The sequence below is a fragment of the Paraburkholderia diazotrophica genome (genome assembly GCF_900108945.1).
GTDB lineage: Bacteria > Pseudomonadota > Gammaproteobacteria > Burkholderiales > Burkholderiaceae > Paraburkholderia > Paraburkholderia diazotrophica.
This window is the reverse complement of sequence record NZ_FNYE01000009.1, coordinates 115,343-173,013: the sequence shown is the minus strand read 5'-3', so window position 1 is coordinate 173,013 and position 57,671 is coordinate 115,343. Positions and strand designations below refer to the sequence as shown.

Genomic DNA, 57,671 nt, shown 5'->3' with positions numbered 1-57,671 from the left:
GAAACGGTACAGAATGCGGCGCCGGCAGCAAACGCGTGGAGCAATGCGCGCGCTTTCCTTCGCCATCCGACGCGGGAAACGAGAGAGTCGCGAACGGTCAACGCAGAGAATCCTCCACGATCGGAGCGCCATGTGGAAAGCGCGACAGAAAGCGCGAAAAGCAGCGCGCCGGCAACGCCCGCCTGGGCCGGGCGACGATCGTGAAGCAGATACCGGGCCCGGATGCAACGCCCAGATGCAAGGCTTGTGATTACCTCGCGAGAGCAGCCGCCTGGCCTACGCTTCCACGCTGGAGTGGGACGCGGCCTGCGCGGCCGCTTCGGCGGCGAGCGCCTTGCCGACCTCGTCGGCGAATCGCTGCAAGGAGGAAAGCGGCCCGCACACGCTGTGATAGGACTGGCTGCCGATCTGCGCGTCGAGCAGCACCTGCATGCCGGACTTCTTTGCCATTTCGATCAGATCCACACTGCCCCCTTGCCGGATACAAAACTGGACGCGATAACCCAGCGTAACCGGTCAATCTGACCGTCATTCGGTCGAACAGAGGCCAATGATGAGATCAATTTACCTGTTCGCGCGACACACGTCACGGCGACACTTCACGGCGACTTGAGCGGCGCGGACGCGGACGCGATGGTCCGCGAAGCCACAGGCGCTTCCTTCTCGACGACATCGGTTTTCGGAGAGCGCGCCCTGTCGACGCTCCTGATCGAAAAGCCGAACGTGTTCACGCCGTCCAGGCTGTGCGCGAACACGAACCCGCCATGCATTTCGGCGACAGCCTTGACGATCGCAAGGCCCAGCCCGTGATTCTCGCGGCTGTTCGTGCGCGAAAGCTCGGCACGGTAAAAGCGGTCGAACACGTGATCGAGCACATCGGGCAAAATCGGCTCGCCCGGATTGGCGACGGCGATCCACACGCGGCCCGCTTCGCGCGAAATCGTGACCGCGATCGACGATCCCGGCGTGCAATGATGAATCGCGTTGATCAGCAGATTCGCGCAAGCCCGCCCAAACAGCGAGCGATTCACGCGCGCCACGGCATCGCCGTGCAGTTCGGCCAGCACCTGCGCCTCCTCCATCGGCATTTCGAGGAACTCGACGGTCCGCGCAATTTCCGCCGCGAGCGACACTTCGACCAGTTCCGTGGCCCGCTCGCCCTGATCGGCGCGCGCGAGAAACAGCATGTCGTTGATGATGTCGCGCATCCGCTCGAACTCTTCGAGGTTCGATTGCAGCGTGCGGCGCAAATCGTCGACGGAACGGTTGCGCGTCAGTGCGACCTGCGTCTGTCCGATCAGGATCGTCACGGGCGTGCGCAGTTCGTGCGCGACGTCTGCGTTGAACGATTCGAGGCGCACGTAGGCTTCATCGAGCCGTTCGAGCGCGCCATTGAACGAATGCGCGAGATCGTTCAACTCATACGGCAGCTCGGTCGTGCGCAGACGTTGCGAGCGATTATCGGCGCTCACTTCCGACGCATCGACAGTCAGCCGGCGCAACGGCGCGAGGCCGATGCGCGTGACCCAATAGCTCAACAGCGAAGCGCCGATCGCGCCCAATGCGGACAGCGCCGCGAGCGCCAGACTAAACTCGCGCAATGCCCGCTCGGCCGGCGCATAGCTGGTCGCCACCTGCAACTGCACCTGCGGACGCTCGCCGTTCGGCACGAGCGTCAGCGTGCGGGTCAGCAGGTCGTGGCCCGTGCCGTTGTCGGCGACGCGCGCATAGCCCCCCGGCCATTGCGCGACGACCCTGCCCGTCACGGGATGTCCGTAGTTGAAGAGCGGCGCGGCGCTCGAAATCGAATAGACGCTCGTGCCGTCGCGCGGCGTCATGTCAGTGAGCTTTTCCTGTGCGAAGCGCCACTTGTCGCGATTGATCGCGTGATGCACGATGATGCGCGCGACCTCGGTGCGGCTATCGAGCGACTCGCGCAGCCGCTGCTCCAGTTGCGAGCGGAGCACGAGAAAGAGCCCCGTGTCGACCAGCGTGAAAACGGTCAGAGCGACGAGTGCGAACAGCAACGCAAGACGCCGCCCAATCGAACGGTTCGAGCGAATCATGATGCCTCTGCTTCCTCGCGCACTTCGAGCACATAGCCCATGCCGCGCATCGTATGCAGCAGCTTGGTGGGAAACGGGCCGTCGAGTTTCGCACGCAGCCGCTTGATGGCCGTCTCGACGACGTTCGTGTGGCTGTCGAAGTTCACGTCCCAGACCAGTTCGGTGATCATCGCTTTCGACAGGATATCGCCTTGCCGACGCGCGAGCACGCTAAGCAACTGGAACTCCTTCGCGGTCAGATCGAGCCGCACGCCGCCGCGCGTCGCGCGCCTGCCGATCAGATCGACATACAGATCGCCGATGCAGATCAGCGTCGACTCCTGCACGCGCGTACGCCGTGCAAGCGCATGCAGACGCTCGACCAGTTCGAGAAACGAAAAGGGTTTCGTCAGATAGTCGTCGGCGCCTTCGCGCAGGCCGCGCACGCGGTCGTTCACGTGATCGCGCGCGGTGAGCATGATGACGGGCGTCGACTTGCGCATGCGCAGCGCCTTCAGCACGCTGATGCCGTCGCGCTTGGGCAGCATCACGTCGAGCACGATGATGTCGTAGTCGAACTCGGACGCGAGATGCAGGCCCTCTTCGCCGTCGAGCGCGACGTCGACCACCCAGCCCTGTTCCGTCAGGCCGCGACGCAGATAATCGACGACCTTGAATTCATCCTCCACGATGAGCAGCTTCATGGGCGCTCCTCTCTCTTCTCTCGATCATTATAAGTAGGCTTTCCAAACGTGTTGAGCCCGGTGCCTATGTCACCCTTCATCCGGCATGACGTCTGCCGATGCGCATCCGTTCGCGTCAGTCCGGCGCGCGCGGCGGATGGCGCGAGATTGTTCGCCGCATCGGCGGGCGCGGGCTGCGCGCCTGTCTCCTGCACGTCCCATCCGCCGCCCAGCGCCTTCACGAGCGCGACGGATGTCGTCATCTGCTGTCCGTGAATCTGCACGTCCTGGCGCTGGCTCGTCAGCAGCGACTGCTGCGCGGTGATCACGTCGAGATAGGCGACGAGCCCGCCCGAATAGCGATCGTTGGCGAGCGAGAGCAGGCGCTGCGCATCGGCGACGGCATCGCGCGACTGCGCGGCGGCGCTGTCGAGCACGGACAGCCCCGTGATGCCGTCCTGCACCTGCTGGAACGCGGTGAGCACGGACTGCCGGTAATTCGCCTGCGCGGCCTGATAACCGGCGCTCGCAAAGTCGACGTTGGCCGCGCGCCGGCCGCCGTCGAACACGACCTGACTGAGCGCCGCGCCGAGCGACCACATGAGGCTCGGCGCGCTGATCAGATTCGCGAACTCGGTGCTCTGCCAGCCGATGCCGGGCGTCAGCGTCAGGCTCGGAAAGAACGCCGCCTTCGCGACGCCGATCTGCGCGTTGGCGGCCGCCATCGCGCGTTCCGCCGATGCAATATCGGGACGCCGCTGAAGCACATCGCTCGGCAGTCCGAGCGGAATCGTCGGCACGTGATAGTCGACCACCTTGGGCTCGATCGCAAACTGCGGCGCGGGCACCGCGACGAGCGCCGCGATCGCATGCTCGAACTGATCGCGCTGCGTCACGAGCAGTTGCGCCTGCACGCGTGTCTGATCGAGCAGCGACTTCTGCTGCAACACGTCGAGCCCCGAAACGGAACCGAGATCGTGCTCCGTCGTGACGTAATCGAGCGCCTTCTGTTGCAGTTGCACCGAACGGTTCAGCACGTCGATTTCCGCGTCGAGTTCGCGCAGCGAGAAATAATCGGTGGCGAGATCAGTGGAAAGCACGAGCCGCGCGTTCGCGAGATCGTCGCGCGACTGCTCCGCCGATGCCTGCGCGCCTTCCACTTCGCGACGTATGCGGCCGAACAGGTCGACGTCATAGTTGATCGTCGCGCCGAGCTGCAGATTGTTCTGCACCGTCGATTGATTCGGCGACGCGTAATTCGTCAGAGGCCGGTTTTTCGATGTTCTCTGGCGCGCCGCCGACGCCGACAGATCGACTTCGGGAACACGTTGCGCGCGCGTGTTGGCGAGCGTCGCGCGGGCCTGCGCATAATGCGCGCTGGCCGCGGCGAGCGTCTGGTTCTGCGCGAGCGCCTGCGTTTCGAGACCGTCGAGCGTCGCATCGCCGAATGACTTCCACCAGTCCGACGCGAGCGGCGCGTGCGAGGGCTGCGCGAGACGCCAGTACGAATCCGTGTGCCACGTGGGCGGCGCGTCCGTCAGCGGCGCCTTGTAGTCGGGGCCGATCGTGCACGCGCATAGCACGAGCGCAAGTGCCATCGTGCCGATCGTGCGGATACGCGCGGCGTGTACGAGCGTGTTCACGATGCCGCCTTACCCGTGGACTGCGACGGCGTCTGCGAACGCATCACTTCGACATGGTCGCCGTCGTTGATCGAATCGCTGGGGTTGATGATCACGCGGTCGTTCGGCTCGATGCCGCTTTCGATTTCGAGCGTTTGCCCAAGGTCCTGCGCGATCACGACCTTGCGCAGATGCACGACGCCATTGCTGTCCACAACGGCGAGCCGCGGACCTTCCGCGCGAAACAGCAGCGCATTGCCCGGCACCGTCAGTTGCGCGCGCGCGCCCGACGGCAGCGCCACCTGCACATAGGCGCCCGGCCGCAGCTTGCCATCCGGATTGCGCAACGTCACTTCGATTTGCAGCGAACGCGTGGTCACGTCGATCGCACCGGAGATGTTCGTGATGCGGCCATTGAACTGCTGCCCCGGCAACTCGGCCTGAGTCACGACGACGTCCTCGCCGACCTTGATGTTCTGCGCGTAGGCCTGCGGCAATTGCACATACACGCGCAACGGATCGGACTGCGCGAGCGCGAAGAGCGCGCGGCTCGTGCCGCTGCCCGCGTCGATCAGATCGCCGACATCGACGTTGCGCTGCGTAACCACGCCCGCGAACGGCGCGACGATCCGCTTGAAGCCTTCGAGCTGACGCAAGCGCTTCACGTTGGCCTCGGCGGCGGCGAGATTCGCGACGTCCTGCAGATACGTGCTTTGCCTCTCGTCGAGTTCCTGTTGCGAGACGGCATCGCGCTGACGCAATTGCTGCCAGCGCTCGAACGAACTCTTCGCGAGCCCGAGGCTCGACTGGATCTGATCGCGCTGCGCGACGGCCTGCGCGAGCTCCTGATCGATCTCGGGCGTATCGAGTTCGGCGAGCAGTTGCCCTTCCTTCACGCGCGCGCCGATGTCGGCGTACCAGTGCAGCAGATAACCCGTCGCCCGCGCATAGATCGGCGACTCGACATAGCCGCGCAGCGTGCCCGGCAACACCGTCACGTTGCTGCCGTCGTTGTCCTTCGGCGTGACGACATCGACATACTGCTTCGCGTTTTGCTGCGTCATCTGCACGACCGAGCGGTTTTGCATGATGTTCGCCACGACCGTGCGCAACGCGCCGATGGCGAGCAGAATCAGCACGACCAGGACGGCGATTTTCGCGCGCCGCCATTCGAGATGGCGTGGCGGCAGCGCGTGGCCGTCTTCCGTTTCGCGCGCGGGAATCGCTAGCGAAGAATGCGTCTTCTCAGTCATCTCGGCCGTCCGTCGTCGAGCTGTGTCCGTTTCCGTTTCGGTCGTGTCGCTGATCTCGTTCATGAGCGTCGCGGTCCTCTGATTGATTGTCGTGCTCGCGCCGTGCGTTGCGATGCGCGAGCCGGCTATGGATGCCCGCGAACAGCAGCGGCACGAAGAAAAGCGTCGACACCGTTGCGAACAGCAGCCCGCCGATCACCGCGCGCCCAAGCGGCGCGTTCTGTTCCGCGCCTTCGCCGAGTCCGAGCGCCATCGGAATCATGCCGATGATCATCGCGAATGCCGTCATCAGCACGGGTCTGATCCGGCTCGCGCCCGCTTCGAGTGCGGCCGTCAACGGCGGCGCGCCCGCCGTCAGACGCTGGCGCGCGAACGCGACCATCAGAATGCTGTTCGCCGTCGCGACACCCATCGTCATGATCGCGCCCGTCAACGCGGGCACGCTCAGATGCGTGCCCGTGAGGAACAGCATCCACACGATGCCCGCCAGCGCCGCCGGCAACGCGCTGACGATGATGAGGGGATCGATCCACGACTGGAAGTTCACGACGATCAGCAGATAGACGAGCACGATCGCCATCGCGACGCCGATGCCGAGCCCGAAATACGACGTGCGCATCGTCTGGACCTGACCGCGTATCGTGATGCCGCTGCCGCGCGGCAGCGACGCGCGCGCCTGATCGACGAGCTTCTGGACCTGCGCGTCGACGCCGCCGAGATCGCGCCCTTCCACGCTCACATACACGTCGATCACGGGACGGATGTTGTAATGCGTGACCATCGCGAACTGGGTCTGCGGCGAGACCTGCACGAGATTGCCGAGCAGTTGCGTCGGCGCGGTCGATGTCGCCGATACAGGCGTGCGCAGCAGTTGATCGACGGACGAGATCTGATATTGCGGCGTCTGCACGGCAACGTTGTATTCGACGCCGTTGCGCGGATTGAACCAGAATCCCGGCGACGTCTGCGTGCTGCCCGACAGCGAGACCAGCACGTTCTGCGCGACGTTGTTCGCGTTGAGATTGAGCTGCTGCATGCGCGTGCGGTCCATCTGCAGACTGATGACGGGCTCGTCGAGCTTTTGCTGGATGTGCGCATCGACGGCGCCCGGAATCGTGCGAATCTGCTTCAACAGCTTTCGCGCAGTCTCGAGATTGCCTTCCTGATTCGACCCGACGATCTGCACGTCGATCGCGGCGGGCAAACCGAAGTTGAGAATCTGCGTGACGATATCGGCGGGCTGAAAGAAGAACTCGGTGCCGGGAAAACGTTGCGGCAACAACGCGCGCAAACGGTCGATATAGCCGAGGCTCGGCTTGTGGTCCTCGTTCAGCGCGAGCAGGATTTCGCCGTCGAGCGTGCCGATGGTGCCCGCATTGCTGTACGAAAGATTGATGCCGCTATACGGCAGGCCCAGATTGTCGAGCACGGTGCCCAGTTCGTTCGCGGGAATGACCTCGCGCACCACCTTCTCGACCTCGTCCGCCAGCCGCGCCGTTTCTTCGATCCGCGTGCCCGTCGGCGCGCGCATGTGCAAACGTATCTGGCCCGCGTCGACGCGCGGAAAGAAGTCCTCGCCGAGCACGAGCGCGAGGCCCAGCGAGAGCACGCAGAACGCGAGGAACATCGAGCCGAACAACCGGCGTCGCACAAGCAGACTGCTCAGGACCATGATGTACGCCGCACGCATCGTCTCGAACCTGGAGTCGAAGCGGCGGTACAGGCGCATGAACAGATTCGGCCTGGCATGCGGGTCGCGCTTGTGCGCGTGGCCCATCAGCAGCATTGCGAGCGTCGGCACCAGCGTTCTCGACAGCACATACGATGCGAGCATCGCGAACACGACGGCTTCCGCGAGCGGCACGAACAGATAGCGCGCGACGCCCGTCAGGAAGAACATCGGCACGAACACGATGCAGATGCACAGCGTCGACACGAGCGCGGGAATCGCGATCTCGCCCGCGCCGTCGAGAATCGCATCATGCAGATTCGTGCCCATATGCAGATGGCGCTCGATGTTCTCGATCGTGACCGTCGCGTCGTCGACCAGGATGCCGACCGCGAGCGCGAGACCGCCCAGCGTCATGATGTTGATCGTCTGCCCGAGCGCATGCAGCGCGATCAGCGAAGTGAGGATCGAAAGTGGAATCGAAATGGCGATGATGCAGGTGCTGCGCCAGTTGCCGAGAAAAAGCAGAATCATCGCGGCCGTCAGCGCGGCGGCGATCACGGCTTCGCGCACCACGCCGCGAATCGCGGCCTTCACGAACACCGACTGATCGAACAGCGGCGTGACCTTGAGATCGGGCGGCAGCGCCGCTGTCGCATTCGGCAGAAGCGCATGCAACGCGTTGACGATCGAAAGCGTCGATGCGCTGCCCGTCTTCAGGATCGAAATGAGCACGCCACGCCGGCCGTTTTCGCGCACGACGTTTGTCTGCGGAGAAAAGCCGTCGCGCACATGCGCGACTTCGCGCAGATAAGTCGTCGCGCCGTTCACCGTGCGCACGGGAATTTCGTTCAGGCCCGCGACCGTCGTCGGCGAACCGTTCATGTTGATCGTGTATTCCTTTGGCCCGATCTTCGCGGTGCCCGTCGGCAGGATCAGGTTCTGCGCGTTGACCGCGTTGACGACATCGAGAGGCGTCAGCCCTTTCGCGAGCATCGCGCGCGTGTCGAGATCGACGGAGATCAGGCGCGTCTTGCCGCCATACGGATACGGCACGGCAGCGCCCGGAATCGTGACGAGCTGCGGACGCAGGAAGTTGAGCGCCGTGTCGTTGAGGTCCTGCTCGGAGAGCCGCGTGCTCGACAGGCCCAGTTGAATCACGGGAATGCTCGAAGCCGAATAGCTGATCACGAGCGGCGGCGTCGCGCCCGGCGGCATCTGCTTCAGCTGCGCCTGCTCGACGGCGACCGTTTGCGCGATCGCCGTCTGGATGTTCGCGTTCGGCTGCAGGAACAACTTGATGATCGCGATGCCCGCGAGCGATTGCGACTCGATGTGCTCGATGTCGTTGACCGTCGTCGTCAGGCTGCGCTCGTTGACGGACGTAATGCGATTGGCCATGTCCTCGGCGGACAGGCCGGTGTAGTTCCAGATGATGCTGACGACGGGGATGTTGATTTCGGGCAGCACGTCGACTGGCGTCGTGAACAACACGAAGGGCGTCGCCAGCACGATCAGGATGGCCATCACGATGAACGTGTACGGCCGCTTCAATGCGAGATTGACGATCCACATACAGGCCTGGGTATCCGTTATGAACGCGCGATGGTGACGTCCGGCAGCGGCGTCACTTTTCTCTGCGCGTCCGCGGCAACCTGGTGTTCATGCTAGTGCGTAAGCCCCAACAAACCGATGACGCGAAAATGGCGGTTCTGCCATGTTCGGGAGATGAGATCTTTCGGGTGCAAACGAAAGGCCGACAAACAGAAAGCAACGTCGCGGGAATTGCGGTGGACGTTGGAGTTCGTGCTCGACAGATCGAGTGAGGACAGTTCGATGACGCGTGGCTACACCTGTGCGTGCTGGCTGATCGACTGGGATCGCTACACATCGCGGCGAATAAAACCGCTAGATGTGTGCTTCAAAAAGTGTGTGCTTCAAAAAGCGCACAGACCACGAAGGTCTGTGCGAAGCCATCGAAGGAGCCCGACGGCGGAGGTATTCGACATGTCAGGCCCGCTATCGTGTTCTCACGCGCGTTGTCGCATGCGTTCTCACCGTGCTTTCACGCGTGTTCTCACGCGTGTCGTTACGCTATAGCGAGCCCTTTTCTAAACGATGCCGCGCGGACGGGCCGCGCGTTCAAGGCAGCGATGATTCAGCGACGACAGGATGCGATCGCTGTCCTTTCGGACGCTTGCGCAAGCCCATGTCAGGGACGGTTGTACATCGCGTTCCAGTCGGCCTGCGACACAGCCGGGCGGTCTGCAGCCGCCGAGCCGCTCGTCACGCCGCCGACGCCCGTCGCGGCATTCTGCGCTGCCACTTTGGCTTCGGCAGCCTGGATGTCGGCGGGGTAATGCGGATCTTCGCCACGTGACGGGTTGTAGCCGGCCTTTTCGAGCTGGATCAGCTCGGCACGCACCTGTGCACGCGTGACGGGCTGGTTCGACTGCGCGAACGCGGCGACGGGAGCGGCAAGTGCAGCGGCAACGACAACGGCTTGAATCAGGGACTTCATGACTACCTCCAGACTTTGCTTCGGTCTTTTACGAACAGCCTTGTTCGTAATCAGTGACGACAGTCTAGGTATGTAACCGCTTAAGATTAAGACGGTTGCGAGGAAAGGATTGTTGTCGCGAGCGGGTTAACCCTCTGATTTGAAGCGTGCTGTCGTGGCCGTCGATTCGCAACGGCTGATTCACGGCGAACGGGCGGCTCGCTTTCCGATGAACGCGGCGCAGCGCATTGGGTCAGGCGCGGGATTTGCGCCCGACCCGATGCGCTGTCTGATTCGAAGTTCGCGCAATGCGTCACGACAGCGTTTCTTTGGCTACCGGGAGGCAACATGCAAACGGAAGACGTTACTGAGTACCGTGGTTGCGTGATCCGGCCGGTCGTTACGGCCGCGGAAGGCGGTCGCTATGCGGCCGCAGCCATCGTCACGGACCGCGACGGAGAGACGCGGACGCTCGGCGTCGACGGTAATTTCGCCGAATCGCAGGAGGCTCGCGATCAGGCGATGGAACTCGCGATCGCATGGATTCAACGACGCAACATCGTGTCGGACCACTACGTGAGACGCGGGTGATGCAAGCGCGGCCGCTTCCCTGTCGGGCGCGTGGGCATGACACCACCTCAGCGATGAGCGAAGGAATTGCGGATCATGCCCACGCGCGATGAGATCTCGCTGTATCGCGCCGCCGAACGGGCGGTGGTCGCGCTATACGACGGCGGCGTGCTGTCGCCGGCTGTGCTCGAGCGCGTGTTGACCGCATTCATCGGCGCGAAGGCGAACTGGAACGCCGAGCCCCAGCTTCGCTCGGCCGATGATCATACGTTGCACGAGATCGTCGCGATGACGATGATGCCAGGACGCGCGCCGCGCAATGCCGCGCGCGATTTTGCGCAGGTCATCGCGCATATCGGATCGGCCGGCACGAGTGGTGAATCAGCATCCGATGCCGGCGCATTATCCGCGCATACGAACGAGGACGAAGAAGGCGAGGCGCCAGAACACGACGACACGTTGGAGCAACAGCTCGGCGCAGCCAGACGGAGTCCGCCGAAGCGATCGAAACAGCGCGCTCGGCCCGCAAGCGGTCGTGCCGCCGAGGCGCCCGCTGATTCTCCAGCGCCCAAAGGCTTCAATCCGTTTTTGAATGCGAAGCCACCGCGCAAACGCTGAATTGTCGAATGGCCCTTAAGAACGGAATGCGCTTCGCTGATTGACGAGCAACGTTCCCCTCTCGTGCGGTGCGGGAATGGATTCAGGAATGCAGCATGCGGACGTTCTCCAACTGCCGGGAGTCGGAGAACCGCAATGAAACGTACATACGCAACACGTGTCGCGGCGATTGCCTGGATCGGCGTCGCATCTTCATCTTCGATAGCCGCTGCACCTGTCGCCGCCGCGCCTGTCGATCTGGCTCAGACGGGGCGATCGGCAGGCACCGAAGGCGGCGCGGGAGCCGCCGGACAAAAGGGCACACCGGCCGGGCAGCTGAGCAAAGAAGAAGACGCCCGGCGCAAGCAGGAACGAAGCGGTTCGAAACCAGGCGCGCGCGCGTCTGCTGCTTCCGCTGTGCCTTCGACTTCAAACGGCCAGCATCAATGATGCGGCCACTCGGCGCGCGCCGCGTACCACGACGCCGTCACTCTTCGCTGTCGAGTACTCCTGGTGGAGGCCCGATCGTGATGCCTTCGCCCGGTTGATTCGGAGATACATCCGACGTCGTATCGGGAGGACACTCGGCAATGCAATGACTCGCTTCCTTGTTCTCCAGGCACTGCACGAACCGGTCGGCCTCGTCGCGAGAACGGAAGCTGTACTGCTTGTTGGCTATGCGCACCTGTGTGTCCGAGATGCGCGTCGAGTCGGTATTCATGGTCCCTCCTCGTCACTTCGATGAGGTTACGAACGAGCAAGGCACGCGCCTTCGCCGGACATCAGCCGCGCAATGTCGCGCCTTGCAGCTCCGGGACGTTGCCCGCCTGCTCGTGCACGCATAACTGCTCCTCGACGCGCTCGACGCCAGGCACCGCTGCCGTCTCGCGAATCACACGCTCGCGATCGGCCGCAAGAACGTGGCCCGAAATCCACGCGACGCCCTGCTCCACCCGCACATGGATGGCACCGGGCGTTGCCACGATCCGGCCGAGATGCGCGCGCACGCGATCCGTCAATTGGCGGTCCGAAGTCGGCGCGCTCGATGCCGCCCGATGCAGCACCCCATACGCATGTCCCGCTGCCCGCCGTGCCTGCGCGCGAGACCGCTTCGAAATCCGTCTCGTCGTCGATGCCATCTTGTCGCGCAGCATCGCGCGCCGCCGCTTGCCTGAATGGTTGTCGAAGTAGTACATCGCAGCCGCACCGATCACGGCCGCCGTCACCGACTTTAGAAAAGTGTTCACGTTCGTCCTCCTTCAATGCATGCGCGAGATGAGGGGTAAGGGCAGCATCGGCTATGCCTTCGAGTGTTCGCGTGATCGCGTGATCGCGTGAAGTCGTCAAAGCAGTCGTCAAGGCAGCCTTCAAAGCGGACGTCGCCTGTTGCCCGACGGGTCGAGTCTTTTCTCGTCCTCGTCGTCGGGCGTGAGCGCGGGATCGCGCAATTTCGTTTCGTCGGGACTGACGGGCACGACCTCGTCGACGTCCTTCTCCGGAATCGCGTTCAGATTGTTGCCGCCGGGCGTGCGGCCCGCCGCTTTATCCGTGTTCCTCGCGTCCTTGCTCGTATCCTTGCCGGTGTCCTTTTCCGTGTCTCGCTCGGGTACGGGCTGCGCGACGCCCGCAGGTTGGCGCAGCTTGTCCGTGTTCTGTTTGCTCGGCTTCGATTCCATCCTGGTTCTCCGTGCGATGCGAAAGTTGACGTGCAATGCCTGCGTCTACGTATGCGCAACGGGCGTTCCCGTCGGATCGCGCGACGGGCGGACGCGCTCACACGCTGCCATGGCGCGGCGCGAACGCATCGAAGCGCGCTTCATCGATCGGGTCGCGCGGGCGACGATACGCCCTTGAGCGTGCGCGCTACATCTTCATCGTCACTCACGGCGATATCGCCGAGCGCAATCATGCCCACGAGCCGCTTCTCGTCGTCGAGCACCGCGAGTCTGCGAATGTGGGCCTGTGCCATCTTCCGCTCGACCTGCTTGATGTCGTCTGATTCGAGGCACCATTGCGCTGGCTCGCTCGCAATCTTTTCGACGGGCGTGGTCGGCTCGACACCGGATGCGACAGCACGCACAGCGATGTCGCGGTCCGTCACCGTGCCGACGAGCTTGCCGTCACGGCATACGGGCAATGAACCGACCTTGAGGTCGGCCATCATCATCGCGGCCTGGCGTATCGTGTCGCCGGCAGCGATCGTGATGGGATCGAGCGTCATGATGTCTGCTGCTGTCGTCATGGTTCCCTCCGCATTGAGATGCGGCCGGGCATCGCCGGCCGCATTCGTCGTCGAGCATCGCGCGTACCCATCGCGTCGCATCGCGTCGCATCGCGTCGCGTCGCGTCGCGTCGGTCATGCATCGCACAGTTGAGGAACACGAGGGATCAGCGCTCGCGCAAAGACGAGCGAGGCATCGATCCGCCTTTGCCGGATTCACTGCAACAGGGTGGTCGCTCCAGCGGCGGTTCACGCGCGTCTGCGCGGTCGCACGTCGAGTCGACTGAATGTATGGGGCGTGACGGCGGTTATGAGCGCAGCAACCTACAGATCGTGCGACAGCTCCTCGCTCACCGCATTGCGCAGCATGCGGATGAGCCTTTCGCCCTCTTCGATCCGCGCCTGTTCGACACCGATCTGCGCGGCATCGCCCGTGCGCTCGGCCGACCTTTGCCGCTCTCTTGCAAAGATTACGCGCTCGTGCACCGCGCGTATCGCGGCCCGTATCGCGTTCTCCGATTCCTTCGAGTACCCGTCGGCGAGCGAAAGTACGTTGAATGCGTGTCCCGTATGGCAGCGGTAGCGCAGAGGCCGATCGTCGCCGACCCGCCATAACACGCCGCCGCAGTCCGGGCACGTCAACGACGAACGCACCCCGATGCGATCGAGTTCCTCGGGCGTCACGATGCCCTGTTGCGCGAGGCGCGCCTCGAGATCAAGCTGCTGCTCGCTGCTCATCGCTGGTTCCTCCTGCTGACGAAGCGCCGCGCCCCCGATCGCGGCCGTGATGTTGCGCGCGAGATCGTCGACGGTCGTGACGCTGTCCGCGCCCGCCGAATTCATCGCCGAGCGCGGCATCGACGGCGCTTCGCAATCGGCTGGGTCCTGAACGATGCAAAAGCCGCCGTGCGCGCGGACGGCCGCGAGCCCCGCCGCGCCGTCGTCGAGATCGCCGCTGAGCACGACGCCGACCACGCGTCGGCCATAGTGCACGGCAGCCGAGCGGAACAGCGGATCGGCTGCCGGCCGCGCGAAGTTTTCGGCCGCGCCTTCGTTGAGCTCCAGACATCCGTTCGACAGCACCATATGACGGCCGGGCGGCGCGACATAGACGGTGCCGTTGACGATCGGCTCGCCCTCGACGGGATGGCGTGCGGGCATCGGCCCCCACTTCGACAGCAACTCGGGCAACACGCTTTCGTGCCGGCCGATATGCAAGACGATGCACACGGCGGCCGGCAAATCCTTGGGCAACCTGGAAACCAGCGTCCTGAGCACTGCAAACGCGCCACGCGATCCGCCAATGACCACAATATCTCGCTGATTCATAGACCCTCCTCGGTACGAGGCAGCATAAATCGAACCTGTGCGAAGAATCGCATGCAACGACGGCGTCAAGGCGCACGCCAATCGCTGCTCGCAGCAGATGCAGAAAACGTTCGCGCAGTATCAGCCGTACCGCCGCGACGCCGGGAACGTGCAGCCGTTGCTGGCGAACCGTGCGGACGCGCGACGATAGTCGCGAGGCTCACGCGTCGCGTCGTCGCGCGGGCCGCGACGGACAGAGGGCGAGCCGGACCGGTCGCCGACGAAGGAACGACGGGCGGGGCGCCACTGCTTTCGCGTAGACGCGCCGCCCGCGCCCGCCGCTATCGCATCATCACGAACCTGTTGCCGGCGCTGTGGACCTCAGCAACGCGTGCAGTTTTTGCAGCAGTTCCTCGAAGTCGATGGGCTTGCCGACCAGCGCGTCGAAGCCCGCGTCGATGGCCGCCTGCCTGTCCGCTTCGCGGTTGAGTCCGACGATCGCCACCGTCCCGATGCGCGCGCGTTGCGGGTCGGCCTTGATCTTCCGGACCAGCGCGTACGCGTCGCCCGCCGACGCGCGCACGTCCACGATCAGTACGTCGACGGGTCGGTCGGCGAGTGCGTCCCATGCCTGCGCTTCGCCCGGCACGGCCGTCACCGATGCCTTCTCCAGTTCCAGCAACGCCGTCAACGACGACACGAAGTCCGCATCGTCCTCGACGATCAACACGCGCGCGCCCGCAATCGCGTATTGCGCCGACGAGTCGTCGCGCGGTCGCGCATGCGTCTCGTCCATCGCCGGAAGCCAGACGCTCATCGTCGTGCCGCGCCCGGGACCATCCGAGTGCGCGGCGACGCGTCCGCCATGCATGTCGACGAGCTGCCTGACGAGCGCCAGGCCAATGCCGAGGCCTCCGCGCATGCGGCTGCGCGCGCCCTGGCGGAACATGTCGAAGACGGAGGACAGCTCCGACGGTTCGATGCCTTCGCCCGTATCGGCCACGTCGACGCGCATCATGCCTTGTTCGCGCGTCAGACGCAGATCGATCCGGCCGCCGGCGCGCGAAAATTTCAGCGCGTTGGAAACGAGGTTCCAGATGATCTGCTCGCACCGGACGGGATCGGCGAGCACCATCGCGGGCTGCTCGACGCCCGTCGCGGACATGACGACGCCGCGTTCAGCCGCATCCGCCTCGCACGACTGCACGATGCCGTTCACCGTGGCGGCCAGATCGACGGGCCCGAGATCGAGCGTTAGCTTGCCCGTGTTCACGCGCGAGAAATCGAGCAGATCGTCGATGATCTGCGCCTGGCTGCGCATCGCCCGGCGAATCGCGTCCGCTGTTTCGCGCACGGCTTCGATGCCGCGCGTCTCGGGCAGGCGCGGCAGCATTTCCGCCTTCACGCCGATCAGGTTCAGCGGATGTTTCAGCTCATGCGACAGCACGGCGATGAAATCGTCCTTGAGCTGATTCGACAGCGACTCTTTCTGGCGCTCGGTGCGCTCCCTTGCGAGCGCGGCCTCTTGCGCGTCCTCGCGCTGCTTGCGTTCGGTGAGGTCGCGCGCGATTTTCGCAAAGCCGGTGAACGACGCGTCGCGGATCGGCGTCACGACGCCGCTGCAATAGACCCGGCGATGATCCTTCGTCAGATGCCAACGCTCGTCGTCCGCGCGTCCCTCCTTCGCGGCTGTTTCGCGCTCGTGCGCGGGCGCGTTTGCGGCGCGATCGTCGGGCTGATAGATCAGTTCGATGTCCTTGCCCAGCACTTCGGCCTCGCCGTAGCCGAAGATCCGCTCGGCGCCCGCGTTCCAGCTCACGATGCGTCCCGACAGGTCCTGAACGATGATCGCGTAGTCGTTGGTCGACTGCGCGACGAGCCGCAGCCGCTGTTCGCCGATGCGAGCCTGCTCTTCCGCCGCATGCCGCTTCGTGATGTCGATCAGCGTCAGCACCGCGCCGTCGATCCGGTCATCGGCCGTGCGGTATGGCAGCAGGCGCATCAGATACCACTTGCCGTCGTGGCTTTGCACTTCGCGCTCGATCAGCTTCAGGCTCTCGAACGCCTCCTTGACGTCTTCCGCGAGCGTCGGATGCTGCAGCGAATGCGTGATGTCGAACAGCGACCGTCCGATGTCCGAGTCGATCAGCTTGAAGATGCGCGTTGCGCTCGGCGTGAAGCGTTTCACCTGAATCTTCTTGTCGACGAACACGGTCGCGATGTCGGTCGAGACGATAATGTTCTGCAAGTCGTCGTTGGCCTTCGCGGTGTCTTCGACGCGCGCCTGCAACTCGGCGTTGACGGTCGTCAGCTCTTCGTTGACCGACTGCAATTCTTCCTTGCTGCTTTCCAGTTCTTCCGTCGCCGAACGCAGCTCTTCGTTGATCGCCTGAAGCTCTTCGTTCGACGCCTTCAGCTCCTCGACGGATGTTTCATACTGCTCGACGGTGCTCGCCAGCTGCTCGCGGCTGTGCTGCAGTTCCTGTTCGAGCTGCACGAGCACGGGGTCCTGGCCTTCGTTCTCCGACTCGCCTTCGTCCGTCATCCGCTCCTGCACTTCATCGAACAGCACGATGAAGAAGTCCGCGTTCACGCCCGGATCGTGGAACGGCCGCACGGTCATGTTGATCCACGACGGGCGGCCGTCGCGCATCATCTTGACGCGCCGCGCCTCGACGCTCGCGCCCGTTTGCAGCGCGCGAAAGAGCGTCGTGCGCAGGTCGAGCCGAAGCTCGGGCACGACGACGGCCATGATGTTCGTCGACGGCTCGCCGCCCGCATGCCGCAGGAACCGCCCGACGTTGTCGGACAGATGCACGATGGTCGAGTCGCGATCGACGATCACGCTCGGCGGCGCATACTCTTCGAGCACCCGCTGATGCAGCGCCGAGAACGAGAAGCTGCGGCGCTCGGGCGTGCTCTGCGGCGGCGCCGATGCGCCGTTCACGGGCGCCTCTTCGTGCGACGTCGAAGCCGTCACCGCGAGCGACGGAAAGCCGACGGCCGGCTTCACGCGATTGACGGCCGGCTTCGCGCGGTAGATGCGGTTCTTCTTGTCGACGATGGCGAAAAGATCGTCGGCGGCATCGGCCGACTCCGCCGTGCCGAGAAACAGATAGCCGTCCGGGCGCAGCGCAAAGTGAAACAGCTCCAGAATCTGCCGCTGCACCGCGCGATCCAGATAGATGAGCACGTTGCGGCAGGAAATCAGATCGAGATGCGAGAACGGCGGATCGCGCAACAGGCTATGCGCGGCAAACAGAATGCGTTCGCGCACCGTCTTCACGATCAGATAGCGCGCGCCGTCCTGCGTGAAATAGCGCCGCAGGAGCTCGGGCGGCACGTCGCTCGCAATAGTGCTCGGATACGAGCCCGTGCGTGCGCGCACGATCGCGGAATCGTCGATGTCGGTGGCGAACATCTGCATCGCGGCCGGCGAGCCCGCCGCTTCGCGTGCCTGCGCGAGCAGGATCGCAATCGAATAGGCTTCCTCGCCCGTCGAGCAGCCGGCTACCCACACGCGCACCTGGGCTTCGCTCGCAGCCGAGCGGAACAGCGACGGCATCACTACGCGCTGCAACGCGTCGAATGCTTCGCGATCGCGGAAAAACTGTGTCACGCCGATCAGCATGTCCGCGAGCAGTGCCGTCGTTTCCTCGGGCGTGTTGCGCAGGAACGTGCGATACGCTTCGAGCTCGCGCACGCCGTTGACCTGCATGCGCCGCTCGATGCGCCGTAGCACGGTCGCGCGCTTGTAGTGCCGGAAATCGTGGCCCGTGCGCACCCGCAAATGCATCAGGATATCTTGCAGCGCGCGCTCCGATCCGCCACGCGGCTGCTCGTCGGGCTGCTCGGCCGCAAGCTCGGCGTTGTCGGGCAACGGCAAGCGGATTTTCTGCGCGTTGTTCCACAATTCGAGCAGCCGCTGCGGCATCTCGGCGACGGGCAACACGATGTCGACCTGGCCCGTCGTGATCGCGTGATTCGGCATTTCGGGGTATTCCGCGTCGTTCGGCTCCTGTGCGATCGTCACGCCGCCGCTTTCCTTCACGCGGCTCAGTCCCGCCGCGCCGTCCGAGCCCGTACCCGACAGCACGATGCCGACGGCGCGCATGTCGTGCGCATCCGCGAGCGTGCGGAAGAACTCGTCGATGGTCACCGTCGCGTGGCTTCGCTTTTCGCGCTCGCCGACGCGCAGATACCCCTCTGACAGCCATAGCTGCTTGCCCGGCGCGATCACATAGACGTGGTTCTTCTCGATGGCCGTCGTGCTCGTGACCTGCGTGACGGGCATGCGCGTCGCCCGCTGCAGGATTTCGTCGGCGTGACTGGCGTGCTCCGGCGACAGATGCAGGATGATCACGAACGCCATATCCATCGTCGCGGGCGCATGCTCGAAGAACCGGATCAACGCCTGCACCCCGCCCGCGGATGCGCCTATCCCCACGACGGGAAACGGCAGCGTGCTGCGCGAGGCCGTGCCGGAACCGCTCCCTTCCGGGCTTTGCGATGTGCTTTTGCTCATACTGAAACCTACCCTTTACTCGGATTCCGCGCGTGCCCCGTGCAGTCGATGACGGGCGGTTCGCAAGCGCGCCGATGGATGTTGGGAAATGCGCGTCCATTCGGGAAGGCGGCGGGGCGAGCCGGGAGCCGAATGGGGGGTGCAATCGGAGCCTTTATAACAAATTTCTTGTGAGGGCCATCGATCATTGTCGATCAAATCGGTCGACGTGCGCAAAGTGCGATGCGTTTGCAGTCAACGGAAGGGGAAAAGCGGCGACGGAGGGGCGGGAACGCGTGCCCGTCGTATCGCCGTGGGAGTGGTTGCAGCGCAGCAAGAAGACGGCTGAAGAGCGGCGGACAGCGGCGGGAAGCAGCGCCGCCAGCGACGCTTCATGTATTCGCTCATGTCGAAGCGCAGCAGGATCGCGCCGGCGTCAGCGGGTCATCCGGCTATGACCACAGGCCGCTGCTGTCGGGCCGCGCGACTTCGAAAGCTTGCGGACGACTGCAAACGGTACACGGTCCGTTGAAACAACGCGGCGTCGCGCGGCGCGATCCGCACGCCGCCGCATGCTCTTTACACGGCTGACATCCGCTCGACGGCCGTCACCCTGACAGGTATCGACTTCGCGCCCGGCACCTTGCTTTCCTTCGCGTAGTGCCACAAAGGCAGCAGCGGATTGCACTCCGGATAGTAGCCGCCGATGCAGCCGGCGGGAATGTCGTATGGCACGACGGACAGCCCTCGCACCTTGCGCTCGATTCCGTCGTCGGCGATGGTCTCCAGCGTCACGCGGTCGCCTTCGTGCAGTTCGCGCTGCGCCATGTCGGCGCGATTCATCAGCAGCACCATCCGCGTTCCCTTGATACCGCGAAAGCGATCGTCGTGGTTGTAGATCGTCGTGTTGAACTGGCTGTCCGTGCGCAGCGTCATCAGGCGCAAGGCGCCGGGCTCGCGCTCGGGCATGTCCGGGTCTTCGCCCAATGCCTCCGTCACCATGAACTCGGCCTTGCCGCTCTTCGTTTGCCATTTGCGCTCGCGCGCGGGCATCGGTCGCGGAAAGCCGCCGGGCGTCCACATGCGCGCATCGAAGTCGTAGAAGGTTTCCGGATAGGTCTCCGCAATGGCCGCGCGAACGCGCGAGTAATCGTCGCGCCATGCATCCCAGTCGACGGTCGAACGTTCCTGCAGCGTCGCCTTCGCGATGCCCGCGATGATGAACGGCTCGGAACGGACGTGCGGCCCCGCCGGCTCGATGACGCCTTTCGAGCCGTGGATGCATGCCGTGCTGTCCTCCATCGATACCGCCTGCTCGCCGCCCGCCTGCCGGTCGATCTCGATGCGGCTCAGGCACGGCAGGATGTACGACACTTCGCCATGCACGAGATGACTGCGATTGAGCTTCGTCGCGATATTGACGGTCATGTGCAAACGGCTCCACGCGGGTTCCGTCTGTCCGCGATCGGGCACCGAGCGCACGAGATTGCCGCCCAGGTTGATGACGGCGCGCACGTCGCCCTTCACCATCGCCTCGAACACTTCGACGATGTTCATGCCTTTCTCTCGCGGCGGCTCGAACGAGAACTGCGCGGCCAGCTTGTCGAGCGGCGCGAGTTCGGGCTTCTCGGTGATGCCCACCGTGCGTTGTCCCTGCACGTTCGAATGGCCGCGCACGGGCGACGGTCCCGCGCCGGGCTTGCCGATGTTGCCGCGCAGGAGCAGCAGGTTGCACAGCATCCGCACGTTCTGCACGCCCATCCGATGCTGCGTGAGCCCCATGCCGTAATGAACCATCACGGCGTTCGCTTTCGCGTATTCGGTCGCGGCTGCTTCGAGTGCATCGCGCGACAGGCCGCTTACCTGCTCGATGTCGACCCAGCCGGTCTCGCGCGCGTAACGCGCGAATTCGTCGAAGCCTTTCGTGTGCTCGTCGATGAAGTTCACGTCGAGAACGCGCGGGCGGCCATCGCGAACAGCCTGATCGTCCGCGTCGATCACGGCCTTGCAGATGCCGAGAATCGCAGCCGTATCGCCGCCCGTCTTCACCTGATGGTATTGCGTGCTGATCTGCGTTTCGGCGGGCGTCAGCATTTTGCTGGGCGATTGCGGATTCACGAAACTGATGAGGCCCGGCTCTTTCAACGGATTGAACGTGATGATGGGCACGCCGCGCTTGCGCGCTTCTTCGAGCTGGTGCAGCATGCGCGGGCTGTTGGTTCCCGTGTTCTGCCCGAAGAAAAACATCAGATCGGTCTTTTCGAAGTCCTCCAGCGAGATCGTGCCCACGCCGACGCCGATCGCCTCTTTCAGTCCGACGCTCGTGCTTTCGTGACACATGTTCGAGCTGTCGGGCAGATTGTTCGTGCCGTACATCCGCGCGAACAACTGAAGCATGTACGACGTTTCGAGCGATGCGCGCCCCGATGTATAGAACACGGCGCGGCCCGGATCGATGGCGCGCAGCTCGCGGCCGATTTCCTCGAATGCGTGTTCCCAGCTGACGGGCACATAGCGGTCCGTCGATGCGTCGTAGCGCAGCGGCTCCGTCAGGCGCCCCGCTTCTTCGAGATCGTGATCGTGCCACGTCAGCAGTTCGCGGACTGTGTAGGCGCGGAAAAAATCGGACGTGACGCGCTTGGCCGTCGTGTCCCATGCAGTCGCTTTCGCGCCGCTCTCGCAGAACTCGAACGTATGCGGCGATGCGGGCTTCGCCCACGAGCAGCTGACGCACATGTATCCATCCGGCTTGTTCTGGCGCAGCAGGATCGTACTGTCCTTCAATGCGACCTTTTCCTGCGTCAGGATTCGTACGACGGACTTCAGCGAACCCCATCCGCCCGATGCCCACGGATAGGCCGGGTTTTTCGTTTCCTTGCTCATTCGTCGCTCCGCATCAAATACCTCACAACGTGACGCCCGAGCAATCGATGTTCCTCCGGCGCGCCGGCTTCATTTGCGTGAACTTATTGGCGTGAACTCATTGGCGTGAATTCATTGGCGATTGGGTGGAACAGCACATGCTCAGCGGTTTGCCTGATCCCTTCGACACCTGATGCCATGTCCACCACGAACAGTTCCATGTCCCCGACGATCACGACGCTGATACGTCTCGACCATACCCACGTGACTTCCGCGTTTCATCGATACAGGAACGAAACCGCGTGGTGGCGCAAGCGCGCGATCGTCAATTCGGTCTGCGCGGCACTGGAGATTCACGCGCAACTGGAAGAAGAGATCTTCTATCCCGCACTGGCCCGCGTAGACCCGGACAACGAGACGCTGAAAAAGAGCCGTGCCGAACACGACGCGATGCGCGAGGTGATCGGTACGTTGCGCAGCATGGGCCCGGAAAACGCCGCATACGATGCGCTCTTCATGCAACTGATCCGCGAGACCTTGCATCACGTCGCCGATGAGGAAACGACATTGCTGCCGATCGCGGAACGCTCGCTGAAACACGAGCTGAGAACGTTGGGCGCGCAGATGACGCAACGGCGCATGCAGTTGCTTGGCGAGCGTCCCGTGGAGATCGCCGTCAATACGGCAGGCACGTTTCCCGTCGCAACGGCATTGCTGGCGACGGTCGTCGCATGCGGGATGGTCAAGCTGTTCAGCGGCAATCACCGTAGGCGGGCGTCGCACGCGTGAGCATGCCTGAGGGTCCGCTTATCAGGTGGACAATCAGTTGAACGTGTCGCATCCGCGCGCGCTGAAGTCCGCGCGCGGCGACGTTGACTGCATGGACGAAGTTCAGGCCGGGCGGCCAAACGATAGCGACCTGTCGCCGACGAGCTTGCTGCCCGCCTGTTCGAGTTTCTTCATGAGCTCGGCTTTGCGTGCGGCGAGCTTGTCGCCGAGTGCGACGAGATCGATTCCACGCTGACGCAATTCAGGAAACAACGTCGACTCTTCTTCCTCGATGTGGTGTCGAACGAGTTCCGACATCACCTTGAACGTCGCGTCGAAGCCTTTGTCGCCGGGCTTCAGCGAATCGAACTTCTCGATGAGCGTCTTCACGAGATAGTGCTCGACGAAGGCTTCGTTCACGTCGATCGCGTCGTGTTTGCCGAGCGCCTTGTGCGCGGCGGGGTACAGAATCTCTTCCTCGATGATCGAATGCACGGTCAGCTCCTCGCATGTGCGCTGCGCAAGCGTGCCTTTCGCTTCGAGATCGTCGTCGCGTGTTTTTGCAAACGCATCGAATAGCTTCTCGACGGCGCGATGATCGCTCTTCAGCAATTCGATTGCATCCGATCCGGGGTTGCGCGCCGCCGACGCGGCAACGGGTTTATGTGCGGCCTCATTCATGATCGACTCCATGAAGTGTGATTGCTGTGAAAAATTGCAGCGGCATGTACTGCCGCTGCGACGCTTGATGTGGCCGCGTCGGATCAGCAATGGGCGTTCCTCGCGGGCGAGGTCATCGCAGTGAGGCAGTGCTCAGTCGTCGCTCCGCGAGCCGCCGAGCAACGCGGCCGCCGCGAGTCCGGCTGCCAGTGCGATATACACGGCCGCGAGCGAACGATTCGACAGATGAGCGTCGAAGCCCGGCGTCAGTCGCTCGGGCACCAGGTGATAGTCGACGACGTACGCCGTTGCAGCCGTCGCTGTCGCAGCCGTCGCAACGGCAACCGCGTCCCGACGCGACGACCCACGCGACAGACGATCGCGCAGTCCCTCGAAGAGCATCGCCCATAGCACGGCGGACGCCTCGTGAATCGCAAAACCCGTCAACGAGAAGCGTGCGCTAAAGCGCGTCTCTGCGAACGCGCGGTGAGGCCACAAACAATGCGTGACGGCGTTGATGGGGGCAATCGCGCTCGAACCTTCTGCCGCCGCGCGCCACCCGGCAACGACAGCGGCCAGCGCGCCCGCAAGCAAGCCGGAGCGCACTGAGCGTTGCATGATGGACGGGCTCTTTGCATGCGCGCGCCGGTCCTGCCACTCGATATATCGGGCCATTGGAAGTCTCCCGGACTCATCGTGCGATCCTGTTCACGAGCTTTTGTTGCCTGGCTCATGCGTGCGTGTATCGAAGGTATCGTTGCCACAATGCGGGCATTTGGGAATCTTCTTGCCGTGCGTCACGTGCGTCGTCTTGTGACACTTTTCACAGCGGAAGTCACCCGTCTTTTGCGCGGTTTCACCGGCTTTGGCTGACATGGCAGTTCTCCTTATGGGATGCGAGCGACGCACGCATGCAAGCGCAAAAACACGCCGCCGTTGCATTCGGTTCAGCATGGCCTATGCCCAGCATCGTGGGGAGCTTGCGGCGCGTAGCAATTACAACGTGCGCCTTCACGAGGTGCCGCTCTGCCATACGAGGGATCACCCGTTCGCGCAGGCATAGCCGTTGCGCGAACGAGAGCATTCCACCGGGGATGAAGCCATGACAGATCGAGACGCAGTCACCCACTCGCCACGTCGCCCGTTCCGCCTGTTCGCGCTCGAAGACCGGGTGCTCGCGCAAAACATGGACGGCAAGCTGATCGGCATCGGCGCAATGACTCGCGACGGCGATCGCTGCGTCATTCGTCTGGACGTCGACGGAATCACGACACCACCGCAGCCCGATCCCGAAACCGCGCTCGCGGCGCTGAAACCGCTGCTCACGTTCGAGTATCTCGATGGCCTCTTTACGGCTGTCGCGGCAGAGCATCCACAAGGGGTGCTCGAAGGATGCCCTTCCGCCGTGCTGGTGCTCGACGAACCGGCGCCGCCATCGACGGGGCCAACCGATGCGCCGCACCGCTTCTAGATGCGTTCACGGCTGCACGACTGCAAGTCCTGCGTCGCCTTGCGGCGCAATCGGGAAAGGAGAGACTACGGCAACATGGCGGGCCGTGACCTGATCGAGTGCGCCCGCTATCTGACCGATGTCCGATGGATCGCTTACCACGTGGTCGAACGGGACGTGCTGCAAACTCGCCAGGCTACCGCGTATCAGCGCGACAATGGGCAGCGGCAAAACGGCATGTCTGATTGCGTCGAGAAGCGCCCGGTCCCGGGCCATCGCACAATCGACGCTCAAGAGAACCACCGCATAGGCAGACTCGCGCAGCGCCCCGTACAGTTCCGCGACGCTGCACCCCATCGACGCGTAACCTTGGGTCTTCAGCAGCACGACCAGGGATCGCACGATCTGATCGGAGCGGCCCACGACGAGGACATTGCCGCGCGGCACACGCGAGCGCGGCGCGTTCAGCAGCGCATCGCCGCGTAAAGTCAGTTCGGCCGACAGCCAGACGAGTCTCGCCCGCTCGTACGCCTGCCTGGCCTCGAAGACGGCAAGCGAATCGGACGGATAGCAACCGGCCGCGCGCTGCACTCGCTGGAAAGCCTGCTCCAGACGCGCAAGCGCCACGTCGTATTGTTTGTGTACCGCATCGCCATCCGCGTTCGCAGCATCCATGGGTCGCCGAAACGAAACGACTGCGTTGTTCAAAGCCTTTGGCGTCGTAAGCTGCTGGTCAGGCATGGATCGCTGGCTTGCGAATGAATGCCGGCGAATGCCTTACCGTGCGGCCCCGTCAGCGAAAACCGGGCCAATGCTCAAGTTGTATCCTAATGCAAAAATCTGCCGACGCAACGGCTCACGATGATGCCGTCAAGGTCGGCGGACCAGCGCTGCACGACTGGGCGCGCCATCTCCGATACGATAGGCTGCTTCCAGTCGAACGAGATCGTCTCCAGAGCAACAAACTGGCGTCTCGATCGACGAAACCCCAGGCATGAAACGTGCTGAAAATTTTGATTGACCATTGGCGACGCTTGACATGAACCAGCGGAAGAACGGGGAGGCGACGATGCAAGACGACGACCAGGGCAACCCGTCGCTGCCGGAAGACTGGTGCCGGCGATGGGTCAGCTCCGTTCGCGACTATGCAGTGATCGGGCTGTCACGCGACGGCACGATCAGGACGTGGAACGTCGGCGGCGAGCAGATCCACGGCTTCTCGAGCGAGGAAGTCATTGGCCGGCATTTCGGCATGTTCCATACGCCCGAAGATCGTGCTCGAGGCGCCGCCGCGGCCGCCCTCGAAACGGCGCGGCGCACGGGACGTTCAGAGTCGGAAGGCTGGCGCATCCGGCGGGATGGCTCGCGCTTCTGGGCCAGCGTCGTGATCACGGCCTTGAAAGACGAACAGGGTCACATTGCCGGCTTTGCCAAAATCGTGCGCGACATGACGGACAAGCGAATCGCTCACGAGGCCGTCGTCGAAAGCGAGCAACGCTTCCGGATGCTCGTCAACGGTGTCACGGACTACGCGATTTTCATGCTGTCGCCAGATGGCACCATCACGAACTGGAACGCCGGCGCGCGGCGAATCAAAGGCTTCAGTGCCGAAGAAGTGATCGGCTCGCACTTCTCCCGTTTCTATACGCCCGAAGATACGGCAGCCGGGCTACCGGAACATGGGCTGTCGATCGCCGCCAACGAAGGACGCTTCGAGTCCGAGGGATGGCGAGTGCGCAAGGATGGCCAGCGCTTTTGGGCCCACGTCGTGATCGACGCGATCAGGAGCGAAGACGGCACGCTCGTCGGTTTCGCCAAGATCACGCGGGACATCACCGAACGCATGGACGCCAGCCGGCAGCTCGAAGAGACGCGCATGGCATTGTTTCGGGCCCAGAAGATGGAAGCCGTGGGCAAGCTGACGGGCGGCGTCGCTCACGACTTCAACAACCTGCTGCAGATATTGCGCGGCAATCTCGAACTGCTCGACAGCCGGCATCACCGCGATTCGTGGACGCGCGAGCGGGTCAACAAGGCCATCGACGCCGTCGACCGTGGCTCGAAGCTCGCGTCGCAACTGCTGGCGTTCGGCCGTCAGCAACCGTTGCAACCCGTGGTCATCAATCTGGCGGCGGCGCTGCGCGGCATGGACGATCTGCTTCGTCGCGCGCTCGGTGAAACGATACGTGTGGAGACGGTCGTCGCGGGCGGATTGTGGAACACGCTGGTCGACATCCATCAGCTCGAGAACGTGATCCTCAATCTCGCGATCAATGCGAGAGACGCGATGCCCGACGGCGGCAAGCTGACGATGGAGCTGTCGAACGCAATGCTCGACGACGAATACATCGCGACCGTGCCCGATGTCGCGGCCGGACAGTACGTGCTGCTGGCCGTCACGGATACGGGAACCGGCATGCAGCAGGACGTCGTTGAGCGCGCGTTCGATCCGTTCTTCACCACGAAGCCCGAAGGCCAGGGTACGGGCCTCGGGCTGAGCATGGCTTATGGCTTCGTGAAGCAGAGCGGCGGCCACATCAAGATCTACAGCGAGCTCGATCACGGCACGACCGTCAAGATCTATCTGCCCCGCTCGGCGAAGCCGGCCATCGAGCCGCCGCCGCGGATGCGAACTCCCGTGAGGGGAGGAACGGAGACGATTCTCGTCGTCGAGGACGACCAGAAGGTGCAGACGACCGCGATCGATACGCTCACCGAACTCGGCTACCACGTGCTGAAGGCCGACGATGCGCAACAGGCGCTGACCGTGCTGCGAAGCGGCGTGGACGTGGACCTGCTGTTTTCCGACGTCGTGATGCCGGGCCCCGTTCGAAGCACCGACATGGCGGCACAGGCCGTCACGCTGCTGCCGCGGCTGAAGGTTCTGTTCACGTCGGGCTATACGCACAACGCGATCGTCCACGGCGGCAGACTCGACCCGGGTGTCGAACTGCTCAGCAAGCCTTATAGCCGCGAGCAGCTCGCGCACAAGGTCAGGCAGATGCTCGATAGCGGGAAAGATGCGCTCGCGAATAACGGTTCCGTCGTTGAACGGGCGGACAGTGCGCAGACGCTGCGCATCCTGCTCGTCGACGATGACGGCAATCTGTCGGAAGCGATCAACGAACTGATCCGCTTGCTCGGCCACGCGCCGAAATTCACTACGTCGCCTGAAGAAGCGCTCGGCTGGCTGCGCGAAGAACCGTTCGACGTGGTGATCACGGATATCAGGATGCCGGGCATCGATGGCGTCGAGTTCGCCAGACAGGCGGCCGCGATTCAGCCGTCGATACGCCTGGTGTTTTCGTCAGGCTACGAGATGCCGGCTGTGCCGCCATTGCCGTTTCGCTGGGCGGCGCTGCGCAAGCCATTCACGCTCGAAGAACTCGGCGCCGTATTGCAGGGCTTCAGCGACTGACCCGCGCACTGGCCTGTGGCCTGTGGCTGTCGCGTCGGCAACGACCACGCAGGAGACATCGAATGAGCCGTTATACGACTACGGAAATCGATTCGCTCGCGCAGCAATTCGACAGAGACGGCATGGTGATGCTGCGCCAGCATTTTCCGACGGAAACGCTGCGCCGATGGCAAGAGGCATTCGACGCGCTGCTCGATGAACGCATCCGGTCCAATGCGACGGCCGTCAGAGGCCAGAACAGGCACTACATCACGCTGCCTTTCACGGGCACTTTCGCCGACGAGACGATTTTCGCGGACCCCGACGTGTTGAGCATCGTCGAGCGTGTCGCGGGCGACGACCCCGTCATGTGCCAGCTGGCCTCCGATACGCCGCTGCACGGCTCCGACTATCAGGACATACACCGCGACACGCCGGCGCTCTTCGACGGCTTTCCTGAAACGCCGTCGTTCCAGCTGGCGGTCAACTTTCCGCTGTGCGACGTGACGCTCGACAACGGGCCATTCGAAACGACCTTCGGCACGCATCGGATGCACGCCGATGAAGCGATGCAAGCGTACGCGAAAGGACACGCGCCGTTGCAGGCCATCACGATGGAACTCGGCGACGTGATGATCCGGGACGTGCGGGCCTTGCACCGAGGCACGCCCAATCGGACGCAGATTCCGCGGCCGATGATCGTGATCGGCTACAGCCGGAGCTGGTACTTCCGGCCCGAAGTGCACATCGACGTTCCCGAAGGCGTCTATCGATCGCTAAGCGCCAGGGCCCGGCGACTGCTCCGGTACATGCCGCGCGTGGACAATGCAGACGGCCATGCCGCCGGCGAAAGCTACACGAAGTTCGCCTATTGACCGACATCAGCAGATAGCTTGCAGCAAGCCCGTCACGCCGCGCCGGCACTCGAAACAAACCGCTCGCTTTCGAATTGATCGGACGGCAAGCCTGAATCGATTGCAATCTGTTCGGCGGCACGAATCAGCGCGGCGGGTCCGCAGACGTAGATATCCGGCTGACAGGCCGTGCTCACCAGCGCAGCAGACAGCGCATCGGCCGGTGTGCCGCTGAAGCCATCCCAGCCCGCTTCAGGCTTCCAGACGCACAGATCGACTTCGAGTTGCGGCAGTTGTGTCTTCAGCTCTTCCAGCTCGTCTTTCAGGAACAGTTCGTTTTCCTGATTCACGCCGAAAAAGAGCCGCGCGTCCTGCATTTCCTGAAAGTCGGCCATGCGGCGCAGCATCGACAACATCGGGGCCACGCCCGTCCCGCCGGCGACGAACCAGCGCGCGCGAAAGCTGCCCTCGCGAATGCCGAAGCCGCCCATCGGTCCACGCACGAAAAGCTGTTGACACACCTCCGCGCGCTCGCGCAGATAAGTCGAGAAGCGCCCGTTCGGCTGCAGCCTGATCAGAAATTCGAGCCGTCCTTCCCAGTTGCTTGTGTTAGCAAGCGAATACGGGCGCCGCTCGTCGGTGCCCGGAATCTCGATTTCCATGAATTGCCCGGGTTCGAACTCGGCGGCATTGCCGCCGTCGGCGTCGGGAGAGATCGCCAGTTCCAGGCGCACCGTGTTCTGCGCAATCGTTTCGAGGCCCACGATCGTCGTCGAACGACGCGGCACCGCTTGATGCAGCACTTTCGTGTGATCGTACGGAACGCTGATACGCAGATCGCTGCACGGCGTGGTTCTGCACATCAGGATCGCGGTCGATTGACCCGAAAGCGCATCGGCATTGTGTTCGCCCATCTGATAATCGCCGTGCGTGACGGACGCGTGGCACGCGCCACAACTGCCCTTCCTGCATTGCGAGGGCAGCATGATATTGGCTTGCGCCGCGGCCGTGAGCAGATCCTGATCCGGCGCGCAGTCGAAACTCAGCTGCTGCTCATCGCGTGTCGTGAGCTGGATTTGGAATGTCATGAAATTCTGCGCAAAGAAAAGCCAGGCGCCTGACGACGCCCGGCGGATGGGACTCAGGCTGCCTTGCGGGCAAGCGCGGCGGCGAGATCCGAACTGGCCTCGCCGATCGGCTGAATACCGAACTGCTCGACCAGGATCGTGAGGATGTTCGGCGTCAGGAAGGCAGGCAGCGTAGGTCCGAGGCGGATGTTCCTGATGCCCAGCGCGAGCAGCGTCAGCAGCACGGCGGCCGCCTTCTGCTCGAACCACGACACGATCAGCGACAGCGGCAGATCGTTGACCCCGCACTCGAACGCATCGGCGAGCGCCATCGCGATGCGGATCGCCGAATACGCGTCGTTGCACTGCCCGAGATCGAGCAGACGCGGAATGCCGCCGATGTCGCCGAACTCGTGCTGATTGAAACGATACTTGTTGCATCCGAGCGTCATCACGACTGTGTCGTTCGGCGCCTGCTCGGCAAACTGCGTGTAGTAGTTGCGGCCAGGCGCGGCGCCGTCGCAGCCGCCAATCAGGAAGAAGTGCTGGATCGCGCCCGCTTTCACCGCGTCAATCACCTTGTCGGCAACACCGAGGACAGCATGACGTCCGAAGCCCACCGTGATGGTCTTTTCGGGAGCCGTCTCCTGGAACCCCGGCAGTGCCTTCGCTGCCTGAATCAGCACCGAAAAGTCGTGATGCTCCAGATGCCGCAAGCCCGCCCAGCCCACCGGTCCCGTCGTGAAAATACGCTGGCGATACTGCGGCCGCGGTTCGATGAGGCAATTGGACGTCATCAGAATCGGACCGGGGAAATTCGCGAAGTCCGACTGCTGGTCCTGCCACGCGCCGCCAAAGTTGCCGGCGAGGTGCGAGTACTCCTTCAGCTTCGGATACGCGTGGGCCGGCAGCATCTCGCCATGCGTATAGATCTGGATGCCCGTGCCTTCCGTCTGCTCGAGAAGCGCCTGCAGATCGCCGAAGTCGTGTCCCGACACGAGAATGGCCTTGCCCGCCACGGGCGTGACACGCACGGCCGTCGGCTGTTGCGCACCGAAGCGGCTCGTGTTGGCGTCGTCGAGCAATTCCATCACCTTGAGATTCAGGCTGCCGAGCTTGAGCGCCTGCGCGAGCAAGGCGTCGACATCGCTCGGCTCGCTGGCGAGGAACACGAGCGCCGCTTCGACGCCCGCGTAGACTTCGTCGCTCTCCTTGCCGAGCATCTGCGCATGATGCGCGTACGCGCACACGCCCTTGAGACCATAGATCACTAATGCGCGAAGGCCGATGACATCTGCGCCCACGCTCTCGATGCCCGCATTGATGCCGACCGTCTGCGCCTGTGCAAGCAGACCGGCAAGATCGCCAGCCGGTTGCCATGCGGCCGGGCCGGCCGGCTGCTGGGCGGCTTCGCCCGCGGCCTTCGCTGCGTCTTCATAGGCCGACCGGACACGGTCGCGAAGCTGGGCCGCTTCCTTCAGCATCGCGACGAAGCGGCTCGCGTTGAAGTTGACGTTGGTCAGCGTGGTAAACATCGCGTAGAGAACGAACCGGTCTGCTTCGCGATCTGCATGCCCCGTCGCGCGCGCAAGCGTGTTGTATTGCGCGAGGCCCTTGACTGCATGCACCAGCAGATCCTGCAGATCGGCCGTCGTCGCGTCCTTGCCGCAATTGCCCTTTGAAGATGCGCAACCGGGCTGGACACCCGTGCGGTCCGTTTGTTCACATTGGTAGCAAAACACAGTTTCTCCGTTCTCGTTCAGGCGTTGATAAGACGTGCTATTGCACGGCATTAAGATGCACAAAATCAGTATGTTTTTATTATCAAGATACGAAGATCTGTCGATCATGATCTGGATCATTGAATGCAGGCGAGATCGCTTTATTGCGCCTTTAAAGGGCCTATTGCGAACATTTGTCGCACCCGGCTAAACGAGGCCTGTGCAGCGATAAATGTGTGAGGCGCTCTGCTCCTATCGGATTAGCGTCAACTGCTCCTTCCTTCGCTTCTGTCGAAGGCAGATGATGAGCCGTACTTTTAGTTGACCCTGATGGAGGGCGCCATGGAAATCCTCAAGCTCATTCGTATCGTTTTGTGGAGCTTTTTCGGCGTGCGCAAAAGCGCTTCGCACGACGCCGATTTTGCTAACGTGAATATCGTCTTGCTTCCGTTCGTTGCCGTCGTTCTCGCGGCGTGTATCGGCGGCACGATCTTCGCCGTCGTGCACCTCGTTGCACACGCAACGCACACGCTTCAAGGCTTCTGATCCTTGCAGCAGACACGATCGAAACGAAGATAGCGCGTCGCGTTCCGCTGATTTCACGACGCACGAATCTGCGCGATGCAGATTGCCTTCGAGAGGCGACTGGATGTCCAGCCTTCCTTCTCGAAGAGCACATTGGACCTACCTTCCCACCGCCCGAACGACGACCATTGCATCGGGCCGTCGTCTCATCTCTTGCCACGCGACTTTTCACGCGCATCTCAACAGCAGCTGTGGCATCAAGTACGGACCGGCTCCCAGGCAACAAGAACACTGACCAACGCCGAATCAGCCGAGTGACAGCGGCATGCCATCGGGCGATTTTCTCTGTCATGCAGATGTCACGACAGGTACGCAAAGATATTGCCCCGACTGCGGCCCCGACTGCGCCGCCTGTTGCGACCGCCCGCGCATAGCCGCCATACGCTATGCTTCGCGCAAGCCTCTTCGATCGCTTCCCTCGTCCTTGGACATCCAGATGAAACGCACCGAACCGCCCACTTCTCCCCCCGTGAATGAAGACGCCGATCCCGCGCAGACACCGCAGCGACCCAGCCGCCGCCACTTCCTTGGCGGCGTCGCCGCTGTGGCGATGGGCGGCGGACTGGCAAGCTGCGCATTACCGCCGTCGCGCGAAGCCTCGGTTACGGGCGTCGCAGCGGGACCGCAGTTCGATCGCGCGTTGCGCTCGAAGGTCAAGACGGTCGTCGTGATCTACGCGGAAAATCGCAGCTTCAACAATCTGTTCGGCAATTTTCCGGGCGTCGAACGGCCGCTCTCCGCCGTGAAGCCGGAAGACTGCGTGCAGCGCGACCGCGACGGCAAGACTGTATTGCCTCGTCTGCCGAAAGTGCCGGGCGGCTGGCTGCTGAAGGATCAGATCGCGGACGGCGTTCCATACAAGGCCGGCGAGCAATATCAGACCGATCTGCCGAACGCGCCGTTTGCGCTCAAAGGCCCGCACGGCGAGAACCTGCCGCTGTCGCTTGTCACGCACGATCTGTGGCACGTGTTCTATCAGAACCAGATGCAGATCAACGGTGGCAAGAACGATATGTTCGCCGCGTGGGCGGACTCGGGCGGCTTCACGATGGGTCACTACGCGAACACCAGCTACGACCTGCGCCTGTGGGACCTCGCCAGCGAATACGTGCTGTGCGACAACTACTTCCAGGGCGCGTTCGGCGGCTCGTTCCTGAACCATCAGTATCTGATCGCGGCGACCCCTCCCGTGTATCCGGATCCGCAGCAGAGCATCGCGAAGGCGCAGATTGCACAGACGCTCAGCGGACGCCCCGACGACCCGAATCTGAAACCGCTCGCGACGTCGCCGAACAGTGCGATGGACGGCGTCCCCAAGTTCGGCCCGAGCGCGCTGACGCCGCCGGAAACGCTCGCGGACGGACGCGCGATCAGCTATGCCGTCAACACGATGATGCCGCCCTTCGCGCCCACGCCATACAAGGTCGGCGCGAACGGCGTCGTCGATCTGACGCAGGACAGCAACGCGATGGCCCTGCCGCCGCAGACGCACGAGCATATCGGCGACAAGCTCGACAAGCGCGGCATCGACTGGGCGTGGTACGCGGGTGCGTTCCAGCAGACGCTGGAGATGCACGGCAAGAACACGAACGACGGCACGCCGGTGATACCGAACTTCCAGTATCACCACCAGCCGTTCAACTACTTCGCGAATCTCGGGCCGGGCACCGCTGCGCGCGCGAAACATCTGCGCGACGGCGGCCTCGGCGACGACGAGAGCACCAATCACTTCCTCGCCGATGCGCGTGCGGGCCGGCTACCCGCCGTCACGTTCTACAAGCCGCAGGGCAACCTGAACATGCATGCGGGCTACGCGGATGTCGCATCGGGCGATCGCCATGTCGTGCATGCGGTGAAAGCGCTGCGCGCAAGCCCGCAATGGGAAAGCATGGTGGTGATCGTGACCGTCGACGAAAACGGCGGATGGTGGGACCACGTCGCTCCACCGAAAGGCGACCGCTGGGGTCCGGGCACGCGTGTGCCGGCATTGGTGGTCTCGCCGTTCGCGAAGAAGGGCTATGTCGATCACACCGTGTATGACACGGCATCGATCCTGCGGCTTATCACGCGCGTGTTCGAACTCGAACCGCTCGACGGCTTTCGCACGCGCGATGCCGCGATGCAGTCGCGCGGTCAGCCCGTCATGGGCGATTTGACCAACGCGCTGGATTTGTCCGCATAACGACGAGAGCATTAACGTCCGGGGGCAACTGTGGCCCCCGGCAAACACGAGGCAACATCACGCGCAGCCACGCGTTGCAAAAACGCGTGGCGCGGGATCAAGGCCCGGTGTTCTTCAATGCTTGTGATGACGGATTTCCCGGGCAGCGCACACAGCGACAAACACGCCGACGAGCGCAGCGCCCACGGCCAGTGATTCGTCCAGACGGCTCGAATTGGCGTGCGTCTGCGCGTACATCCACAGAGCGGCCGCGATCGTCGTCATGACGGCCGCGAAAATCAGGCCCCAGATCGGCCCGGCGCTATGCGTCGGCAATGCATGAGATTTCTTCATCGCCCTTTCCCGTTGAAGCGTTCCCGATTGGCTGTACTTGTTATGTGCGTCGACGTATTCATGTCTAACGTACTGCAAGCCTACGCCCGTCAAAAAAGCGCTACAACAGGTGTTGCCGCGAGATCACAGCAATGATCGCGCGTTGCATCTGGCAGCGCATGGCGAGCCTCCTTACTGACGCCGCCGCCACGCCTCATAGAAGCAGATTTTTCGCCGGCCGCTAACCCGCAAAACGCGGTTCCGGCAAGCCGCGTACGCCCAGTCCACGGACCGCGAAGAGGCCGCCCTTGTCGCGTTCCTTCTGCGGAATGCCCCACATCGGGCGGCCCATCGTCGTCACATAGAGAACGTCGAGCTTCGGCCCGCCGAACATCACGCTCGTCAGATTGCGCACGGGGAACGGCACCGTGCGGTCGAGTCTGCCGTCCGGTGCAAAACGCAGAATGCGCCCGCCGAACACGAGCGCCGACCAGACGTAGCCCTCTTCGTCGACGGTCGCGCCGTCGAACGTGCCCGCCATGTTGCGCGCCGATGCGAACACCCGGCGATTCGACACGTTTCCCGTTTCTATGTCGTAGTCGTATGCGTACATCAGCTTCTCGTACGTGTCGGTGAAATAGAGCGTGCGGTTGTCGGGGCTCCAGCAGGGCCCGTTCGAACAGCTGATACCGCTGTCCAGCCGCGTGATCGCGCGGTTGGTGTCGAGCCGGTATAGTCCGCCGCTACGCGTCGGGCGCTGACCGCGATCCGCATCGAAGCGGTCGAAATCGTAGGCCATCGTGCCCGCGATAAAACGCCCTTTGCGATCGACCTTGCCGTCGTTGAAACGCGTCTCGGGATCGTCGCTTTCGGGATCGCCGATCGGCTCGACGGTCTGCGCATCGAAGTCATAGAAGTGAAGCCCGTTCGCGAGCGCGACGACGGCACCGCCCTGCTCGCGCAGCGCCATCGATCCGATATGGCGCGGCACGAAGTAACGCTTCACATCGGAGCCATCCGCGCGGCAACTGTAGATTTCCGCCGCCGTGCTGTCGATCCAGTAGAGGCGCTCTTCGCGAACGTCCCACAACGGCCCTTCGCCTAGATGATTGTTCGCATCGACCAGCAAGCTTGTCTCGACCATCGTCGTCTCCCGATTCGTTTGCGTGATGTATCCGCGATGCCGTCCGCCGCGCATCGCACGTAGCGCAGCGTCATTCGTCGTCGGATTTCGCTGCGAGCGCGCGCCGATGCGCGAGCAGCGCCATCAGCCGCCGGTCGCGCCATGCGCTGCGCGCCTCGATCTGATCGCGCGGCAGCACCTTGCGACGCTGCGCATCGAGCGCCGCGACGACGTCGGCGTGCCATTCGAACGGCACGCGCGTCGCCGCGATCGTGCGATACGTGCCGCCGTAGCGCTGCGCGTAATCGGTCACGCCACCCGGTGCATTCAGATCGATCGTCTCGAACGGACCCATGAACGACCAGCGCAGTCCGAGCCCGTCGCGCATCACCGTGTCGAGATCCGCCGCATCGGCGTAACCCTGTTCGAAGAGGCTCAACGCTTCATCGAGCAACGCGCCTTGCAGACGGTTCAGCAGAAAGCCCGGTATCTCGCGATTCACGACGACGGGCTTCTGGCCCGCTTCCGCGTAGATCGCGCGGGCGCGCGCGAGCGTGTCGGGCGCTGTCCACGGCGCGCCGCACAACTCGACGAGCGGCACGAGCGAAGGCGGATTCACGGGATGCGCAACGAGGCACCGCGCGCGGCTCGCGAGCCCTTCCGTAAACGTCGATGCAGGCAGGCCCGACGTCGAACTCGCAAGCAGCGCATCGGGACGCGTGATGTGGTCCAGTTCGGCAAAGAGCGCGCGCTTTTCGTCGACCACTTCCGCGATGTTCTCCTGCACGAGATCGGCGTCGCGCACCGCATCGGCGAGCTGTGCGCAAACGGCTATCCGCTCGACGATGCGATCCACTGGCTCATCGACGAGCCCGAACGACGCGAGGTCCTGCACGCTCTCGCGAATCGCAGGCACTGCCCCTTCGAGCATCGCGGGCACCGCGTCGTGCAGATTCACGCGAAAACCCGCGCGCGCAAAGACGATCGCCCATGCGCGGCCGATGCGGCCCGAACCAATCACTGCAACCTGTCGCTGCACCATTATGCTTTCTCCCATTGATCAGGCTTTCTTGTCGCGTAGCGTGATGACAGCGGCCAGCACGACGAGTCCGTTGATGATGTCGCGCACCGCGGGCGGCACCGTCGTGCCCGCGAGCAGCGTGCCGAGCGCGGTCAGCAGCAGCGCGCCGCCGAACACGCCGAGATAGTGGCCACGTCCGCCCGTGATCAACGCGCCGCCCACGACGACGACGGCAATCGACGGCAGCAGATAAGGGTCGCCCATGCCGAGAAACGCCTGGCTGCTGAAGCCCGCGAGCAGCAGCCCGACGAGCGCCGAGCACACGCCCGACAGACAGTAGACGGCGATCAGCGTCGGGCCCACGCGCACGCCCGACAGCTTCGCGGCGACGGGCGAATTGCCGACGGCATACACGCGCCGGCCAAACGCCGTGCGATGCAACAGCAGCAGCGCGAACGCGAGAAACACTGGCACGCACCACGCCGCGAGCGACAGCCCGCCCGCACGTCCATTCGTGAACGCGCTGAGCGCGGAAGGCGCCCAGCCCTGCGGCGAGCCGTTGCAGTAGATCAGCGTCAGCCCTTGCAACAGTCCGTTTGCCGCAAGCGTGACGACGATCGGCGGTAGTCCGAGCACGACCACGCCCGCACCGTTGAAGATGCCGACGACAAGCCCCGCGCCCAGCACGACGGGCACGGCCCACCAGGCCGCGACGTTGACGCCGTGCGTGAGGCCCGTGAGCAGCACACCCGACAGCGTGATGAGCCACGGCATCGACAGATCGAGACCGCCCGTCAGAATCACCGCGCCCTGGCCCAGACCGAGGATCGCGAGAAAGAGCGTCAGCGTGAGCAGGCTGCTATAGAAGTTCGCGCTCGCCAGCACGCCGGGACCGTAGACGAAGCCCGTCAACACGATCACCGCGACGAACAGCAGATACGCGGGCACCACGTAGCGCGCCCACTCGCGGTTGCGTTCGATCCAGTCAGCAAAGAAGCGGCCCGTGAGCTCCGTGTTCTCGACCGCGCGAAAGTCCGCGACGGCGAAATCGACGCGCCGCGCGCGCCCGTCGTCCTGTGCGCGGCTATGCGTTCGCAGCGCCTTCACACATTGCATCAGGTAACGCGCGCTTTCGTGCGCCGCGGACTGTTTGCCGATCGACGAGCCGAGCACGGCGAGGATCAGGATCACGGCCTCGGCGATCGTCGTAAAGAACGCCGACACGTTGAGCACGAGCAGAATGTTGACGGTGATCATCAGCGTCATCGCGGCGAACACGGTGCCGACGCAACCTCCGCGTCCGCCGCCGAGCCGCGTGCCGCCGAGCACGACGGCCGTGAACATCGACAGCAGCAGCGGCCTGCCGACGAGAGGATCTGCGGAGCCTGTCTGCGCCGACACATAGAGGCCCGCCGCCGCGTAGAACATGCCCGCAATCGCGTACGTGGCAATGCGATAGCGCGTGACGGGCAGGCCGTTCGCGTACGCGCTGTCCGGCTCGCTGCCGAGCGCGTAGATGCCCACACCGAGCCGCGTGCGTCGCAAGAAAGCCCAAACGGCGAGTGCCGCGATCAGCACGCCCGCCGACATCGGCAGCTTGTCGGGGATCAGGTCGGCCGTGAGCGCGCCCGCGAACTGGTCGCCCATGCTGCCGCCCGGCTTGTTCTGGATCAGCAGCGTCATGCCTTGCACCATGAACATCGTCGCCAGCGTGACGACGATCGACTGCAACCGGAACCACGCGATCAGCGCGCCGTTCACGAGGCCGATGCCACCGCCGATCGCGAGGATCAACGCGACGCCCGCCCACTGCTCCAGTGGCGTGCCCTGCACGAAGCGCACGGCGAGCACGTTCGCGAGCGATACGACCGCCGATGCCGACAGGTCGAAGCCGCCGCTCAGCACGACGATCGTCTGTCCGACTGCGGCGAGCGCGAGCGTCGTGCTGCTCGATATCACGGAGCCGATGTCGTAGAGACCCACTGGTGTCGCCGACAGCGCCACCCACGCGATCATCATCGCCGCGAGCGCGCCGATCGCGATGATCAGCCCGCGATGGTGATCGATGCGCGCGCCGAAGCCGACGTGCGCGCCCGGCCGCGCGATCTCGCTTTCGTGAGACGCAATTGCATTGTTCATCAGATACCTCTCGTAGAACGATGGATCAGGCCGGTCTCAGCTCGACAGCATCCTGCGCATCACGTTCTCTTCGGTGAGCGCATCGCCTTCGAGTTCGCCTGCGTGCCGGCCGCGATAGACCACCGTCACGCGATCGCACACGTTGACGAGCTCGGGTACATCCGTCGAATAGAACAGCACCGAGCCGCCCGCCGCCGCGAATGCGCGCATCAGCACGAAGATCTGATGCTTGGTGCCGACGTCGATGCCGCGCGTCGGATCAAACATCAGCCACACGCGGCTTTGCGTAAGCAGCCATTTCGCCATCGCGATCTTCTGCTGGTTGCCGCCCGAAAACGACAGACAGGGCTTGTACAGCGCGCGCGGATTGACTTCCATCTGTTCGAGCGAGCGGCGGATCGCGGCCTGCTCGCGCTTGCGGTCGATCAGTCCGAAGCGCGTATAACGCCGGATCATCGGCAGCGAAATGTTCTCGCCGCCCGGCAGACGCAGGAACAGCCCTTCCGTCTTGCGGTCCTCGGGCAGCAGTGCCGTCGATACGCCCGCCTTCAGCGAATCGGCGGTTGATGTAAGCGTGACGGGCTTGCCGTCGATGCGGATCTCGCCCGCGTCGATATACGTCGCGCCGAACAGGGCCTCGAACAGTTCGCGCTGCCCCATGCCTTGCAGCGCTGCGATGCCATGCACCTCGCCCGCGCGCAGCGTCAGATCGAAGTCGTTCACCATGCCGTCGATGCGAATGCCGCGCGCCTCGATCGCGGGCGTTGCGATCTTCGCGGGGGCCGTCACCTTCGGCGGATACTTCGCGTCCATCGAGCGGCCGATCACGAGCCGGATCACTTCATCATCGGAGATGTCGGCGGTGTCGAATGCCCCGACGTCCTTGCCGTTGCGATACACGGTGAGGCTGTCGCAGAACTCGCGCACTTCCTGCATCCGGTGCGAGATGAACACGAAGGTCACGTCGCGTGCCTTCAGTTCATCGATACGCCGCGCGAGCCACGCGACGTCGCGGCCCGACAGCGCCGAGGTCGGCTCGTCGAGCAGCAGCACTTGCGGCCCGCGCGCGATCGCCTTCGCGATCTCGATCTTCTGCCGCACGGGCAGCGACAGATCGCGGATGTACGCGCCGGGGCGGATGTCGCCGAGTTCGAGCCGCTCCAGCCACTCGGCCGCCTTGCGCAGCGCGTCGTGCCGTTTGATGCGGCCGAACCAGCCTGTCGGCTCGTAGGCCATCAACAGGTTTTGCGCGACGGTCAGATCGCGCACCAGCGTCATCTCCTGGAACGCGGTCTGCACGCCGGCGCGATGCGCGTCCTTCGGACCGTGCATCGACACCTCTTGCCCCATCACGCGCATGCTGCCCGCGTCCGGCCGCATCAGGCCGGACAGCAGCTTGACGGTGGTCGACTTGCCCGCGCCGTTCTCGCCGAGCAGCGCGTGAACCTCGCCGCGCCTGACGCGAAACGATGCGCCGTCGAGCGCGACGGTTGCGCCGAAGCGCTTGACGATGCCGGCGAGATCGATCGCGAGACCGCCTTCCGCCGCGCTCGCCTGCATGCTCATGCTTGCCATCGGAATACCTCCGTTGCGGCGAGCGTCAGTCCTGCTTGCCGCTCAGCGCCGCATTGAAACCGACCTCGCGCGTCTCGTCCGAATAGATGTCCGCGAACCAGCCCGGCGGCACCTTGTCTTGCGCGAACGCGGTGCAGCCCGCCTTCAGCTCGTCGATCGAACCCGTCTTGCACAGCTTCGACTGCGCGCTCTCGACGAGCGGCAGCTTCAACGTCACGCGTTGCGGAAAGTCCTTGCCGTCGAGCTTCGCCACGGCGAGCTTCAACGCCATTGCGCCGGAGTAAGGCGGCGCGCCATACGAAATCGAGCGGTAGCCGATCGAGCGATACGTGCCCTCGCCTTTCACCATGCCGGGCGGCAGCATCTGCACGCGGTGTCCGTTCGACGATTCGCCCGCGCAGGGCTTGATCTTGTCGTCGGCGATGCCCGCTTCGAGCTGCATCGACGCAGCCGTGAAGCAGCCGACCTGCATCCACAGGCCGTCGATCTTGTCCCAGCTGTTGGTCGCGAGAATCTTCGACAGCTCGGTGCGCGCCGTCGCCTGGCTCCACATGCCCGTGCCTTCCGCGACGATGTGAATGCCCGGGTACTTCGCGAACACGGCTTTCGCGGCCTCGGTGCGCGCGCGGTCGACCGACGTGCCCGGCACGCCGTTGATCAGCACGATGTTGCCCTTGCCGTTGATCGTCTTCGCGAGCCATTCGGCTGTGACGGTGCCCGCCTGCTTCTGGTCGATCGTCACGTTGTGCGCGCACGGCTCGGTGACTTCGCCGTCATACGCCGCGACGACCACGCCCTTCGAGCACGCGTTGCGGATCGCGCGGTTGAGCGCCGTCGGCGAAATCGGATAGATGACGATGGCTTTCGCGCCCGCCTGCACCATCGAGTTGATCTGCTGGATCTGCTTCTGCGCGTCGGTGCCCGCTACCTGTACTTCGAGATCGACCTTGTCCTTCAGCGCCGGCGTTTCGGCCATCGCCTTGACCATGTTCGCGGCTTCCGTCTGCCAGTCGTTGCCGACATAGCTCATCGACAGAAAGATCTTGTACTTGCCGGCGGCAACGGCATTGCCGGAAAAAGCGAGGCCACCGGCGAGCACCGCTGCGAGCGCCGCCTGCCCCGCGCGGCGGATGATGCGAGTCACTGCTTTCATGTCTTCCTCCAGTACCGTCTTTGTTTTTCAGGGTTGGACGTGCGGCAAGCGTGATTCACTCGGCAGGACGATGCCTGCCGAACCGGGCACGACGTTGGGATCGTGTCCGGGGATGACAAAGTCCGCGATCTGGCGAATACGCCTGAGCGACGCGAATTCCGCCTGTGTTTCGTGGACGATGCCGACGGGCACCAGATCGACGATGTTCTCCATGCAGTTCGCGCAATCGCCCGCGATCAGCACGACGCCGTCTTCCGTATCGACGGCAACCGACTGATGACCGGGCGTATGCCCCGGCGTCGGCACGACGCGCACGCCGGGCACGATATCCGCGATGCCGTGGACGAACTGCCAGCGAAACCAGGCAAGCGGCTCGCGGCCGATCAGAAACTCCTGGTAGTACGTCGCCTGAGTCGGCAGCGGATGGCCTGCGTACTCCCATTCGGCTGCCTGGATCACGAACTTCGCGTTGCGAAAGAGCGTGTTGCCGCCCGAGTGGTCATAGTGCAGATGCGTGTTGATCACGATGTCGACGTCGTCCGCGCTCCACCCGACGTACTCCTTCAGCGCGCGTTCGAGCCGTTCTTCGGGCGCCTGGTCGCACGGGCACACGAAATTCGAGACCCACGCCGGATCGTGAATGCCCGTATCGACGACGATCTTTTTCTGCGCGCCGACGATCGCCGTCGACCACACGGGCACGCGGATCGACTGCCCGAAATAGCGCCCGTGAACTTGCGACGAGCGGTCGACCGTCAGCCAGCCCGTCGGCATTGCCACGACCTTCAGACGTGGCGCAGATGCGCTGCTCATGTTGGCCTCCGCGCGTCAGAAGTTGGTTTCGTTCGCGCCTTTGAGGCCCAGCATCGCGCGCGCTTCGGCGGGCGTCGCGATGTCGAGCGAGAGCCCTGCGATCACCTGCCTGATCTTGCGCACCTGGTCCGCGCTCGATTCGGCGAGCTTGCCCGGCTCGATCCATAGCGAATCTTCGAGACCGACGCGCACGTTCGAGCCCTGCGCGACGCCCATCGAGCCGAGCGGAATCTGGTTGCGGCCCGCGCCGAGAATCGACCACACGTAGTCGCTGCCGAACAGGCGGTCGGCTGTGCGGCGCATGTGCATCAGGTCTTCCGGATGCGCGCCGATGCCGCCCAGCAGACCGAACACGCTCTGCACGAAGAACGGCGGCTTCGCGAGACCTCGATCGACGAAATGCGCGAGGTTGTACAGATGCGAGATGTCGTAGCACTCGTACTCGAAGCGCGTGCCGTTGGCGCCGCACGACGTCAGGATGTATTCGATGTCGGCGAACGTGTTCTTGAAGATCAGGTCGCGGCTGTTCTCCAGATGCTGGCGTTCCCAGTCGTGCTTGAATTCCTTGAAGCGCTCGAGCATCGGATAGAGGCCGAAGTTCATCGAGCCCATGTTCAGCGATGCGACTTCGGGCTTGAAGTGATGCGCGGGCCTGAGCCGCTCGGCGACCGTCATGTGCGGACTGCCGCCGCTGGTGATGTTGACCACTGCATCGGTTTCGGCCTTGATGCGCGGCAGGAACTGCTGGAACACGGCCGGGTCTTGTGTCGGCCGTCCGTCGTTCGGATCGCGCGCATGCAGATGCAGGATCGCCGCGCCTTCTTTCGCGGCTGCGAGCGCGGCGTCGCCGATCTGTTGCGGCGTCACGGGCAGATACGGTGACATCGACGGCGTGTGAATTGCGCCCGTCGGCGCGCAGGTGATGATGACCTTGCGTTTGCTTGCCATGTTTTCCTCTTCGCTGGATGACGTCAGAGCACTTCGACGTTGCCGCACACGGAGATCGCCTGTCCCGAGATGCCGCTGCCGCCAGGTGAGCATAGAAAGAGCGCAGTGGCCGCCACTTCTTCGGGCGTCGTCATGCGCCGCAATGAAATCTTTTCGAGGTACTGCTTCTCCATCTCGTCGTATGAGAGGCCGAGTTGCTGCGCGCGCGCGGCGATCACGCGCTCGATGCGCGGCCCCTTGACGATGCCGGGCTGGATCGTGTTGACGCGTATGCCCGCTGGCCCGAGTTCGATCGCGAGACTTTTCGTCAGGCCGACGATCGCCCATTTCGTCGCCGAATAGGGCGTGCGATACGCGTAGCCGAGGCGCCCCGCCACCGACGACAACGCGATGATCGCGCCGCCATCCGGCGCATCACGCAGCAACGGCACTGCGCGGCGCGCGAAGTAGAACTGCGCGTTCAGATTCACGTCGATCGTGTTGTCCCACTCGTCGGGATCGATCTGATCGACGCCGCCAGTCGGCCCGGCGATGCCTGCGTTGTTCACCAGCACGTCGAGTCCGCCGAGTTGCGCGTGTACGTCGGCGAACACGCGCTCGACGGCATCGCGATCGGACACGTCGGCGAGCGTCGCCGTGATCGCGCCTGCATTGCCGCTTTTGCCGCCGCTTTCGCCACCGCTTGCGCCACGATTGGCTTCGACCGTTGCGAGCGCATCGATAGTCTCGCGGCTCGCGTCGCATACGTGCACGCGCGCGCCGGCATCGGCGAACGCGCGGGCGATCACGAGCCCGATACCCGATGCGCCGCCTGTGACGAGCACGCGCAAGCCCGCGCGCGGTTGCAACATCTGTGTAACCGTCATGCTTGTCTCCGTTGTTGTGATGCGGTGAAGCGTGTCAGGCGCTGGCCGCTTCCCTGCCCTGCAATCGCTCGGCGAGGTCCGCTGCCGCCTCGCCGATGTCCTGCGCGATGCCTGCGCGAGCGCCTTCGCCGTCGCCGCGCCACAGCGCTTCGACGATCTTGCGGTGCGCGTCCATCGAGCGGCGCATGTGCGGAATGTCAGGGGCGACGAGATTGAGAAACGGCCCGATGCGCAACCAGAGGTTCTGGATCGTCGCGAGCGTGAGGTCGCTCGCGCCGTGCGTGTAAATGGCGATGTGAAACTGGAAGTTGCTGCGCAGGTAAGCGGCGACATCGCCTGCTTCGACGTTGGCATCCATCGCGTCGTAGATCGCTTGCAACTCGGACAGATGCGCCTGCGTCATCCGCGACGCCGCGCGCTTCGCGACACAGCCTTCAAGCGCGATGCGCACGTCGCGCAGTTCGTCGAGCAGTTCGAGCGTCATCGGCGGGACCATCAGCGCGCGGGCCGGCCCGTCGATCAACGCGCCTTCGGCCTGCAAGCGCGTCAGCGCGGCGCGCACGGGCATCGTCGACGAACCGACCGCCTCCGCGACACTGCGCAGACTCAGCAGTTGTCCGGGCGCGAACCGGCCGATCATGATCGCCTCGCGCAATTGCGCATAGACGCGGCCGGCCATCGTCTCGCGAGCGACGAGTTCGAGCTCGGGCAGCTCGCCACGGGGTGAGCGTGTCGCCATTCAGGTGTCTCCTGTTTTGCGATCTGTGACCTGTGATCACAGTTGCGTTAAAAACAGTGTGCGTCGCGAGGATGGATGAGTCAAGCCATGCTTGACCAGGGTTAATACTCAAACGGTTTGGAAGCGATGGGCCGCCAGTTCGCTTTTAGCGTCATCGGTTCGCGCCTACGATGACCGCGCTTTACGATGAAGCTGGCGTCGAGGGAAAGACAGGCATGCGCTTGTTGCGATAAGCCCTTCTGGAACCACGCGCGGGCCGGCGACGTTGAACCACCGGCCCGCGCGGAAGCAGACGGAACATCCGTCACGCCAACGACCCAAGCGTCTCGCGCCGCCGGTTCCAGCCAAGCCAGACCGACAGCAGCGCGATGAACACGAAAACGATCGACACGTTCATGAAGAGTTGCGCGATCGGCAGATGCATCGCGAGCAACACGCCGCCGAGCATCGACCCGACGACCGATCCAAGCTTGCCGATTCCGATGGCGGCCCCGACGCCGGCGGAGCGCAGCATCGTCGGATAGACCATCCCCGCGACTGCGTAGAGCGCGAACTGGCAGCCGATCACGCAGACGCCGCTCATGAACGCGGCGCCATAGAGCCAGGCCGCGGACATCGGCATGCCGAGCGAAACGCAGACGGGAAGGCCCAGCAGCGCGAGCAGCAAGATCACAGCGATGCCATAGCGGTCCACGCAGCGGCTCAACGCAAGCGCGCCGACCGTCCCGCCCACCGGAAACATCATCGCGGCTTTCGCCGCCTGTGCAGACGGCAACGCGCTCATGCTGAACAGAATCGGCAGCCAGTTCTGAAGAAAATGCAGCGCGAGCGAGTTCAGCACGAACAGCAACCACAGCAAAGGCGTCACGCGAACGAGACCGTTGCTGAACAATGCGAACGGCGTCGCGCGAATCCGCTTTTCGTCGTCGACGACATAGCGCACCGCTTCGTCGCTTTCATGTACATGTGGGTCCAGCCTGCGCACGATGCGGGCGATCTCTTGCGCAGCGCGTCCATTGACGATCAGAAAGCGAACGGACTCCGGCAACAGCGGAAACGATGCGACGGCCACGACGACAGCCGCGAGACCGCCCACTTCGAATAGCACGGGCCAGCCGAAACGCGGCAGCAGCCACGATGCAATCGCGCCGCCACCGCCGGCACCGATCGAAAACCCCGAGAACATCAGCGTGATCCACGTCGCGCGGCGCGCCTTCGGCGCGTACTCGGACACGAGCGCCACGGTGTTCGGCACGACGCCGCCCATGCCGATTCCCGCGAAAAAGCGAAGCACGGTCAGTTGATCGAGAGACGTCGCATAGCTACACGCAAACGTCAGGATACCGAACCATAGCGAACCAAAAATGATCGTGAGCCGCCGTCCGATGCGATCGCCGATAAAGCCGAGCAGCAACGAACCCACGAGCACGCCGAACAGGCCGACGCCGAACACATGGCCGAAGCCTGTCGCGTTCACATGCCACGCGCGGATCAGCGTAGGTGCCGCATACGCCGCGGCGACCTGATCGTAGCCGTCGATCAGCACGATCAGGAAGCACCACGCGATCAGGGACAAGGAAAATCCGCGCAGCTTTTGCCGTTCGATCAGCGCGGTAACGTCGATGGTGCGTGCGGTCTGCATCCAGTCTCCTTTTGCGACGGACACCGGCGCGCTTCACCTGCCCGTCGATTATTTTCTAAAACGATGCACAGCCGCGATCACGAATCGCCTAGCGCTGAACGCATCTCCTCGATGGGGGCGTCTTCCTTGTCGTGCTGCTCGTGCTGCTCGCCGAAGCGCGCCTTGTACAACACGGCGAGCACCGTCGAGAAAATCGTCGCGACAAGGAACAGCGCTGATGCTACGTAGAACATCTGCGCGAACGGCAGATGCATCGACAGCAGAATGCCGCCGATCACGGGTCCCGATACCGAACCGATCTTGCCGACCGAAATCGCGCTGCCCACGCCTGCCGAGCGGAACGCAGTCGGATAGATCATGCCCGCGACCGCATATAGCCCGTACTGCGCGCCGACCACGCAGAAGCCGGTCGCGAACACGGCGAACATCAGCCACGCCTCGGACATGCCGTGTCCAAGGAACGCGACGACGGGGCAGCCGATTGCGGGCAGCGAGATGATGGCCAGCACGCCATGACGATCGACGAAGCGGCACAGGATCAGTCCGCCGAGCACGCCGCCCACCGAGAACATCGTCGTGATGATGCCCGCGCTCTGCGGATTGATGCCGACGCCTTCCATCAGGATCGGCAGCCAGTTCTGCAGAAAGTACAGCGCCATCGAATTGACGATGAAAACGATCCACAGCAGCGGTGTGATCGCGCGCAAGCCGTCGGAGAAAATCAGCTTGAGCACGAAGCGCTTCTTCTCCTGCACTTCGCCGGGCACGAACTGCGCGTCGGCCGGCAGAGAGATGTCGGGACGCAGACGCACAACCAGCTTGCGCACCGTCTCGACGCTGCGCTGACGCACGACCAGCAGCTTCGCGGATTCGGGCAGCGTGATGATCAGCAGCAGCGCGACGGCGAGCGAGCCGACGCCGCCCACGACGAACATCACGGGCCAGCCGTAGCGATGAATCAGCGCGGAAGACACGAGGCCACCCGAGCCCGCGCCGATCGAAAAGCCCGAGAACATCAACGTGACCCACGTTGCGCGCAAGCGCTTCGGCGCGTATTCGGCGACCAGCGCAACCGAGTTGGGCACGACGCCGCCCATGCCGAGACCGGCAATGAAACGCAACAGCATCAGTTCCTGAAGAGACGAAGCCCACACGGATGCCAGCGTCAGCAGACCGAAAAACAGACTGCCCGACACGATGGCACGCTTGCGGCCGAAGCGGTCGCCGAGATAGCCGAAGATGAAAGAGCCGATCAGCGTGCCGAACAGTCCCGCACCGAAGACGGGACCAAAGCCGCCGCGCGCGACGTGCCATTCCTTGATGATGGCGGGCGCGGCAAACGACACGGCCGTCTGGTCGTAGCCGTCCATCAGCATGATCAGGAAACACCAGAACAGCAGGCCGATAGCGAAACGCCCTGTTTTTTGCTCTTCTATCAGTGTCGATATGTTGAAAGTGCGGTCTGCTTGCATGTGCGTCCCAATGTGCCTGATCGGGCAACGGCGCGTTTGCGTCGCGTCGCCGCCCTGCTGCTTCCCTTTGGCGCCGCCGCCGGGAGCCTCAATATACAGGCCCCCCAGCAGACGACAGAATCAAAAATTCTCGATGATCAGATCGAAAAAGGTGAAAAAAGCCGTACTCCTTTGCGCCTTTGCCTTTTCCGCCCGATGCCGTTCCTTCATCCACATCTACATCGCTGTGCTCACGCCATATCGCCCCCGAGCGTGCCACGTCAAAACATCTGATTGAGACCGATGCGCCCCACCGTCTGCGCACTCGAACTCGACGGCTGATAGCCGAACTGTTCTGCCTTCGCGCCCGTGCCCGACGCGCGCTGCAAGCCGACGCCCGCGTAGATCTGCGTGCGCTTGGACAGGTAGTGCGTCAGAAACAGGTTGTACTGGTTGTACGTCAACCCTTCGAACATCGAACGGTTGTACGAGATACCGAGCACATAGAAGCGCTTGCCGCCGCTCAGATCGATGTTCACGCCGACCTGGTAGTTACGCTCCGTCACCGAGCCCTGCGGATCTTCGAGCTTCACATCGGTAAACGTTGCGTGCGGAATGAAATCGCCGACCGCAACGGAACCGCCGACAGCGATCGTGCTATACCGCTCCGCGTTGAACAGCGTGCCCTGCTTCAGCGTCTGCCCGAGCACCGACGTCACGCCGAAAATGCCGAAGAGGTCGGCCGTGCGGTTGTGTGACATCGAGTACGCCGCGCCCAGTTTCACGATGCCGTTCTGATAACGCGCGCCGATACTGTACTGACGTCCCTCGCTGAAATTCGTCTGGTTGCCGAAGCTGTTCATCACGCCCGCCTGGAAGCCGCGGTAATCGATCGTTTCGTACTTCACCGAGTTGTCGAGCGCGCGCGTATTGGCCAGTCCGTCCAGATTGCCGACCGTATAGAAGGACGAGATGCCGGGCACCGAGTTGTTCAGCCCACCCACGTACTCGTACACGTAGTCGGGAATATGGCCGAGGCTCAGCGAGCCGAACCGGTCGTTCGTAATGCCCACATACGCATCGCGATTGAAGAAGCTCGTCGGATTGATCTGCGCGCCCGTGTTGGTCAGGAAGCCCGATTCGAGCCGCGCGAAGACCGTGTTGCCGCCGCCGATATCTTCCTTGATCAGAAAGCCGAAGCGGTCCGGCGTGCGCTTGCCCGCCGATTCCTGATACAGGTGTGCGCCACGCGAGTTCGTCACGAAATCGACACCCACGTCGACGCTCCCGTACAGCGTCACCGATGACTGTGCGAACGCGGGACAACATAACGCGAACGCACAGCCGCCTAACAGCAGACTCGTCGTTTTCAACCAGTGTCTCCAATGTCTTTTTTATCGCCAGCCGGCTGCATGCCCGCTGATCCCCATATGGCATTGTGCCTGTGCGAACCCGCCGTGCGGATGCCCGTGGCCTGTCATATGTTGGCGAGAGTGTAGCTAACCGATTTACAGCTTTGAATCGCGAATTATTTATCAACCCATCGAACAAAACGAACAAAGCCTTTAAAGGATCGGGAAAAACACCAGGGCCGCGTATTTAATCGCGCTTCAAGCTTCTTTTAGCAGAAACCGGGTGCTAACATCCGCCGCGTCACGCGAACAGGGATTGGCATTCGGGAGAGTCTTATGGATATGAGAGGCATGCCGCCGCGGCGCATGGTAGTGGGCATCAGCGGCGCTTCCGGCGTCATCTACGGCGTGCGACTGCTGCAATTGCTGCGCAAGCTGGAGATCGAGACACACCTTGTGATGAGCCGTTCCGCGCAGGTCACGCTTGCGCACGAGTCGGACTACAACGTCGCCGACGTGCGCGCGATGGCGAGCGTCTGCCACTCGAACACCGACATCGGCGCGTCCATTTCGAGCGGGTCGTTCCCTGTGATGGGCATGATCGTCGCGCCCTGCTCGATCAAGACCTTGTCGGAGATCGCGACGGGCATGACGGGCGGCCTGCTGTCGCGCGCCGCCGACGTCACGTTGAAAGAGCGCCGCCGCCTCGTGCTGATGGTGCGCGAAACGCCTTTGCACCTCGGCCACCTGCGCAGCATGACGGCCGTGACGGAAGCGGGCGCGATCGTCTATCCGCCCGTGCCCGCCTTCTACGCGAACCCCGAATCGTTGACCGACATGGTCGATCACACGCTCGGCCGCGTGCTCGATCTTTACGGACTCGATGCCGCGACGGTGCAGCGCTGGGGCATGTAAAGCGTGCAATCGTCTTTATCGTTCTGCCGATAAAGGGTTTATCCCAGGCATTCGCGAATTATCAAATTTCATTGATAACTCATTCGGATTAATTTGCTTCTTTCGCGTGATCCGCTGATTTAAAGTGAATCCCGATTTCACCGGGTTTATCACTGACAAGAATTATCGATTGATTGATAGCCAATATCGATAAAAGCGCCCATCACGAAAGAGGTCGAATCGTCGAATGAAGATAGTTATTGCAGGCGCCGGTATCGGCGGATTGACGGCTGCCGCCGCGTTATTGAAGAAAGGTTTCGATGTCACGGTTTTCGAGCAGGCGCAGGCGCTGAAGGAAATCGGTGCGGGCGTGCAGCTGAGTTCGAACGCGACGCGCGTGCTGTATCAGCTGGGCGTCGGCGATGCGCTCGAAGATCTCGCATGCGAGCCGCTCGGCAAATGCGTGCGACTCTGGAACAGCGGCCAGCGCTGGCGTCTGTTCGACCTCGGCGTGCAATCGCGTGAGGCCTACGGCTATCCGTACTTCACGCTGCATCGCGCCGACCTTCACCAGGCGCTCGCCGATGTCGTGCGCGCGATGAAGCCCGACGCCATTCGGCTCAATCACAAGGTCGAAAGCTTCTCGCAGCAGAATGGCAAGGTCGTCGTGCAGGCGGTGAGCGGCGAAACCAGCGAAGGCGATCTGCTGATCGGCGCGGACGGCGTGCATTCGCGCGTGCGCCGTGCGCTCTTCGGTCCCGACGAGCCCGTATTTTCCGGCGTGATGGCGTGGCGCGGCGTGATCGACGCGGCGAAGCTGCCCGAGCATCTGCGCTCGCCGTATGGCGCGAACTGGGTCGGTCCGGGCGCGCACGTGATTCACTATCCGCTGCGCGGCGCGCGATTGATCAACTTCGTCGGTGCAATCGAGAAGTCCGGCTGGCAAGTCGAATCGTGGTCCGAGCGCGGCACGCTCGAAGAATGCCTCGCCGATTTCGAAGGCTGGCACGAAGACGTGCGCACGCTGATCTCGGCCATCGACATTCCGTACAAGTGGGCACTGATGGTGCGCGAACCGATGGCGCGCTGGAGCGAGGGCCACGCGACGCTGCTCGGCGACGCGTGCCATCCGACGCTGCCGTTCCTCGCGCAAGGCGCGGGCATGGCGATCGAAGACGGCTATCTGCTCGCGCGCTGCCTCGAACGCTACGCAGACGATATCCCTCACGCGTTGCAACGCTATGAAGCGCTGCGGCTCGATCGCACCGCGCGCGTGGTGCGCGGCTCGGCGGCGAACGCGACGCGCTTTCACAATCCGCAGCTTGCGCACGCGGAAGGCGCCGCTGCCTACGTCGATCGCGAATGGAGCGAGGAGCGCGTGAAAGAGCGCTACAACTGGCTCTTCGAATACAACGTCGATGCGGTCGAAGTCTGATACGGCGCGCGCCGCATTTCACGACTGCCCGTAAGAACCACGCATTACAAGGAGACTCCGTGTCTATCGACTCTACCCGTCCGGCGCCCGTGCTTGGCCTGCATCACTTCGCGTGGCGCTGCCGCGATGCCGAAGAAACGCGCCACTTCTACGAAGACATTCTCGGGCTGCCGCTCGTCCATGTGATCCGTCTCGACCGCGTGCCGAGCACGGGCGAATACTGCCCCTACGTGCACGTATTCTTCGAAATGGCCGACGGATCGAACATCGCTTTCTTCGATCTCGGCGACGACAAGGCCGCCTTGCCTTCGCCGAATACGCCGCCGTGGGTCAATCACATCGCGCTGCGGCTCGACACGCTCGGGCAGCTCGAATCGATGAAAGCGCGGCTGATCGACAACGGCATCGAGGTGCTCGGCGTGACCGACCATCACTTCGTGCGCTCGATCTATTTCTTCGACCCCAACGGATTGCGCGTCGAACTGACGGTGCCCGTTGCGCCTGTCGAAGAACTCGAAGGCTATAAAATGCGTGCTCGGCCCGCCCTCGATGCGTGGACCGCAGAGAAAAGCAAGGCAGTATCGGAGACACGCCCCGCATGAGTGCACTGAATGTCACGCACGATCCGGCGCGGCGAAGCTGGATCGAGTCGGCGAATACCGGCGACACGGATTTCCCCATACAGAACCTGCCGTTCGGCGCATTCGTACGCGACGGCGAAGCCCGCACGGGTGTGGCCATCGGCGATCGCATCGTCGATCTGCGCGCGCTGCACGACATCGCATTGCTCGACGGCGAAGCGGCGCGCGCGTGTGCATCGGCTCGCGGCAGCACGCTGAATGCTCTGATGGCGCTCGATGCTCGCCACGTGAGCGCGTTGCGCGCCGCGCTGTCGGATCTGCTGAAACACGATGCGTCTGCGCGCTCGCAGCTCGAATCATCGATCGATGCAGTACTGCCGCTCATGACGGATGTCGAGTTGACGCTGCCCTGGACGATCGGCGACTACACGGACTTCCTGACGTCGCGGCATCACACCGAGCGTCACGGCCGCTACAAGGGTCTCGCCGATCCGCTGCCTGCCGCGTTCAAGTCGCTGCCGATCGCCTATCATGGCCGCGCATCGTCGATGAGAGTGAGCGGCGGCGACGTGCGGCGTCCGCACGGACAGTATCGCGACGCGGACGGCAACGTGCGCTTCGGTCCTGCGCCGATGCTCGACTTCGAACTGGAGCTCGCGGCCGTCATCGGTCACGGCAATGAACTGACGCGCGCCGTTTCGGTCGACAGCGCGCGCCAGCATGTATTCGGTTACTGCCTGCTCAACGACTGGTCGGCGAAAAGCATTCAATGGTTCGAACAGGTGCTGGGGCCGTTCCTCGGTAAAAGCTTCCACTCGAGCGTGTCGCCGTGGCTCGTCACCGAAGAAGCGCTCGCGCCGTTCCGCAAGGCCGCGCCACAGCGCGCAGCCGGCGATCCCGCGATCCTGCCGCATCTCAACGGCGCACGCGATCAGCGCAACGGCGGCCTGCATCTGGAGCTGTTCGCGCATCTGTCGACGGCCGCGATGCGCAGCGACCGCCTGCCACCTGCGCAGATCACGCACACGCATCTCGACAACCTGTACTGGACGTTTGCGCAGATGATCGCGCATCACACGAGCAACGGCTGCAATCTGCGCACGGGCGATCTGCTCGGCAGCGGCACGATTTCAGGCGCGAGCGACGAGTCGCGCGCGTGTCTGACGGAGCTCAGCGAAGCGGGCAAGAAGCCGCTGCTGCTTGCGAACGGCGAGACGCGCATCGAACTGCAAGACGGCGACGAAATCGTGCTGAGCGCGCGTGCCAGTGCGCCGGGCGCGGTGTCGATCGGCTTCGGCGAATGCCGCGGACGCATCGCTTCTGCGCTGCCGTATCCGTTCGACGCGGCATCCCATGAGGAGCATTGAATCATGACGACGACGTTCAATGGCTTCAGGCAGTTCGGCAACGGCCCGCACAAGGTGATCGCGCTGAACGGCTGGCTCGGCAGCTCGGCCGACTGGGACGCGCTCAAGTCCGCGCTCGATCCCGAACGCTTCAGCTATGCGTTCTTCGACTATCGCGGCTATGGGCTTTCGCGCGATCTCGACGGCACATTCACGTTCGACGAAGTGGCGAGCGATGTGCTCGCGCTCGCGGATCATCTCGACTGGCCGCGCTTCAGCCTCGTCGGTCATTCGATGGGCGCCATGGCGATGCAGCGCGTGCTCGTCGCCGCGCCCGAGCGCATCGTGAAGATGGCGGGCATTTCCGCCGTGCCCGCGTGCGGCTCGCGAATGGACGAGACACGCATCGCGATGTTCTCCGCCGCAATCGACGATGTCGCGAAGCGCGCAGGCATCATTCACTTTTCGACGGGCAGCCGGCTCGCCGCACGATGGAGCACGCAGCTCGCGCAAACGTCGCTGCGCGAGTCGCGGCGCGAAGCGTTTGCTGCGTATCTGCCGCAATGGGCAACGGGCGACTTCGCCGCGCAGGTCGAAGGAAATGCGACACCCGTGAAGCTGTTTGTCGGCGAACACGATCCGACCATCACGGCGGACCTGATGACGCGCACGTGGCTCACGTGGTATCCGAATGCCACGCTGGAAACGCTGCACAACGCCGGACACTACGCGATGTTCGAGGTGCCCGTGGCGCTCGCCACTGCACTGGAAAACTGGCTCTCGGAGCCGTAAGAGACACACGGCGAAGCCGTCAATACGGATGTCAGGCATGCGCGCGACGAAGACGCGGCGACGCGCATGCTGCAGGAGACAACATGTACGAGACTACCTATCTGCGCGCAGCATCGCTTGCCGAAGCGGTCGACTGGCTGCGCGAGCATGACGAAGCGCGGCCGCTGTCGGGCGGCATGACCTTGATACCCACGCTCAAGCAGCGACTCGCGGCGCCGTCGCATCTGATCGATCTGACGCGGCTCGACGAACTGCGCGGGATCGACGTGCGCGGCCACGTGCTGCAAACGCTGCACATAGGCGCGCTGATGAAGCATGCGGAGGTTGCCGCATCCCCGGTCGTGCGCGAAGCGATTCCCGCGCTCGCGCACCTGGCGAGCCTGATCGCCGATCCGCAGGTGCGTAATCGCGGCACGATGGGCGGCTCGGTCGCGAACAACGATCCCGCCGCGGACTACCCTTGTGCCGTGCTCGCGCTCAACGCGCATGTCATCACGTCGTCGCAACGCCGCATTCCCGCCGACGACTTTTTCATCGACACATTCGAAACCGCGCTTGAACCGGCCGAGCTCGTCACCGCAATCGAATTCGCCATTCCTCGCCGCGCCGCCTATGCAAAGTACCGGCATCCCGCGTCGGGCTATGCGGTCGCGGGCGTGTTCATCGCGCAGTACGACGACGCGATTCGCATCGCGGTGACGGGCGCGGGCGCATCGGTGTTCCGCTGGTTCGAGGCGGAGGCCGCGTTGCAGCAGGATCTGTCGGAGGCCGCGCTCGCGTCGCTCTTCATCGACCGCGCAACGCTGCCCGACGACGACAACGCGTCGGCGTCGTATCGCGCGCATCTGATCGAAACCTATACCCGCCGCGCACTGCAGGCGCTGCTCGCGTCGTAAGGACGCCCGCTCAATCAGGAGAACAGGATGGAATTCACCGGATCGCAAACCATCGCGGCATCGCGCGAACAGGTATGGCAAGGACTCAACGACGCGGCAGTGCTGCAGGAATGCATTCCCGGCTGCGAAGCTTTTACGGCTGAAAACGAAGACCAGTACAAGGCCGTCGTCGTCGCGTCCGTCGGCCCCGTGAAGGCGCGCTTCAAAGGCACGCTCGAACTGTCCGGGCGCGACGCGCCGAACGGCTACCGGCTCGTCGGCCAGGGCGAGGGCGGCATTGCGGGCTTCGGCAAGATGACGGCCACCGTCACGCTCGCCGATGCCGAAGACGGCACGCTGCTCACCTATGTCGCCGAAGCGCAGGTCGGCGGCAAGCTCGCGCAGATCGGCTCGCGGCTCGTGACGTCGGTCGCGAACAAGCTCGCCGCCGAGTTCTTCAAACGCTTCAACGCAACGCTGAGCGCCGCCAGCGAAGCCGCTGCGGAATGAGCTTACCCGCACGAATGCACGAACGCACGAACGCACGAACGCACGAACGGGGACATACAGGTGAATCATGGTTGAAGTCCAATTGCAGGTGAACGGCACGGACGTTACGCGCGATGTGCCCGACAACACACTGCTCGTCGAATTCCTGCGCGAGCACTTGCGGCTCACGGGCACGCACGTCGGTTGCGATACGAGCCAGTGTGGCGCATGCACGGTCCATCTCGACGGCAACGCCGTCAAGTCCTGCACCGTGCTCGCCGCCCAGGCGAGCGGCGGACAGGTGGTCACGATCGAAGGCCTCGGCGAACAGTGCGGCGCGCGATGCAGCGGCAAGCTGCATCCAGTGCAGAACGCGTTCGTCCAATGCCACGGCTTGCAGTGCGGCTTCTGCACACCGGGCATGATCATGGCGAGCGCGTTCTATCTGCGCGAAGAGCCTGCTCTCGATACCGCGAGCATCGGTCACGCGCTGGAAGGCAACATCTGCCGCTGCACGGGCTATGTGAACATCATCGAAGCCGTTCGCCACGCCGCGCGCGAGATGTACCCCGATGCGCCGTTCGCGAAGACGGAGGAACACGCGTCATGATCGGCAAACCGATACCTCGCGTCGAAGACCAGCGCTTCGTCACCGGCAACGGCCAGTACACGGACGACATTCACGTCGACGGCCAGTTGCACGCGGCCTTTCTGCGCTCGCCTCATGCGCACGCGGCGCTGCGCTCGATCGACATCGGCGCGGCGAAGGAAGCGCCCGGCGTGATCGCCGTGCTGATCGGCCAGGACTATCTCGACGACGGCTTTCAGGGCGTCGACCATGTGCCGAATCCCGTCGATGCCGTCGACGCGACGAAGAAGGCTTTCCTCACATCGCTGACGGGTTCGATCTTCGACCAGCTTCACGTGCCGCTGCCCATCGACCGCGTGCGCTACGTCGGCGAAGCGATTGCGATGGTGATCGCCGAAACGCCGTTGCAGGCGCGCAATGCAACGGAGCTGATCGAAGTCGATTACGACGTGCTCGACGCCGTCGTCAATGCCGCCGATGCAATGCAAGCCGATGCGCCGCAACTGTGGGACGGCGCGCATGGCAACCTGTGTTTCCAGACGCAGATCGGCGATCGCGAAGCGGCACGCCAGATACTCGCGCAAGCCGACCACGTCGTGCGCCGCGAGTTTCATCACAGCCGGCTCGTCAACTGCCAGATGGAACCGCGCAGCGCGATCGGCATGCATGACCCGGCCACCGACGTCTATACGCTGATCTCCGGCAGCCAGGGCGCCGTGCGCCAGCAGCTGTGCCTCGCCGCTGCGCTTAAAGTGCCGCCTGCGCGGATGCGCGTCGTGTGCCCCGACACGGGCGGCGGCTTCGGGCCGCGTTCGTTCATCTATGTCGAGCAGCTGGCTGTCGTATGGGCCGCGCGCCGCGTCGGGCGTCCCGTGAAGTGGACGAGCGATCGCAGCGAAGCCTTCCTCTCCGATTACCAGGGGCGCGACGCGATCATCCGCTCCGCAATCGGCTTTTCGAAAGACGGCCGCATTCTCGCGATCGACAACGAGTGGATCGGCAATGTGGGCGCGCACAC

General features: G+C 63.6%; 51 protein-coding genes (2 of these 51 running past the window's edge). 17 read left to right on the top strand and 34 right to left on the bottom strand.

The window, feature by feature from the left end; genetic code table 11:
* From BMW76_RS14425 to BMW76_RS14390, 8 genes are all read right to left on the bottom strand, one after another.
* A protein-coding gene (locus tag BMW76_RS14425) for a DUF3280 domain-containing protein (RefSeq protein WP_245763223.1) crosses the window boundary here: on the bottom strand, positions 1–44 show its 5' end (the start). 472 nt of this gene lie to the left of the window's left edge; 44 of the gene's 516 nt are visible here — the first part of the coding sequence; it begins with the start codon at positions 42–44; the stop codon falls past the left edge of the window.
* A gap of 232 nt (positions 45–276) precedes the next feature.
* On the bottom strand, positions 277–465 hold the full coding sequence (locus tag BMW76_RS14420) for a hypothetical protein (RefSeq protein ID WP_090865983.1): 189 nt from the start codon (positions 463–465) through the stop codon (positions 277–279).
* Between the two features lie 134 nt (positions 466–599).
* The gene (locus BMW76_RS14415; RefSeq protein ID WP_090865975.1) at positions 600–2,066 is read right to left on the bottom strand and encodes a heavy metal sensor histidine kinase; all 1,467 of its coding nucleotides are present in this window, start codon (positions 2,064–2,066) and stop codon (positions 600–602) included.
* A complete protein-coding gene (locus BMW76_RS14410) occupies positions 2,063–2,749 on the bottom strand; it encodes a heavy metal response regulator transcription factor (RefSeq protein WP_090865974.1) in 687 nt (228 codons plus the stop codon). The genes BMW76_RS14415 and BMW76_RS14410 overlap by 4 nt, the downstream gene beginning before the upstream one ends.
* Complete coding sequence (locus BMW76_RS14405; RefSeq protein ID WP_245763231.1) at positions 2,746–4,326, bottom strand: efflux transporter outer membrane subunit; 1,581 nt, start codon at positions 4,324–4,326, stop codon at positions 2,746–2,748. Before BMW76_RS14405 ends, BMW76_RS14410 begins: the two co-directional genes overlap by 4 nt.
* Positions 4,327–4,367: 41 nt before the next feature.
* Positions 4,368–5,603 (bottom strand): efflux RND transporter periplasmic adaptor subunit, encoded by a 1,236-nt coding sequence (locus tag BMW76_RS14400; protein WP_090865973.1) that lies wholly within the window; start codon positions 5,601–5,603, stop codon positions 4,368–4,370.
* The gene (locus tag BMW76_RS14395) at positions 5,596–8,847 is read right to left on the bottom strand and encodes an efflux RND transporter permease subunit (RefSeq protein WP_090865972.1); all 3,252 of its coding nucleotides are present in this window, start codon (positions 8,845–8,847) and stop codon (positions 5,596–5,598) included. Before BMW76_RS14395 ends, BMW76_RS14400 begins: the two co-directional genes overlap by 8 nt.
* Before the next feature lie 637 nt (positions 8,848–9,484).
* Positions 9,485–9,793: a DUF4148 domain-containing protein gene (locus tag BMW76_RS14390; RefSeq protein ID WP_090865970.1), complete on the bottom strand. Its 309-nt coding sequence runs from the start codon at positions 9,791–9,793 to the stop codon at positions 9,485–9,487.
* 327 nt (positions 9,794–10,120) lie between these two features.
* Between BMW76_RS14390 and BMW76_RS14385 the strand changes: the two genes are divergently transcribed.
* Positions 10,121–10,363, top strand: coding sequence for a ribonuclease H family protein (locus tag BMW76_RS14385; RefSeq protein ID WP_090865968.1), 243 nt, complete (start codon positions 10,121–10,123; stop codon positions 10,361–10,363).
* A 75-nt stretch (positions 10,364–10,438) separates the two neighbouring features.
* Positions 10,439–10,960 carry a hypothetical protein gene (locus BMW76_RS14380; RefSeq protein WP_090865966.1) on the top strand — a complete coding sequence of 174 codons (522 nt, stop codon included), beginning with the start codon at positions 10,439–10,441 and terminating at the stop codon, positions 10,958–10,960.
* A 466-nt stretch (positions 10,961–11,426) separates the two neighbouring features.
* Here BMW76_RS14380 and BMW76_RS14370 read toward each other — a convergent pair whose 3' ends face one another.
* The 7 genes from BMW76_RS14370 to BMW76_RS14340 form a co-directional block, all read right to left on the bottom strand.
* Positions 11,427–11,660 (bottom strand): hypothetical protein, encoded by a 234-nt coding sequence (locus tag BMW76_RS14370; RefSeq protein ID WP_090865963.1) that lies wholly within the window; start codon positions 11,658–11,660, stop codon positions 11,427–11,429.
* 61 nt (positions 11,661–11,721) lie between these two features.
* Positions 11,722–12,186, bottom strand: a complete 465-nt coding sequence (locus BMW76_RS14365; protein ID WP_090865961.1) for a BON domain-containing protein — start codon at positions 12,184–12,186, stop codon at positions 11,722–11,724.
* Positions 12,187–12,306: 120 nt separating this feature from the next.
* Positions 12,307–12,615, bottom strand: a complete 309-nt coding sequence (locus BMW76_RS14360) for a hypothetical protein (protein WP_090865959.1) — start codon at positions 12,613–12,615, stop codon at positions 12,307–12,309.
* A gap of 140 nt (positions 12,616–12,755) precedes the next feature.
* Positions 12,756–13,181: a CBS domain-containing protein gene (locus tag BMW76_RS14355; protein ID WP_090866126.1), complete on the bottom strand. Its 426-nt coding sequence runs from the start codon at positions 13,179–13,181 to the stop codon at positions 12,756–12,758.
* 303 nt (positions 13,182–13,484) lie between these two features.
* On the bottom strand, positions 13,485–14,489 hold the full coding sequence (locus BMW76_RS14350) for a chemotaxis protein CheB (RefSeq protein ID WP_090865957.1): 1,005 nt from the start codon (positions 14,487–14,489) through the stop codon (positions 13,485–13,487).
* Positions 14,490–14,820: 331 nt separating this feature from the next.
* Positions 14,821–18,993, bottom strand: a complete 4,173-nt coding sequence (locus BMW76_RS14345; protein ID WP_090865955.1) for a CheR family methyltransferase — start codon at positions 18,991–18,993, stop codon at positions 14,821–14,823.
* Between the two features lie 558 nt (positions 18,994–19,551).
* Complete coding sequence (locus BMW76_RS14340) at positions 19,552–21,855, bottom strand: FdhF/YdeP family oxidoreductase (protein ID WP_090865954.1); 2,304 nt, start codon at positions 21,853–21,855, stop codon at positions 19,552–19,554.
* A gap of 177 nt (positions 21,856–22,032) precedes the next feature.
* On the opposite strand from BMW76_RS14340, the gene BMW76_RS14335 reads away from it, so the two are divergent.
* Complete coding sequence (locus BMW76_RS14335) at positions 22,033–22,623, top strand: hemerythrin domain-containing protein (protein WP_090865952.1); 591 nt, start codon at positions 22,033–22,035, stop codon at positions 22,621–22,623.
* A gap of 102 nt (positions 22,624–22,725) precedes the next feature.
* Here BMW76_RS14335 and BMW76_RS14330 read toward each other — a convergent pair whose 3' ends face one another.
* From BMW76_RS14330 to BMW76_RS14320, 3 genes are all read right to left on the bottom strand, one after another.
* Positions 22,726–23,283: a hemerythrin domain-containing protein gene (locus BMW76_RS14330; protein ID WP_090866123.1), complete on the bottom strand. Its 558-nt coding sequence runs from the start codon at positions 23,281–23,283 to the stop codon at positions 22,726–22,728.
* A 132-nt stretch (positions 23,284–23,415) separates the two neighbouring features.
* Positions 23,416–23,937: a hypothetical protein gene (locus BMW76_RS14325; protein ID WP_090865945.1), complete on the bottom strand. Its 522-nt coding sequence runs from the start codon at positions 23,935–23,937 to the stop codon at positions 23,416–23,418.
* A gap of 33 nt (positions 23,938–23,970) precedes the next feature.
* Entirely contained in the window at positions 23,971–24,138 is a 168-nt protein-coding gene (locus tag BMW76_RS14320; RefSeq protein ID WP_090865944.1) for a zinc ribbon-containing protein, read from the bottom strand.
* A gap of 226 nt (positions 24,139–24,364) precedes the next feature.
* Here BMW76_RS14320 and BMW76_RS14315 point away from each other — a divergent pair, with 226 nt between their 5' ends.
* Entirely contained in the window at positions 24,365–24,733 is a 369-nt protein-coding gene (locus BMW76_RS14315) for a hypothetical protein (RefSeq protein WP_090865943.1), read from the top strand.
* Between the two features lie 6 nt (positions 24,734–24,739).
* Here the strand turns inward: BMW76_RS14315 and BMW76_RS14310 are convergent, their stop codons facing one another.
* The gene (locus tag BMW76_RS14310; RefSeq protein ID WP_090865942.1) at positions 24,740–25,387 is read right to left on the bottom strand and encodes a hypothetical protein; all 648 of its coding nucleotides are present in this window, start codon (positions 25,385–25,387) and stop codon (positions 24,740–24,742) included.
* Positions 25,388–25,781: 394 nt separating this feature from the next.
* Between BMW76_RS14310 and BMW76_RS14305 the strand changes: the two genes are divergently transcribed.
* Both BMW76_RS14305 and BMW76_RS14300 read left to right on the top strand, forming a co-directional pair.
* Entirely contained in the window at positions 25,782–28,130 is a 2,349-nt protein-coding gene (locus BMW76_RS14305; RefSeq protein ID WP_090866121.1) for a PAS domain S-box protein, read from the top strand.
* 62 nt (positions 28,131–28,192) lie between these two features.
* Positions 28,193–28,984 (top strand): phytanoyl-CoA dioxygenase family protein, encoded by a 792-nt coding sequence (locus BMW76_RS14300; RefSeq protein WP_090865941.1) that lies wholly within the window; start codon positions 28,193–28,195, stop codon positions 28,982–28,984.
* Between the two features lie 32 nt (positions 28,985–29,016).
* Here the strand turns inward: BMW76_RS14300 and BMW76_RS14295 are convergent, their stop codons facing one another.
* Together BMW76_RS14295 and hcp are read right to left on the bottom strand one after the other, a co-directional pair.
* Positions 29,017–30,051: an FAD-binding oxidoreductase gene (locus tag BMW76_RS14295; RefSeq protein WP_090865940.1), complete on the bottom strand. Its 1,035-nt coding sequence runs from the start codon at positions 30,049–30,051 to the stop codon at positions 29,017–29,019.
* Between the two features lie 53 nt (positions 30,052–30,104).
* Entirely contained in the window at positions 30,105–31,772 is a 1,668-nt protein-coding gene (hcp, locus tag BMW76_RS14290) for a hydroxylamine reductase (protein WP_090866119.1), read from the bottom strand.
* 321 nt (positions 31,773–32,093) lie between these two features.
* Here hcp and BMW76_RS14285 point away from each other — a divergent pair, with 321 nt between their 5' ends.
* Together BMW76_RS14285 and acpA are read left to right on the top strand one after the other, a co-directional pair.
* Positions 32,094–32,297, top strand: a complete 204-nt coding sequence (locus BMW76_RS14285; RefSeq protein ID WP_090865938.1) for a DUF2970 domain-containing protein — start codon at positions 32,094–32,096, stop codon at positions 32,295–32,297.
* 475 nt (positions 32,298–32,772) lie between these two features.
* Positions 32,773–34,518: an acid phosphatase gene (gene acpA / locus BMW76_RS14280; protein ID WP_090865935.1), complete on the top strand. Its 1,746-nt coding sequence runs from the start codon at positions 32,773–32,775 to the stop codon at positions 34,516–34,518.
* A 114-nt stretch (positions 34,519–34,632) separates the two neighbouring features.
* Here the strand turns inward: acpA and BMW76_RS14275 are convergent, their stop codons facing one another.
* The 13 genes from BMW76_RS14275 to BMW76_RS14215 form a co-directional block, all read right to left on the bottom strand.
* Entirely contained in the window at positions 34,633–34,851 is a 219-nt protein-coding gene (locus tag BMW76_RS14275) for a hypothetical protein (RefSeq protein WP_090865933.1), read from the bottom strand.
* Between the two features lie 220 nt (positions 34,852–35,071).
* Complete coding sequence (locus BMW76_RS14270) at positions 35,072–35,974, bottom strand: SMP-30/gluconolactonase/LRE family protein (RefSeq protein WP_090866117.1); 903 nt, start codon at positions 35,972–35,974, stop codon at positions 35,072–35,074.
* 70 nt (positions 35,975–36,044) lie between these two features.
* The gene (locus tag BMW76_RS14265) at positions 36,045–37,010 is read right to left on the bottom strand and encodes a 3-hydroxyacyl-CoA dehydrogenase (protein ID WP_407668955.1); all 966 of its coding nucleotides are present in this window, start codon (positions 37,008–37,010) and stop codon (positions 36,045–36,047) included.
* 3 nt (positions 37,011–37,013) lie between these two features.
* Positions 37,014–39,113, bottom strand: coding sequence for an ABC transporter permease (locus BMW76_RS14260; protein WP_090865931.1), 2,100 nt, complete (start codon positions 39,111–39,113; stop codon positions 37,014–37,016).
* Between the two features lie 36 nt (positions 39,114–39,149).
* Positions 39,150–40,688, bottom strand: a complete 1,539-nt coding sequence (locus tag BMW76_RS14255; RefSeq protein ID WP_245763222.1) for a sugar ABC transporter ATP-binding protein — start codon at positions 40,686–40,688, stop codon at positions 39,150–39,152.
* Between the two features lie 25 nt (positions 40,689–40,713).
* The gene (locus BMW76_RS14250) at positions 40,714–41,841 is read right to left on the bottom strand and encodes a sugar ABC transporter substrate-binding protein (RefSeq protein ID WP_090865930.1); all 1,128 of its coding nucleotides are present in this window, start codon (positions 41,839–41,841) and stop codon (positions 40,714–40,716) included.
* Between the two features lie 27 nt (positions 41,842–41,868).
* A complete protein-coding gene (locus BMW76_RS14245; RefSeq protein WP_090865929.1) occupies positions 41,869–42,654 on the bottom strand; it encodes an N-acyl homoserine lactonase family protein in 786 nt (261 codons plus the stop codon).
* A 15-nt stretch (positions 42,655–42,669) separates the two neighbouring features.
* A complete protein-coding gene (locus tag BMW76_RS14240; protein WP_090865927.1) occupies positions 42,670–43,602 on the bottom strand; it encodes a BKACE family enzyme in 933 nt (310 codons plus the stop codon).
* 23 nt (positions 43,603–43,625) lie between these two features.
* Complete coding sequence (locus BMW76_RS14235; protein WP_090865926.1) at positions 43,626–44,468, bottom strand: SDR family oxidoreductase; 843 nt, start codon at positions 44,466–44,468, stop codon at positions 43,626–43,628.
* A gap of 34 nt (positions 44,469–44,502) precedes the next feature.
* Positions 44,503–45,207, bottom strand: coding sequence for a GntR family transcriptional regulator (locus tag BMW76_RS14230; RefSeq protein WP_087738195.1), 705 nt, complete (start codon positions 45,205–45,207; stop codon positions 44,503–44,505).
* A gap of 304 nt (positions 45,208–45,511) precedes the next feature.
* Positions 45,512–46,849: an MFS transporter gene (locus tag BMW76_RS14225; protein ID WP_090865925.1), complete on the bottom strand. Its 1,338-nt coding sequence runs from the start codon at positions 46,847–46,849 to the stop codon at positions 45,512–45,514.
* Positions 46,850–46,926: 77 nt separating this feature from the next.
* Entirely contained in the window at positions 46,927–48,321 is a 1,395-nt protein-coding gene (locus tag BMW76_RS14220; protein ID WP_090865924.1) for an MFS transporter, read from the bottom strand.
* A 260-nt stretch (positions 48,322–48,581) separates the two neighbouring features.
* A complete protein-coding gene (locus BMW76_RS14215) occupies positions 48,582–49,673 on the bottom strand; it encodes a porin (RefSeq protein ID WP_090865923.1) in 1,092 nt (363 codons plus the stop codon).
* 315 nt (positions 49,674–49,988) lie between these two features.
* On the opposite strand from BMW76_RS14215, the gene BMW76_RS14210 reads away from it, so the two are divergent.
* From BMW76_RS14210 to BMW76_RS14170, 9 genes are all read left to right on the top strand, one after another.
* Complete coding sequence (locus tag BMW76_RS14210) at positions 49,989–50,567, top strand: UbiX family flavin prenyltransferase (RefSeq protein WP_087738198.1); 579 nt, start codon at positions 49,989–49,991, stop codon at positions 50,565–50,567.
* A gap of 226 nt (positions 50,568–50,793) precedes the next feature.
* Positions 50,794–51,981, top strand: a complete 1,188-nt coding sequence (locus BMW76_RS14205) for an FAD-dependent monooxygenase (RefSeq protein WP_090865921.1) — start codon at positions 50,794–50,796, stop codon at positions 51,979–51,981.
* Between the two features lie 65 nt (positions 51,982–52,046).
* Positions 52,047–52,583 carry a VOC family protein gene (locus BMW76_RS14200; RefSeq protein WP_090866113.1) on the top strand — a complete coding sequence of 179 codons (537 nt, stop codon included), beginning with the start codon at positions 52,047–52,049 and terminating at the stop codon, positions 52,581–52,583.
* The gene (gene fahA, locus BMW76_RS14195) at positions 52,580–53,929 is read left to right on the top strand and encodes a fumarylacetoacetase (RefSeq protein ID WP_090865919.1); all 1,350 of its coding nucleotides are present in this window, start codon (positions 52,580–52,582) and stop codon (positions 53,927–53,929) included. Before BMW76_RS14200 ends, fahA begins: the two co-directional genes overlap by 4 nt.
* 3 nt (positions 53,930–53,932) lie before the next feature.
* Complete coding sequence (locus BMW76_RS14190; RefSeq protein ID WP_090865918.1) at positions 53,933–54,700, top strand: alpha/beta fold hydrolase; 768 nt, start codon at positions 53,933–53,935, stop codon at positions 54,698–54,700.
* Positions 54,701–54,783: 83 nt separating this feature from the next.
* The gene (locus BMW76_RS14185) at positions 54,784–55,596 is read left to right on the top strand and encodes an FAD binding domain-containing protein (protein ID WP_090865916.1); all 813 of its coding nucleotides are present in this window, start codon (positions 54,784–54,786) and stop codon (positions 55,594–55,596) included.
* 27 nt (positions 55,597–55,623) lie between these two features.
* The gene (locus BMW76_RS14180; protein ID WP_090865914.1) at positions 55,624–56,085 is read left to right on the top strand and encodes an SRPBCC family protein; all 462 of its coding nucleotides are present in this window, start codon (positions 55,624–55,626) and stop codon (positions 56,083–56,085) included.
* A 67-nt stretch (positions 56,086–56,152) separates the two neighbouring features.
* The gene (locus BMW76_RS14175) at positions 56,153–56,674 is read left to right on the top strand and encodes a (2Fe-2S)-binding protein (RefSeq protein ID WP_090865912.1); all 522 of its coding nucleotides are present in this window, start codon (positions 56,153–56,155) and stop codon (positions 56,672–56,674) included.
* A protein-coding gene (locus tag BMW76_RS14170) for a xanthine dehydrogenase family protein molybdopterin-binding subunit (protein ID WP_090865910.1) crosses the window boundary here: on the top strand, positions 56,671–57,671 show its 5' portion. It continues 1,351 nt past the right edge of the window; 1,001 of the gene's 2,352 nt are visible here — the first part of the coding sequence; it begins with the start codon at positions 56,671–56,673; its stop codon lies beyond the right edge, outside the window. The genes BMW76_RS14175 and BMW76_RS14170 overlap by 4 nt, the downstream gene beginning before the upstream one ends.

Excerpts from the sequence above, each read along its gene's own strand:
- BMW76_RS14345 (WP_090865955.1), bottom strand. The coding sequence starts at position 18,993 with ATGAGCAAAAGCACATCGCAAAGCCCGGAAGGGAGCGGTTCCGGCACG.
- BMW76_RS14230 (WP_087738195.1), bottom strand. The coding sequence starts at position 45,207 with ATGGCGACACGCTCACCCCGTGGCGAGCTGCCCGAGCTCGAACTCGTC.
- BMW76_RS14285 (WP_090865938.1), top strand. The coding sequence starts at position 32,094 with ATGGAAATCCTCAAGCTCATTCGTATCGTTTTGTGGAGCTTTTTCGGC.
- BMW76_RS14265 (WP_407668955.1), bottom strand. The coding sequence starts at position 37,010 with ATGGGAGAAAGCATAATGGTGCAGCGACAGGTTGCAGTGATTGGTTCG.
- BMW76_RS14380 (WP_090865966.1), top strand. The coding sequence starts at position 10,439 with ATGCCCACGCGCGATGAGATCTCGCTGTATCGCGCCGCCGAACGGGCG.
- BMW76_RS14315 (WP_090865943.1), top strand. The coding sequence starts at position 24,365 with ATGACAGATCGAGACGCAGTCACCCACTCGCCACGTCGCCCGTTCCGC.
- BMW76_RS14190 (WP_090865918.1), top strand. The coding sequence starts at position 53,933 with ATGACGACGACGTTCAATGGCTTCAGGCAGTTCGGCAACGGCCCGCAC.
- BMW76_RS14405 (WP_245763231.1), bottom strand. The coding sequence starts at position 4,326 with ATGGCACTTGCGCTCGTGCTATGCGCGTGCACGATCGGCCCCGACTAC.
- BMW76_RS14385 (WP_090865968.1), top strand. The coding sequence starts at position 10,121 with ATGCAAACGGAAGACGTTACTGAGTACCGTGGTTGCGTGATCCGGCCG.
- BMW76_RS14275 (WP_090865933.1), bottom strand. The coding sequence starts at position 34,851 with ATGAAGAAATCTCATGCATTGCCGACGCATAGCGCCGGGCCGATCTGG.
- BMW76_RS14355 (WP_090866126.1), bottom strand. The coding sequence starts at position 13,181 with ATGACGACAGCAGCAGACATCATGACGCTCGATCCCATCACGATCGCT.
- BMW76_RS14240 (WP_090865927.1), bottom strand. The coding sequence starts at position 43,602 with ATGGCAAGCAAACGCAAGGTCATCATCACCTGCGCGCCGACGGGCGCA.
- BMW76_RS14325 (WP_090865945.1), bottom strand. The coding sequence starts at position 23,937 with ATGGCCCGATATATCGAGTGGCAGGACCGGCGCGCGCATGCAAAGAGC.
- BMW76_RS14410 (WP_090865974.1), bottom strand. The coding sequence starts at position 2,749 with ATGAAGCTGCTCATCGTGGAGGATGAATTCAAGGTCGTCGATTATCTG.
- BMW76_RS14415 (WP_090865975.1), bottom strand. The coding sequence starts at position 2,066 with ATGATTCGCTCGAACCGTTCGATTGGGCGGCGTCTTGCGTTGCTGTTC.
- BMW76_RS14305 (WP_090866121.1), top strand. The coding sequence starts at position 25,782 with ATGCAAGACGACGACCAGGGCAACCCGTCGCTGCCGGAAGACTGGTGC.
- BMW76_RS14295 (WP_090865940.1), bottom strand. The coding sequence starts at position 30,051 with ATGACATTCCAAATCCAGCTCACGACACGCGATGAGCAGCAGCTGAGT.
- BMW76_RS14185 (WP_090865916.1), top strand. The coding sequence starts at position 54,784 with ATGTACGAGACTACCTATCTGCGCGCAGCATCGCTTGCCGAAGCGGTC.
- BMW76_RS14370 (WP_090865963.1), bottom strand. The coding sequence starts at position 11,660 with ATGAATACCGACTCGACGCGCATCTCGGACACACAGGTGCGCATAGCC.
- BMW76_RS14250 (WP_090865930.1), bottom strand. The coding sequence starts at position 41,841 with ATGAAAGCAGTGACTCGCATCATCCGCCGCGCGGGGCAGGCGGCGCTC.
- BMW76_RS14330 (WP_090866123.1), bottom strand. The coding sequence starts at position 23,283 with ATGAATGAGGCCGCACATAAACCCGTTGCCGCGTCGGCGGCGCGCAAC.
- BMW76_RS14395 (WP_090865972.1), bottom strand. The coding sequence starts at position 8,847 with ATGTGGATCGTCAATCTCGCATTGAAGCGGCCGTACACGTTCATCGTG.
- BMW76_RS14270 (WP_090866117.1), bottom strand. The coding sequence starts at position 35,974 with ATGGTCGAGACAAGCTTGCTGGTCGATGCGAACAATCATCTAGGCGAA.
- BMW76_RS14225 (WP_090865925.1), bottom strand. The coding sequence starts at position 46,849 with ATGCAGACCGCACGCACCATCGACGTTACCGCGCTGATCGAACGGCAA.
- BMW76_RS14210 (WP_087738198.1), top strand. The coding sequence starts at position 49,989 with ATGGATATGAGAGGCATGCCGCCGCGGCGCATGGTAGTGGGCATCAGC.
- BMW76_RS14340 (WP_090865954.1), bottom strand. The coding sequence starts at position 21,855 with ATGAGCAAGGAAACGAAAAACCCGGCCTATCCGTGGGCATCGGGCGGA.
- BMW76_RS14320 (WP_090865944.1), bottom strand. The coding sequence starts at position 24,138 with ATGTCAGCCAAAGCCGGTGAAACCGCGCAAAAGACGGGTGACTTCCGC.
- BMW76_RS14400 (WP_090865973.1), bottom strand. The coding sequence starts at position 5,603 with ATGACTGAGAAGACGCATTCTTCGCTAGCGATTCCCGCGCGCGAAACG.
- BMW76_RS14245 (WP_090865929.1), bottom strand. The coding sequence starts at position 42,654 with ATGAGCAGCGCATCTGCGCCACGTCTGAAGGTCGTGGCAATGCCGACG.
- BMW76_RS14390 (WP_090865970.1), bottom strand. The coding sequence starts at position 9,793 with ATGAAGTCCCTGATTCAAGCCGTTGTCGTTGCCGCTGCACTTGCCGCT.
- BMW76_RS14310 (WP_090865942.1), bottom strand. The coding sequence starts at position 25,387 with ATGGATGCTGCGAACGCGGATGGCGATGCGGTACACAAACAATACGAC.
- BMW76_RS14175 (WP_090865912.1), top strand. The coding sequence starts at position 56,153 with ATGGTTGAAGTCCAATTGCAGGTGAACGGCACGGACGTTACGCGCGAT.
- BMW76_RS14300 (WP_090865941.1), top strand. The coding sequence starts at position 28,193 with ATGAGCCGTTATACGACTACGGAAATCGATTCGCTCGCGCAGCAATTC.
- BMW76_RS14350 (WP_090865957.1), bottom strand. The coding sequence starts at position 14,489 with ATGAATCAGCGAGATATTGTGGTCATTGGCGGATCGCGTGGCGCGTTT.
- BMW76_RS14205 (WP_090865921.1), top strand. The coding sequence starts at position 50,794 with ATGAAGATAGTTATTGCAGGCGCCGGTATCGGCGGATTGACGGCTGCC.
- BMW76_RS14360 (WP_090865959.1), bottom strand. The coding sequence starts at position 12,615 with ATGGAATCGAAGCCGAGCAAACAGAACACGGACAAGCTGCGCCAACCT.
- BMW76_RS14180 (WP_090865914.1), top strand. The coding sequence starts at position 55,624 with ATGGAATTCACCGGATCGCAAACCATCGCGGCATCGCGCGAACAGGTA.
- acpA (WP_090865935.1), top strand. The coding sequence starts at position 32,773 with ATGAAACGCACCGAACCGCCCACTTCTCCCCCCGTGAATGAAGACGCC.
- BMW76_RS14260 (WP_090865931.1), bottom strand. The coding sequence starts at position 39,113 with ATGAACAATGCAATTGCGTCTCACGAAAGCGAGATCGCGCGGCCGGGC.
- BMW76_RS14220 (WP_090865924.1), bottom strand. The coding sequence starts at position 48,321 with ATGCAAGCAGACCGCACTTTCAACATATCGACACTGATAGAAGAGCAA.
- BMW76_RS14255 (WP_245763222.1), bottom strand. The coding sequence starts at position 40,688 with ATGGCAAGCATGAGCATGCAGGCGAGCGCGGCGGAAGGCGGTCTCGCG.
- BMW76_RS14335 (WP_090865952.1), top strand. The coding sequence starts at position 22,033 with ATGTCCACCACGAACAGTTCCATGTCCCCGACGATCACGACGCTGATA.
- BMW76_RS14235 (WP_090865926.1), bottom strand. The coding sequence starts at position 44,468 with ATGACGGTTACACAGATGTTGCAACCGCGCGCGGGCTTGCGCGTGCTC.
- fahA (WP_090865919.1), top strand. The coding sequence starts at position 52,580 with ATGAGTGCACTGAATGTCACGCACGATCCGGCGCGGCGAAGCTGGATC.